Source organism: Isoptericola sp. b408, from assembly GCF_030588085.1.
Lineage (GTDB): Bacteria > Actinomycetota > Actinomycetes > Actinomycetales > Cellulomonadaceae > Isoptericola > Isoptericola sediminis.
Genome location: NZ_JAUQYQ010000003.1, coordinates 74,353 through 130,812 on the forward strand (window position 1 = coordinate 74,353; position 56,460 = coordinate 130,812).

Annotated in this window: 50 protein-coding genes and 1 tRNA gene (2 of these 51 cut by a window edge); 29 read left to right on the forward strand and 22 right to left on the reverse strand. The window is 73.0% G+C overall.

The window, feature by feature from the left end; translation table 11 throughout:
* Positions 1-578, forward strand: the final stretch of a protein-coding gene (locus Q6347_RS08965) for an ATP-dependent helicase (RefSeq protein WP_369810829.1). The gene continues 2,956 nt to the left of window position 1, outside the view; the window shows 578 of its 3,534 coding nt (coding positions 2,957-3,534); its start codon lies beyond the left edge, outside the window; it ends in the stop codon at positions 576-578.
* A 160-nt stretch (positions 579-738) separates the two neighbouring features.
* Here the strand turns inward: Q6347_RS08965 and Q6347_RS08970 are convergent, their stop codons facing one another.
* Positions 739-1,662: a macrolide 2'-phosphotransferase gene (locus Q6347_RS08970; RefSeq protein WP_171247328.1), complete on the reverse strand. Its 924-nt coding sequence runs from the start codon at positions 1,660-1,662 to the stop codon at positions 739-741.
* Positions 1,663-1,736: 74 nt separating this feature from the next.
* On the opposite strand from Q6347_RS08970, the gene nudC reads away from it, so the two are divergent.
* Positions 1,737-2,687, forward strand: coding sequence for an NAD(+) diphosphatase (gene nudC, locus Q6347_RS08975; RefSeq protein ID WP_304603386.1), 951 nt, complete (start codon positions 1,737-1,739; stop codon positions 2,685-2,687).
* Between the two features lie 21 nt (positions 2,688-2,708).
* Here nudC and Q6347_RS08980 read toward each other — a convergent pair whose 3' ends face one another.
* On the reverse strand, positions 2,709-2,972 hold the full coding sequence (locus Q6347_RS08980; RefSeq protein ID WP_171247326.1) for a mycoredoxin: 264 nt from the start codon (positions 2,970-2,972) through the stop codon (positions 2,709-2,711).
* 60 nt (positions 2,973-3,032) lie between these two features.
* On the opposite strand from Q6347_RS08980, the gene Q6347_RS08985 reads away from it, so the two are divergent.
* The 3 genes from Q6347_RS08985 to Q6347_RS08995 all read left to right on the forward strand — a co-directional run bounded on the left by Q6347_RS08985 (position 3,033) and on the right by Q6347_RS08995 (position 5,936).
* Positions 3,033-5,075, forward strand: a complete 2,043-nt coding sequence (locus Q6347_RS08985; protein WP_304603387.1) for an ATP-dependent helicase — start codon at positions 3,033-3,035, stop codon at positions 5,073-5,075.
* Between the two features lie 155 nt (positions 5,076-5,230).
* Positions 5,231-5,401, forward strand: a complete 171-nt coding sequence (locus tag Q6347_RS08990) for a hypothetical protein (RefSeq protein WP_304607178.1) — start codon at positions 5,231-5,233, stop codon at positions 5,399-5,401.
* Positions 5,402-5,651: 250 nt separating this feature from the next.
* A complete protein-coding gene (locus Q6347_RS08995) occupies positions 5,652-5,936 on the forward strand; it encodes a WhiB family transcriptional regulator (protein ID WP_304603792.1) in 285 nt (94 codons plus the stop codon).
* Positions 5,937-5,995: 59 nt separating this feature from the next.
* Here the strand turns inward: Q6347_RS08995 and Q6347_RS09000 are convergent, their stop codons facing one another.
* On the reverse strand, positions 5,996-7,072 hold the full coding sequence (locus Q6347_RS09000) for a ThiF family adenylyltransferase (RefSeq protein ID WP_304607179.1): 1,077 nt from the start codon (positions 7,070-7,072) through the stop codon (positions 5,996-5,998).
* A gap of 188 nt (positions 7,073-7,260) precedes the next feature.
* On the opposite strand from Q6347_RS09000, the gene Q6347_RS09005 reads away from it, so the two are divergent.
* Positions 7,261-7,749 carry a M48 family metallopeptidase gene (locus tag Q6347_RS09005; protein WP_343035763.1) on the forward strand — a complete coding sequence of 163 codons (489 nt, stop codon included), beginning with the start codon at positions 7,261-7,263 and terminating at the stop codon, positions 7,747-7,749.
* Positions 7,750-7,765: 16 nt separating this feature from the next.
* On the opposite strand, the gene Q6347_RS09010 is transcribed toward Q6347_RS09005, so the two are convergent.
* Positions 7,766-9,217 (reverse strand): zinc-dependent metalloprotease, encoded by a 1,452-nt coding sequence (locus tag Q6347_RS09010; RefSeq protein ID WP_304603390.1) that lies wholly within the window; start codon positions 9,215-9,217, stop codon positions 7,766-7,768.
* Positions 9,218-9,347: 130 nt separating this feature from the next.
* On the opposite strand from Q6347_RS09010, the gene Q6347_RS09015 reads away from it, so the two are divergent.
* The 6 genes from Q6347_RS09015 to map all read left to right on the forward strand — a co-directional run bounded on the left by Q6347_RS09015 (position 9,348) and on the right by map (position 16,769).
* The gene (locus Q6347_RS09015; protein WP_369810830.1) at positions 9,348-10,532 is read left to right on the forward strand and encodes a PDZ domain-containing protein; all 1,185 of its coding nucleotides are present in this window, start codon (positions 9,348-9,350) and stop codon (positions 10,530-10,532) included.
* A 155-nt stretch (positions 10,533-10,687) separates the two neighbouring features.
* Positions 10,688-13,738: a UPF0182 family protein gene (locus Q6347_RS09020; protein ID WP_304603391.1), complete on the forward strand. Its 3,051-nt coding sequence runs from the start codon at positions 10,688-10,690 to the stop codon at positions 13,736-13,738.
* Positions 13,739-13,841: 103 nt separating this feature from the next.
* A tRNA-Met gene (locus Q6347_RS09025) sits at positions 13,842-13,918 on the forward strand.
* Between the two features lie 309 nt (positions 13,919-14,227).
* A complete protein-coding gene (locus Q6347_RS09030) occupies positions 14,228-14,806 on the forward strand; it encodes a TetR/AcrR family transcriptional regulator (protein ID WP_304607180.1) in 579 nt (192 codons plus the stop codon).
* Positions 14,803-15,990, forward strand: a complete 1,188-nt coding sequence (locus Q6347_RS09035; RefSeq protein ID WP_304607181.1) for an SGNH/GDSL hydrolase family protein — start codon at positions 14,803-14,805, stop codon at positions 15,988-15,990. The genes Q6347_RS09030 and Q6347_RS09035 overlap by 4 nt, the downstream gene beginning before the upstream one ends.
* Positions 15,987-16,769 (forward strand): type I methionyl aminopeptidase, encoded by a 783-nt coding sequence (gene map, locus Q6347_RS09040; RefSeq protein WP_304603394.1) that lies wholly within the window; start codon positions 15,987-15,989, stop codon positions 16,767-16,769. Before Q6347_RS09035 ends, map begins: the two co-directional genes overlap by 4 nt.
* 174 nt (positions 16,770-16,943) lie before the next feature.
* On the opposite strand, the gene Q6347_RS09045 is transcribed toward map, so the two are convergent.
* The gene (locus Q6347_RS09045; protein WP_304607182.1) at positions 16,944-20,390 is read right to left on the reverse strand and encodes a hypothetical protein; all 3,447 of its coding nucleotides are present in this window, start codon (positions 20,388-20,390) and stop codon (positions 16,944-16,946) included.
* A 573-nt stretch (positions 20,391-20,963) separates the two neighbouring features.
* On the opposite strand from Q6347_RS09045, the gene Q6347_RS09050 reads away from it, so the two are divergent.
* The 6 genes from Q6347_RS09050 to Q6347_RS09075 all read left to right on the forward strand — a co-directional run bounded on the left by Q6347_RS09050 (position 20,964) and on the right by Q6347_RS09075 (position 25,777).
* Positions 20,964-21,233, forward strand: coding sequence for a Rho termination factor N-terminal domain-containing protein (locus Q6347_RS09050; protein WP_304603396.1), 270 nt, complete (start codon positions 20,964-20,966; stop codon positions 21,231-21,233).
* A gap of 100 nt (positions 21,234-21,333) precedes the next feature.
* Positions 21,334-21,831: a dsRBD fold-containing protein gene (locus Q6347_RS09055; RefSeq protein WP_171247314.1), complete on the forward strand. Its 498-nt coding sequence runs from the start codon at positions 21,334-21,336 to the stop codon at positions 21,829-21,831.
* Positions 21,832-21,972: 141 nt separating this feature from the next.
* Positions 21,973-22,839: a transporter substrate-binding domain-containing protein gene (locus tag Q6347_RS09060; protein WP_304603397.1), complete on the forward strand. Its 867-nt coding sequence runs from the start codon at positions 21,973-21,975 to the stop codon at positions 22,837-22,839.
* Between the two features lie 13 nt (positions 22,840-22,852).
* Positions 22,853-23,734, forward strand: coding sequence for an amino acid ABC transporter permease (locus Q6347_RS09065; RefSeq protein WP_304603398.1), 882 nt, complete (start codon positions 22,853-22,855; stop codon positions 23,732-23,734).
* Positions 23,731-24,492, forward strand: coding sequence for an amino acid ABC transporter ATP-binding protein (locus Q6347_RS09070; protein ID WP_304603399.1), 762 nt, complete (start codon positions 23,731-23,733; stop codon positions 24,490-24,492). Before Q6347_RS09065 ends, Q6347_RS09070 begins: the two co-directional genes overlap by 4 nt.
* A 115-nt stretch (positions 24,493-24,607) precedes the next feature.
* Positions 24,608-25,777 carry a DUF2235 domain-containing protein gene (locus Q6347_RS09075; RefSeq protein ID WP_304607183.1) on the forward strand — a complete coding sequence of 390 codons (1,170 nt, stop codon included), beginning with the start codon at positions 24,608-24,610 and terminating at the stop codon, positions 25,775-25,777.
* Positions 25,778-25,786: 9 nt separating this feature from the next.
* Here Q6347_RS09075 and Q6347_RS09080 read toward each other — a convergent pair whose 3' ends face one another.
* Genes Q6347_RS09080 through Q6347_RS09095 form a run of 4 tightly spaced genes read right to left on the reverse strand, consistent with a single transcriptional unit; the run spans position 25,787 to position 28,709 of the window.
* Positions 25,787-26,161, reverse strand: coding sequence for a universal stress protein (locus tag Q6347_RS09080; protein WP_171247309.1), 375 nt, complete (start codon positions 26,159-26,161; stop codon positions 25,787-25,789).
* A gap of 12 nt (positions 26,162-26,173) precedes the next feature.
* Positions 26,174-27,283, reverse strand: coding sequence for a calcium/sodium antiporter (locus Q6347_RS09085; RefSeq protein ID WP_304607184.1), 1,110 nt, complete (start codon positions 27,281-27,283; stop codon positions 26,174-26,176).
* Between the two features lie 36 nt (positions 27,284-27,319).
* Entirely contained in the window at positions 27,320-27,766 is a 447-nt protein-coding gene (locus Q6347_RS09090) for a SufE family protein (RefSeq protein WP_171247307.1), read from the reverse strand.
* A 37-nt stretch (positions 27,767-27,803) separates the two neighbouring features.
* On the reverse strand, positions 27,804-28,709 hold the full coding sequence (locus tag Q6347_RS09095; RefSeq protein WP_304603402.1) for a sulfurtransferase: 906 nt from the start codon (positions 28,707-28,709) through the stop codon (positions 27,804-27,806).
* Positions 28,710-28,891: 182 nt separating this feature from the next.
* Between Q6347_RS09095 and Q6347_RS09100 the strand changes: the two genes are divergently transcribed.
* The 5 genes from Q6347_RS09100 to Q6347_RS09120 all read left to right on the forward strand — a co-directional run bounded on the left by Q6347_RS09100 (position 28,892) and on the right by Q6347_RS09120 (position 33,755).
* The gene (locus Q6347_RS09100; protein ID WP_304607185.1) at positions 28,892-30,175 is read left to right on the forward strand and encodes a GAF domain-containing protein; all 1,284 of its coding nucleotides are present in this window, start codon (positions 28,892-28,894) and stop codon (positions 30,173-30,175) included.
* A 137-nt stretch (positions 30,176-30,312) separates the two neighbouring features.
* Positions 30,313-31,836, forward strand: a complete 1,524-nt coding sequence (locus Q6347_RS09105) for an aldehyde dehydrogenase family protein (RefSeq protein WP_304607186.1) — start codon at positions 30,313-30,315, stop codon at positions 31,834-31,836.
* A 15-nt stretch (positions 31,837-31,851) separates the two neighbouring features.
* On the forward strand, positions 31,852-32,256 hold the full coding sequence (locus tag Q6347_RS09110) for a DUF779 domain-containing protein (RefSeq protein ID WP_304603405.1): 405 nt from the start codon (positions 31,852-31,854) through the stop codon (positions 32,254-32,256).
* Positions 32,257-32,316: 60 nt separating this feature from the next.
* Positions 32,317-32,622 (forward strand): DUF3175 domain-containing protein, encoded by a 306-nt coding sequence (locus tag Q6347_RS09115; protein ID WP_304603406.1) that lies wholly within the window; start codon positions 32,317-32,319, stop codon positions 32,620-32,622.
* A gap of 83 nt (positions 32,623-32,705) precedes the next feature.
* On the forward strand, positions 32,706-33,755 hold the full coding sequence (locus Q6347_RS09120; protein WP_304607187.1) for a hypothetical protein: 1,050 nt from the start codon (positions 32,706-32,708) through the stop codon (positions 33,753-33,755).
* A 55-nt stretch (positions 33,756-33,810) separates the two neighbouring features.
* Here Q6347_RS09120 and Q6347_RS09125 read toward each other — a convergent pair whose 3' ends face one another.
* The 5 genes from Q6347_RS09125 to Q6347_RS09145 all read right to left on the reverse strand — a co-directional run bounded on the left by Q6347_RS09125 (position 33,811) and on the right by Q6347_RS09145 (position 36,866).
* Positions 33,811-34,287, reverse strand: coding sequence for an HNH endonuclease (locus Q6347_RS09125; protein ID WP_171247301.1), 477 nt, complete (start codon positions 34,285-34,287; stop codon positions 33,811-33,813).
* A gap of 252 nt (positions 34,288-34,539) precedes the next feature.
* Positions 34,540-35,469: a CHAD domain-containing protein gene (locus Q6347_RS09130; protein ID WP_304607188.1), complete on the reverse strand. Its 930-nt coding sequence runs from the start codon at positions 35,467-35,469 to the stop codon at positions 34,540-34,542.
* 7 nt (positions 35,470-35,476) lie between these two features.
* Positions 35,477-35,914: a hypothetical protein gene (locus tag Q6347_RS09135; RefSeq protein ID WP_304603408.1), complete on the reverse strand. Its 438-nt coding sequence runs from the start codon at positions 35,912-35,914 to the stop codon at positions 35,477-35,479.
* 108 nt (positions 35,915-36,022) lie between these two features.
* A complete protein-coding gene (locus Q6347_RS09140) occupies positions 36,023-36,277 on the reverse strand; it encodes a hypothetical protein (protein ID WP_171247298.1) in 255 nt (84 codons plus the stop codon).
* A 28-nt stretch (positions 36,278-36,305) separates the two neighbouring features.
* Entirely contained in the window at positions 36,306-36,866 is a 561-nt protein-coding gene (locus Q6347_RS09145; protein WP_304607189.1) for a hypothetical protein, read from the reverse strand.
* 179 nt (positions 36,867-37,045) lie between these two features.
* On the opposite strand from Q6347_RS09145, the gene Q6347_RS09150 reads away from it, so the two are divergent.
* The 4 genes from Q6347_RS09150 to Q6347_RS09165 all read left to right on the forward strand — a co-directional run bounded on the left by Q6347_RS09150 (position 37,046) and on the right by Q6347_RS09165 (position 40,847).
* The gene (locus Q6347_RS09150; protein ID WP_304607190.1) at positions 37,046-38,212 is read left to right on the forward strand and encodes a Fic family protein; all 1,167 of its coding nucleotides are present in this window, start codon (positions 37,046-37,048) and stop codon (positions 38,210-38,212) included.
* 289 nt (positions 38,213-38,501) lie between these two features.
* Positions 38,502-39,137 carry a DUF4230 domain-containing protein gene (locus Q6347_RS09155; protein ID WP_304603412.1) on the forward strand — a complete coding sequence of 212 codons (636 nt, stop codon included), beginning with the start codon at positions 38,502-38,504 and terminating at the stop codon, positions 39,135-39,137.
* Between the two features lie 257 nt (positions 39,138-39,394).
* On the forward strand, positions 39,395-39,637 hold the full coding sequence (locus tag Q6347_RS09160) for a hypothetical protein (RefSeq protein ID WP_304603819.1): 243 nt from the start codon (positions 39,395-39,397) through the stop codon (positions 39,635-39,637).
* 49 nt (positions 39,638-39,686) lie between these two features.
* Entirely contained in the window at positions 39,687-40,847 is a 1,161-nt protein-coding gene (locus tag Q6347_RS09165; RefSeq protein ID WP_304607191.1) for a glycosyltransferase, read from the forward strand.
* Between the two features lie 116 nt (positions 40,848-40,963).
* Here Q6347_RS09165 and aceB read toward each other — a convergent pair whose 3' ends face one another.
* Positions 40,964-42,709, reverse strand: coding sequence for a malate synthase A (gene aceB / locus Q6347_RS09170; RefSeq protein WP_304607192.1), 1,746 nt, complete (start codon positions 42,707-42,709; stop codon positions 40,964-40,966).
* Between the two features lie 89 nt (positions 42,710-42,798).
* Complete coding sequence (gene aceA, locus Q6347_RS09175) at positions 42,799-44,133, reverse strand: isocitrate lyase (protein ID WP_171248422.1); 1,335 nt, start codon at positions 44,131-44,133, stop codon at positions 42,799-42,801.
* Positions 44,134-44,367: 234 nt separating this feature from the next.
* Here aceA and Q6347_RS09180 point away from each other — a divergent pair, with 234 nt between their 5' ends.
* Both Q6347_RS09180 and Q6347_RS09185 read left to right on the forward strand, forming a co-directional pair.
* Positions 44,368-45,864, forward strand: a complete 1,497-nt coding sequence (locus Q6347_RS09180; RefSeq protein ID WP_304603794.1) for a helix-turn-helix domain-containing protein — start codon at positions 44,368-44,370, stop codon at positions 45,862-45,864.
* 179 nt (positions 45,865-46,043) lie between these two features.
* A complete protein-coding gene (locus Q6347_RS09185; protein WP_304607193.1) occupies positions 46,044-50,828 on the forward strand; it encodes an NAD-glutamate dehydrogenase in 4,785 nt (1,594 codons plus the stop codon).
* A gap of 167 nt (positions 50,829-50,995) precedes the next feature.
* Here the strand turns inward: Q6347_RS09185 and Q6347_RS09190 are convergent, their stop codons facing one another.
* The 6 genes in view from Q6347_RS09190 to Q6347_RS09215 are tightly spaced (at most 11 nt apart) and all read right to left on the reverse strand, a layout consistent with a single transcriptional unit that may run on beyond the window.
* Positions 50,996-52,213: an acetyl-CoA C-acetyltransferase gene (locus Q6347_RS09190; protein ID WP_304603416.1), complete on the reverse strand. Its 1,218-nt coding sequence runs from the start codon at positions 52,211-52,213 to the stop codon at positions 50,996-50,998.
* Positions 52,210-53,328, reverse strand: a complete 1,119-nt coding sequence (locus Q6347_RS09195; RefSeq protein ID WP_304603417.1) for an alpha/beta fold hydrolase — start codon at positions 53,326-53,328, stop codon at positions 52,210-52,212. Before Q6347_RS09195 ends, Q6347_RS09190 begins: the two co-directional genes overlap by 4 nt.
* Before the next feature lie 11 nt (positions 53,329-53,339).
* Positions 53,340-54,041 carry a CoA transferase subunit B gene (locus Q6347_RS09200; RefSeq protein ID WP_304603418.1) on the reverse strand — a complete coding sequence of 234 codons (702 nt, stop codon included), beginning with the start codon at positions 54,039-54,041 and terminating at the stop codon, positions 53,340-53,342.
* 3 nt (positions 54,042-54,044) lie between these two features.
* Entirely contained in the window at positions 54,045-54,890 is an 846-nt protein-coding gene (locus Q6347_RS09205; protein ID WP_171247869.1) for a CoA transferase subunit A, read from the reverse strand.
* Positions 54,887-55,864, reverse strand: a complete 978-nt coding sequence (locus tag Q6347_RS09210; RefSeq protein ID WP_304603419.1) for an alpha/beta fold hydrolase — start codon at positions 55,862-55,864, stop codon at positions 54,887-54,889. The genes Q6347_RS09205 and Q6347_RS09210 overlap by 4 nt, the downstream gene beginning before the upstream one ends.
* Positions 55,861-56,460 carry the 3' portion of a 3-hydroxybutyrate dehydrogenase gene (locus Q6347_RS09215; protein WP_304607194.1) on the reverse strand. Its footprint extends 156 nt past the window's final position, so only the last 600 of its 756 coding nucleotides appear in the window; the start codon falls outside the window, past its right edge — the gene reads right to left on this strand; it ends in the stop codon at positions 55,861-55,863. The genes Q6347_RS09210 and Q6347_RS09215 overlap by 4 nt, the downstream gene beginning before the upstream one ends.

Consider the following 56,460-nt stretch of genomic DNA (forward strand, 5'->3'; position numbering starts at 1 on the left):
CCCGCGACCGCGGGGAGTTCGCCCGGCAGCTGCGCCGGCCCGTCCCGTCCGAACCCACCGTGCACGCACGCCGCGGGACGCTGTTCCACGCCTGGGTGGAGCAGTTCTACTCGAAGGCCTCGCTGATGGACGTCGACGACCTGCCCGGTGCCGACGAGCCCGACGCCGCCACCGACCTGGCGCTCGACGAGCTCCGCCGACGGTTCGAGGAGACGCCGTGGGCCGCGCGGACCCCCATCGCGGTGGAGCAGGACGTGGAGACCCCGATCGCCGGGGTCATGGTGCGGTCGCGCATGGACGCCGTCTTCGTCGACCCGGACGCCCCGCCCGCCGCGGACGGCGAGCCGCCCGCCGTCGTCGTCGTCGACTGGAAGACGGGCCGGGAACCGCGGGACCCGGCCGACCGCGCCCAGCGCGAGGTCCAGCTCGCCGCCTACCGGCTCGCCTGGTCCCGCTGGACGGGGCTGCCCGTGGAGAAGGTCAGCGCCGCGTTCGTCTACGTGACGTCCGGCACGACGGTGCGGCCCGCCGAGCTGCTCGACGAGGACGGGCTGGAGGCACTGGTCCGCGGGTCCTAGGAGGCACCCGGGGTCGTCGCCGGGGGTCTCGTCGCCGTCCTGGTCGCCCGAAGCGTGGGGCGAGTCCGGTCAGGCGGTTCCCTCGCCGCGTGCGGGTGCGGCGCCGCTGCGTGCGGGTGTCCCTCGTGCCTCGGGCCCCACGCTCCGCTCCACCTCCGCCTCACGCGGGGGTGTCCTCGCGGGTGGCCTCGTCGAGGTCGGCGAGCATCGACTCGGCGTCCGCGACGACGTCGGGGTAGCCGCGGCGCACGCCGTGCATCAGCCATCGCGCCAGCGCCAGCTCGCCGACGAGCAGCGCCCGGTCGACGAGACGGGGATCGGTGAGCTCGGTGCGACGCAGCCGGTACGCCTCCATGATCGCGTCGACGCAGTCCGGTGGCGCGGCCGCGAGCAGCCACGCCAGGTCGTCGGCCGGGTCCGCCACCCGGGCCTCGGACCACCCGCTGATGCTGTTCACGCGGCGGCCCGACGCCAGCACCTGGTCCGGGGCGAGGTCGCCGTGCACGACGACCGGCTGGAAGCGCCACAGGCTGATGTCCTCGAGCGCGGCCTCCCACCGGCGCAGCAGCCGGGTGGGCACCCGGCGGGTCGCGGCCGCCTCGTCCAGCTCGACCAGACGCCGCTCGCGGTACTCCGCGGCCGAGTAGCAGGGCAGCCCGCACGCCTCGACCACCGCGGTGGGCAGCTCGTGCACCGCGGCGAGCGTGCGACCCAGGTCGGCGGCCAGACCCGGCCCGGGGCGCAGCGAGGCCACGTCCAACGGGCTGCCGCTCAGGCGACGGTGGACGACGGCGCGGCCGCCCTCGGGCAGCAGGGCCGACCCCGCGACCCGGGGGACCGTGAAGGGCAGCACACCTGCCTCGACGTAGAGGTGCAGGGACTCCAGGAGCTCGATCTCGGCCTCCATCGCCGCACCGGCGAGCGTCGTCGACGGTGCACGCACCAGCCACTCCGTCCCGTCACCGGTCGTGACGATCGCGACGTCGTAGTCGCCGGGGACGTCCTCGGGGTGCACGGACCACGCGTCGAGGCCGGGGACGGCGGCCGTCGCGAGCGCGGCGAGAGCGAGTGGACTACGGGGCACATTGCCACCGTAGTGCGCCCCGAGGGCGCAGCACGGGTGCGCCCTCGGGCGTGTCCTGGCGTACGGTCGCAGGCGTGAACCCCCTGGAGCTGCCGTTCTCGCGCACCCGGCACGACCGTGCCGCGCACCGCCGCACGGAGACCGGTCTCATGGACAGGCTGCGGCGGGAGTCCACGACCCGCGCCCTGGTGCTGCACCGCAAGCGCCTCGCCGTCGTCGGCGCCGACGCGCCGCGAGCGGCCCTGCTCGCGCCCGCCGGGCTGCCCGAGGGCACCTGGGTGTACCTGGGCGAGGACGACGGGTCGACGTACGTGGCGCTGCTGCTGCCCGACGACGTCGAGGACCCGCCGCCCCCGGCGGGTGCCGACGGCTGGGCGGGGCTGCGCGAGCTGACCGCCGGGCAGGCCGAGGCGCTCGCCGCGGACGAGGACTCGACGGTGCTGGTGCACGGGCTCTCGGTGGAGGCGGTGGCCCTGGCGGGCTGGCACGGCACCCATCAGCGCTGCGGCCGGTGCGGGACGCCGACCGTCGTCGTGCAGGGTGGCTGGGCACGGCACTGCCCGGTGGACGAGCGCGAGACCTACCCGCGCACCGACCCGGCCGTGATCATGGCCGTCGTCGACGACGCCGACCGGCTGCTGCTCGGGCACGCCGCGACGTGGCCCGAGGGCCGGTTCTCCACCCTGGCCGGGTTCGTCGAGGCGGGCGAGGCGCTCGAGGACACGGTGCGCCGGGAGGTCGCCGAGGAGTCCGGCGTCGTCGTCGGGACGGCGCCCGGCGACGTCGTGTACCGCGGTTCCCAGGCCTGGCCGTTCCCGGCCTCGCTCATGCTCGGGTTCCGGGCACGGGCCGTCGCCACCGAGGTGCGCACCGACGACGAGGAGGTCACGGACGCACGCTGGTTCGCCCGGGCCGAGCTGCACGACGCGGCCGCCGCCGGGGAGATCTCGCTGCCCGGACGGCACTCGATCGCACGGGCGCTGATCGAGGAGTGGTACGGCGCGGAGCTGCCGGGCGCCTGGTGACCCGGCAGCGTCCGACCGCCGTCAGGACAGGGCGGCCCGGACGTCGGCGAGCGACGGGTTGGTCGCCGCGGAACCGTCGGGGTAGACCACCGTCGGCACGGTCTGGTTGCCGCCGTTGACCTGCTCGACGTAGGCGGCCGTCTCGGGGTGCTCCTCGATGTCGATGACGGTGTAGCCGATGCCCTCGGAGTCGAGCTGCGTGCGCAGCCTCCGGCAGTAGCCGCACCACGGCGTCGAGTACATGGTGATCGTGCCGGGTGCGGGCAGCGTCGGGGCGACGGTCATCGGGGTCCTCCTGGGGAGACGTGGGGTCGGTGTCGGCACCGGCTGCGACAATCGCAGACGATGTCCCCCACGACCAACTCACCGGGCGCCCTGCTTCATCCCGACGCGATCCTGGACGCGCTCGACCCCGAGCAGCGTGACGTCGCGCTCGCGCTGACGGGCCCGGTCTGCGTGCTCGCCGGCGCGGGGACGGGCAAGACGCGGGCGATCACCCACCGCATCGCGTACGGGGTGCGCACCGGGGCCTACCCGCCGACGTCGGTGCTCGCGGTGACCTTCACCGCGCGGGCCGCGGGGGAGATGCGCACCCGGCTGCGGGATCTCGGGGCGCACGGGGTGCAGGCCCGCACCTTCCACGCGGCGGCCCTGCGCCAGCTCGGCTACTTCTGGCCCCGCATCGTCGGCGGCGCCCCGCCGCAGATCCTGGAGCACAAGGCGCCGGCCGTGGCCGAGGCCGCGCGCCGCATCGGGGCGAGCGTGGACCGCGTCGCCGTGCGGGACCTGTCCAGCGAGGTCGAGTGGTCCAAGGTGTCCCTCGTCACGGCCGAGGACTACGTGCGGGCCGCGGCGGCCGACGACCGTCCGCCGCCGTCCGGCTACGACCACCAGACGGTGGCGCGGCTCATCAGCGCCTACGAGGACGTCAAGACCGAGCGGGGCGTCATCGACTTCGAGGACGTCCTGCTGATGCTCGCCGACATGCTCGGCTCCCACCCGCACGTGGCCGACCAGGTCCGTTCGCAGTACCGCCACTTCGTCGTCGACGAGTTCCAGGACGTCTCGCCGCTGCAGCACTTCCTGCTGAACCAGTGGCTGGGGAACCGGCGCGAGCTGTGCGTGGTGGGCGATCCGTCGCAGACCATCTACTCGTTCACCGGGGCCACGCCGCACTACCTGCTCGACTTCACGCGCACCTACCGCGACGCCCAGGTGGTCCGTCTCGTGCGCGACTACCGGTCCACCCCGCAGGTGGTCTCCCTGGCCAACGACCTGCTGCGCCGGGGCCGCGTGACCGGGGCGCTCGAGCTGGTGGCGCAGCGGCCCTCCGGACCGGCGGTGTCCTTCACCACCCACGACGACGACGAGGCGGAGGCGGCCGGCATCGCCGCCCGGGCGGCGCGGCTCATCGCCTCGGGGGTGCGTCCCAGCGAGATCGCCGTGCTCTACCGCACCAACGCGCAGTCGGCCTCCTTCGAGTCGGCGCTGTCCGAGGCGGGCGTCAGCTACCAGGTGCGTGGCGGCGAGCGGTTCTTCACCCGCAAGGACGTGCGGGACGCGATCGTGCTGCTGCGCGGTGCGGCGCGGTCCGCCGACCCGGACCAGCCGATGCCCGAGCAGGTCCGCGACGTGCTCGTCAGCGCCGGGTGGTCCGCGGAGCCGCCGCACGCCCGGGGAGCCGCCCGGGAGCGGTGGGAGGCGATGCAGGCCCTCGTGGCGCTCGCGGACGACCTGGCGGCCGCCGCGCCCGAGGACGCGCCGGCGACGTTGCCGATGCTGGTCGACGAGCTGGCCGAGCGTGCGGCCTCCCAGCACGCCCCGACGGTCGAGGGCGTCACGCTCGCCTCGCTGCACTCCGCCAAGGGGCTGGAGTGGGACGCGGTGTTCCTGGCGGGCATGAGCGAGGGGCTCATGCCGATCTCCCTGGCCGAGACCGACGACGGCGTCGCGGAGGAGCGCCGCCTGCTGTACGTGGGCATCACGCGGGCGCGCGAGCACCTGGAGATCTCCTACGCCCGGTCGCGCAACCCCGGCGGCCGGGCGACCCGCAAGCGCACCCGGTTCCTCGACGGGATGTGGCCGGACGACGGTCGGGGTCGTCGTGGTGGCTCGCGCGGTCCGCGCGGGCAGGCGCGGTCCCAGCTCTCCGGCGAGGCCGACCTCGCGCTGTTCGACGCGCTGCGGGAGTGGCGCCTGACCGTCGCCCGGGAGGTCGACAAGCCCGCCTTCACGATCCTCGGGGACGCGACCCTCGCCGCGATCGCCGAGCTGCGTCCGTCCTCGACGGCCGAGCTGGCGCGGATCAACGGCATCGGCCCGGCGAAGATCGACCGGTACGGAGCCACCCTGCTGGCGCTCGTCCAGGGGGCTCCCGGTCGCCCGTGAGAAGGCGCCGGACGGGGCGCACCGAGATTCCCGAAGGAGTTCTGGAAAAAAGATGTGGCGAGTCAGCGACCGAGGTCTATGCTCGTCGAGACCGAGTTCGTTGCGGTGACCGCCGAGAGGTGGGAACCCGAGACCAGTGAGGAGGTGGGCACGAGATGGACAAGATGACGCGATTCATCGGCGACAACGGCATCGCGACGGGGGAGAAGTATGCCTTCATCCACTTCGTTCCGTCGGCCCGTCTCCGCACGTCCGGCGGCGGAGCAGGCATCGCTCTCGTCGCTCTCGCACCCGGCTCCGCACCCTGGAGACATCCGGTCCACTGACCGGTCCAGGCCGCGGAGTCCACGGGACCCGCGGCCTTCGTCATTCCTGACCGGGAGATCGGCCTCCACGGCCGGACGAACCGGCCCCTCCGACACGCGGGGGGACCACCCGTAGGTCCTGAACACCGACGTTCACACCACACCCAGGACCTGACGGAGGAACATCGTGCGTCTCGCACAGCTGTTGGACGAGCGGCTGGTCGATGCGACCCCCGCCGGCGGCAGCCGCCCGTGGACCCCCCACCAACCCGTGACCCAGGACCCCGCCGAGGTCGCTGCGTTGGACCGGCAGTTCGCCGAGCTGCTGCCGTGCCGGAGCAACGACCCCGAGCTCTGGTTCGCCGAGCACACCGTCGACGTCGAGCGGGCCAAGGCCCTGTGCCGGTCGTGCCCGCTCCAGGCCGGCTGCCTCGCGGGCGCGCTCGACCGGAGCGAGCCCTGGGGCGTCTGGGGCGGCGAGGTCTTCGTCGACGGCGTCGTCGTGGCCCGCAAGCGGGGCCGCGGGCGGCCCCGCAAGAGCGAGCAGGCGGCCTGAGCCGTGCTCGCCGTCGCCCCGCGAGGCGGTGCACCACGACCGGTGCACCGCCTCGTCGGCTACCCGGACCGGTCCGCCACCGGCGGAGGTGCGGTCCCGGTGCAGCCGCACGCCGGGTGCGGCGGCATCGCGCGGACCCGGGGAAGCGGGTCCGGCAGGCTGATCTCGAGCACGGCGTCGGCCGCGGCGGGCCGGGCGCCGTCGAGGTGCGCGAGCACCTGACCCGCCGCGACGGCCGCCCCGGTCGTGGCCAGGACGGTCTCCTGTCCGGCGTCGCCGGGCCGTGCGGCGAGCTGGGCGACCAGCCGGGGCCAGTCCGGGTCGGCGTCCACCTCGTGGTGGTAGCGGCAGGCGGTGCACGCCGTCGTACCGGGTCGTACGAACGGCCCGACCTCGATGCCGGCCTCGCCCGCGACCAGCGGCAGATGGGCGAGGCCGTGGCTCATCAGCCGGGCGAACGCCTCCGGCGGGTCCGTCCCGCCGCAGACGACGACCACGTCGGGCGGTGCCTCGTCACGCCACGTCGACCCGAACCGGGTGCGGGGGTGCCGGGCCGCCAGGACCGACTGCAGGCGGGCGGCGCGGCGGTGGCCGACGTCGGCCTCCCGGTAGAGGCCCAGGCCCAGGTCCGTGAGCTGCACCGGACGGTCGTCGTCGAGCATCACGGCACCCAGTCCGGCGGACGCCAGATGGGCGGCGGTCAGCGCCCCCAGCCGGCCGAGCCCCAGGACCGCCACCTGCCGACGGGCGCGCTTGGTCAACGTGCGCAGCCCGTCGCCGTCGGGTCGGAGCGCGGCGAGCGTCGGGGCGTCCGCCGCGCCGCCGGCGGTCGCCAGGACGGTGCCCGGGGGAGCGGCGGGCGGGACGAGGAAACCGCCCGCGGTCAGTGCGGCGACGATCTGCGCCCGGCGTTCCGGCGCCACCCGGTGCCGTGCGGCACCGTGCTCCAGGTCGTCGTGCCGAGAGGTCGCGGCCTCGCGGAGCCAGGCCCGTTCCCCGTCCGACAGCCCGCAGACGACGAGCGACCAACGGGTGTCGGACCCGAGCTGGAGCCGGTCGGGCCCGCGGTCCAGGACCGGCACTCCCCGCCGCAGACGGAGCGCGCGCGTCGCGGGACCGGCGTCGGTGACGGGCATGTACCCAACCTCGCACGGCTTTCGTCCGTGTCGTGCGGGTCGTCCACAGTGCTGTGGACAGGTCCGGGATGGGCGTATTTCGTGTGTCCTGGCACACAGTCTTGACGATCTCCCGGTATTCTCATGAGGTGACCCCGGACACGTTGGCGTCCGTCGAGGTCCGACGGAGCCGCCGTCGGACCGCTACGGTGAGCGCTTTTCGCGACGGTGACCGCACCGTCGTGGCGATCCCTGCGCGGTTCTCCCAGGCGCAGGAGCGCGAGTGGGTCGCCAAGATGGTGGCCCGGCTGGAGGACAAGGAGCGTCGGCGCCGACCCTCCGACGACGAGCTGGTCGAACGCGCCCGGGACCTCTCGGTCAAGTATCTGGACGGCCTCGCCCGCCCCACGAGCGTGCGCTGGGTGAGCAACCAGGAGCGCCGTTGGGGGTCGTGCACGGTCGGGGACGGATCCATCCGCCTGTCGACCCGCCTGCAGGGCATGCCGGAGTGGGTCATCGACTACGTGCTGCTGCACGAGCTGGCCCACCTGCTGCACGCCGGGCACGGCCCTGACTTCTGGCGCCTGCTGGAGACCTACCCCCGGACCGAGCGGGCGCGCGGGTTCCTCGAGGGCGTCTCGTTCTCCGGGGGCGGCGCGCCCGCCGACGACGCCGACTCCGGGTCGTCGGCCGGCTGAACCGCTCCGCCGCCGGTCAGTCCGTCCGGCGGTCCTCGGCGTCCTGGTCGTCGGGCGACGGCTCGTCGCCGTCCGGGCCGGACTCGCCCAGGATCTGCGCCAGGGCCGCGTCGACGTCCGAGTGCTCCTCGTCCTGCGCGCGCCGACGGTCGAGGTAGCCCGTGGGGTCGTCGAGGTCCTCGGGGCCCGGGAGCAGGTCCGGGTGGTCCCACACGGCGTCGCGGGCCTCCGGGCCGCCGGTGGAGACGAGGTGGGCGAACAGCGCGGCGGCGTCCCGGGACCGTCGCGGGCGCAGCTCGAGGCCGACCAGCGACTTGAACGTGTGCTCCGCGGGGCCGCCGGCGGCACGACGGCGCCGGATCATCTCGCGCAGCGGCACCGAGTGCGGCAGGTGGGCCAGCGACGCGGTCGCGGCGACCTCCGAGACCCAGCCCTCGACGAGCGCCAGGGCCGTCTCCAGCCGCAGCAGTGTCGCCTCCTGCTCCTCGGTCGTGTGCAGACCGAAGACGTCCCCGGACAGGGCCCCGCGCAGGGCCTCCTGGTCGGACAGGTCGATGCCGCGCACCTGCTCCTCGAGGGCGTCGAGGTCGATGGTGATGCCCCGGGCGTACCGCTCCACGAGACCGTGCAGGTGGCTGCGGAGCCACGGGACGTGCACGAACAGCCGGGCGTGCGCGGCCTCGCGCAGGGCCAGGTAGAGCTGCACCTCGTCGTACGGGGTGTCGAGCCCCTCGGCGAACCTGGCCACGTTCGTGGGCAGCAGCACGGTGGCGTGGTCCTCGAGCAGGGGGATGCCCACGTCGGTGGCGCCGAAGACCTCGCGCGAGAGCGTGCCGGCGGCCTGGCCGACCTGCATGCCGTAGACCGCGGACCCGAGGCCGCGCATCATCGTCGCCGGGTCCAGGTCACCCAGCCCGCCGCCGGGGAACACCGGCATGCCGGGCAGCCCCAGCGCTCCGGCTCCCTCGTCGCCGAGCTGGTCGCGCAGCACCGTGGCCAGCGCGTCGGCGACGGAGGACGCGACGGGGGCGACGAGCCGCTGCCAGGCCGGCAGCGTCGCCTCGACCCACTCGCTCCGGCTCCAGGCGTGGGTCGCGCCGCCCGACGGCGGCAGGTCCGTGACGGCGTCGAGCCACAGCTCGGCGACGCGCAGGGCCTCGGTGGCGGACTTCGCCTGGCCGCCGGTCAGGGACGGGTCGCCCTCGGCGACCGCGACCTGGCGGGCCAGGTCGTGCGCCACCTCGGTGTTCACCGGCCCCTCGGAGGAGGTGAACATGCGCTGCAGCTGGCTCATCAGACGCTGCATGGTCGCCGGGTCCGGTGCCGCTCCGCCCATCAGCGCGGCGGGGTCGAGGCCCTGCGCCCGCATCTGGCTCAGCACCTCGTCGGTCCGGTCGCCGAAGATGCCGCGCAGCGCGTCCCGCAGCATCTCCTCGCGGGCGTCGGGGTCGTCGGGCAGGTCGCTCATGGGTGTCCTCGGCTCCTTCCGCGTGCGGCGTCCGCCGCACGTTCACGGTATCCGGGTCCGACGTCGACGGAGCGGCCGGGGTTCCCCCTTTCGCTCACGGCGCACTGCGCGCATCGGCGATGATGGGGCCGTGAGCTTCGAGGACCGCAGTCATCAGCCGTACGAGAGCTATGGGCAGGCGCTCGCCCCTCTCGACGTGCCCCGTGCCCGTGAGGGAGCGCCGCGACGCCGGATGAGCCCGCGGTCGACGACGCTCGTCGTCTCGCTGCTGATCACCGCCGTCCTGGCGGCCGTGCTCATGGTCTCGCCCGCCCCGTACGCGATCCGCACGCCCGGGCCCACCGAGGACACGCTCGGCACCCAGGAGGCCGCCGAGGGGCAGAGCGCGACGGCGGTACCCCTCATCGAGATCTCGGGTGCGGACACCTACCCGGCCTCGGGGGAGCTCCGCCTGACCACCGTCTCCGTGTTCGGCGGGCCGGGAGGCGACGTGCTGTTCGGCGACGTGCTGTGGGGCTGGACCGCTCCGGAACGGTCCGTGCAGCCCGTCGAGTCGATCTTCCCGGAGCCCATCACCTCCGAGGAGCAGCAGGAGCAGGGCCAGGCCCAGATGCTCAGCTCGCAGGAGTCGGCGACGGTGGCGGCGCTGACCGAGCTGGGCTACGAGGTCCCGACCACGATGACCGTGGTCGCCGCGGCCGAGGACACGGGCGCCGAGGGGGTCGTCGAGGAGGGCGACGTCATCGTCTCGCTCGACGGCGAGCCGCTCGCCACCTACCCGGAGCTGCTGGCCGCGCTCGACGGCGTCACGCCCGGCGACGACGTCGTGCTCGGGGTCGAGCGGGACGGCGAGCCGACCGACCTGACCGTCACCACGGGCCAGGGCGACGGTCGCGCCCTGCTCGGTGTGCTCATCGACCCGGTCTACGACTTCCCCGTGGACGTCACGATCCAGATCGAGGACATCGGCGGCCCGAGCGCGGGGACGATGTTCGCGCTGGGGATCGTCGACCTGCTGACGCCGGAGGACGAGCTCGGCGGTGTCGTGGTGGCGGGCACGGGCACGATGGACGTCGACGGTCGCGTCGGCCCGATCGGCGGGATCGAGCAGAAGATGTACGGCGCGCTGCGCGACGGGGCCACCTGGTTCCTCGCGCCGTCGGACAACTGCCCGCAGGTGGTCGGCCACGTGCCGGACGGCCTGGACGTCGTGTCCGTCGGCACCCTCGCCGAGGCTCGCGACGCCATGGAGGCCATCGGCGCCGGTGAGACGTCCGACCTGCCGAGCTGTGAGGCCGAGGCCGGCGACGCCTGAGGGGCTTGCCACCGGGCGGGGTGATCGTGACCGACTCGTGAGCGGCGTGAACCCCTCCCGTGCCGGAAACGTGGGAACCTGGAACGACGCCGGGACGTTTGTCCCGATGTCCGACGCATGTGTCCCGACCCGAGCACGAATGAGGTGCCCGCACCGTGTCCTTCGCCCCGCCCCGACGTCCTGACGGTCCAGCCCCGTCCCGACGTCGCAGCCCGCTGCTCATCACGCTGGTGGTGCTGGCGGCCCTGGTGGTCGTGCTGCTGTTCCTGACGAACTTCTGGACCGAGGTCCTCTGGTTCACCCAGGTCGGGTACGCCAACGTGATCTGGACGCAGTGGATCACCCGCAGCGTGCTGTTCGTCGCGGCCTTCCTGATCATGGCGGCCGCCGTCTACAGCTCCTTCGCCGTCGGGTACCGCACGCGGCCGATCTACGCGCCGTCGACGCCGGAGCAGGCGACGCTCGACCAGTACCGCGAGGCCGTCGAGCCGCTGCGCAAGGTCGTCACCTACGCGGGTCCGGTGCTCATCGGGTTCTTCGCCGGCGTGGCGGCGTCCGCCCAGTGGGAGACCGTCCTGCTGGCCCTCAACGGGCAGCCGTTCGGGACCGCCGACCCGGAGTTCGGCCTCGACGTCGGCTTCTACGTCTTCATGCTGCCCGTGCTGCGGTTCGTCGTCAGCTTCCTCATGGCGGTCCTGGTCATCTCGACCATCGCCGCCGTGGTCACCCACTACCTCTACGGTGGCGTCCGCCTGGGCCCGATCGCCGACGGCGCGTCGCGGACCACGACGGCGGCGCGGGTGCACCTCGCGGTGCTGGGCACGCTGATCATGCTGCTCGTCGCGACGAACTACTGGCTCGACCGGTACTCCATCCTGACGAGCCAGCACGAGCGGTTCGACGGCGCCAACTACACCGACGTGCACGCCGTCATCCCGTCGAAGGAGATCCTCACCGGCGTGGCCGTCCTGGTCGCGATCCTCTTCGTGGTCGCCGCCTTCCGCGACACCTGGCGGCTGCCGGCCATCGGCGTCGGGCTCATGGTCGTCTCCGCGATCGCCATCGGCGCGATCTACCCGGCCGTCGTGCAGCGCTTCCAGGTCGACCCGAACGCCCAGTCGCTCGAGGCGCCGTACATCCAGCGCAACATCGACGCCACGCTCGACGCGTTCGACATCGCCGAGGTGGAGTCCCAGCAGTACGACGCCACCACGGTGGCGGAGGCCGGGCAGCTGCGCGACGACGCGGGCACGACGACCCAGGTGCGGCTCCTCGACCCGCAGGTCGTCAGCCCGTCCTTCCGGCAGCTGCAGCAGAACAAGCAGTACTACAACTTCACCGACAACCTGGCGGTGGACCGCTACGAGATCGACGGCGAGTCGCGCGACACCGTGATCGCCGTGCGCGAGCTGAACCTCAGCGGCCTGGCGGACCGGAACTGGACGAACGACCGCACGGTCTTCACCCACGGCTTCGGCGTCGTCGCGGCCTACGGCAACCAGCCCGGCCCGGACGGGCAGCCGGCCTTCTTCGAGGGCGGGATCCCCACGCAGGGCGCGCTGACCGACATGTTCCCCGGCGGGTACGAGCCGCGGATCTACTTCAGCCCCGAGGCGCCGCCGTACTCCATCGTCGGAGCGCCCGAGGGCACCGACCCGTGGGAGCTCGACTACCAGGCGGACGCCGAGGGCGGGCAGCAGGAGCTGTACAGCTTCCCGACGGACGAGGTGTCGGCCGGTCCGGAGATCAGCACGTTCCTGCAGCGGCTGCTCTACGCGCTGCGGTTCGGCGACGAGGAGATCTTCTTCTCCGACCGTGTCACCGAGGTCTCCCAGATCCTCTACGACCGCGACCCGCAGGAGCGGGTGTCGAAGGTGGCCCCCTGGCTGACCCTGGACAACAAGGTCTACCCGGCGGTCGTCGACGGCCGCGTCAAGTGGGTCATCGACGCCTACACCACGTCGGACGCCTACCCGTACTCGGCGAGCAACCAGATGCAGGAGGCGACGACGGACTCCCTGACCGCCGCCGCCCAGGGTCTGCCGGTCGAGGCCCCGCCGGAGGTCAACTACATCCGCAACTCCGTCAAGGCCACCGTGGACGCCTACGACGGGTCGGTCACCCTGTACGCCTGGGACGACGAGGACCCGCTGCTGCAGGCCTGGAACGACGTGTTCCCGGACTCGGTGCGCCCGATCTCCGAGATGTCCGGCAGCCTCATGTCGCACGTGCGCTACCCGGAGGACCTGTTCAAGGTGCAGCGCACGCTGCTCGAGCGCTACCACGTCACCGAGGCGCAGCAGTTCTTCGCCGGTTCCGACGAGTGGCGCACCCCGGACGACCCGGTCGGCAGCGACGACGCCCTGATGTCGAAGCAGCCGCCGTACTACCTCACCCTGCAGATGCCGGGCGAGGACGACGCGGCCTTCTCGCTGACGAGCACGTTCATCCCGGGTGGTTTCACCGACCGGGAGATCCTCACCGGCTACCTGGCGGCCGAGGCCGACGCGGGGTCGGAGGACGGCGAGATCGCCGAGGGGTACGGCACGCTCCGGCTGCTCGAGCTCCCTCGCGACGCGACGGTCCCGGGCCCCGGGCAGGTACAGAACAACTTCAACTCGAACCCGACGATCTCCGAGCAGCTCAACATCCTGGGCCGTGGTGACTCCGAGGTCGTGCGCGGCAACCAGCTGACGCTGCCCGTCGGCGGCGGCCTGCTGTACGTCCAGCCGGTCTACATCCAGTCCGGGTCGGGCACCCAGTTCCCACTGCTGCGTCGCGTGCTGGTCGCCTTCGGCGACCAGACCGGGTACGCCGAGACCCTGGACGAGGCTCTCGACCAGGTCTTCGGGGGAGACTCCGGTGCGGAGGCCGGTGACGCGGACGAGGCCGAGACCGAGGTGCCCACCGACCAGGTGGACCCGGAGACCGGTGAGCCGATCGAGCCGTCCCCGGAGCCCACCGAGGCCGAGCCGACCCAGGAGCCGACGCCGTCGCCGACGGAGACCACCGAGGAGACCCAGGCGCCGCCGGCCGGCGACGCCCAGGCCCGGCTGGACGCCGCGCTGCAGGACGCCAACGAGGCGTTGAACGACAGCAACGAGGCGTTGCAGAACGGCGACTGGACCGCCTACGGCGAGGCCCAGGAGCGTCTGCAGACCGCGCTGGAGGAGGCCCTGGCCGCCGAGGGCGAGCTGAACCCCTGAGCCGGTCGGTCCGGGCAGAGGGACGTGCGGTGTGACCTGCGTCCCATCTGCCCGGACCGATTGGACGGGGCCGGATTCCGTGTCCTAGAGTTAAGGACATCGCCGCGGGGTGGAGCAGTTCGGTAGCTCGCTGGGCTCATAACCCAGAGGTCGCAGGTTCAAATCCTGCCCCCGCTACCAAGGAAGTATCCCGGCAGAGGCCCTCCCGATCGAGAGATCGGGAGGGCCTTTGTCGTTCCCGGGTCTTGGTGCGGCGTGGCTGGTCGTCGCGGGCGAGGTCGATGGGGAGCTCGCGCAGGATCCCGCCGGTGGCGGCGTCGATGACCTGCACGTCGTGGTCGTGGTCGTGGATCAGGAGCAGGCCGTGGGTTCCGACGTGGGGCCGTCCGAATCCGTTCACCGGCATCGCGCAGGTTCTCGCGTGGACGGCTGGACGCCGTTACCTATGCGCATTAGGATAAAACCATCAGAGCATAGGAGGGGGGCGGAATGCCTCGTCAAGGACTGACCACCGGTCGCGTCACAGCGGCCGCGGCCGATCTCGCCGACGAGGTGGGCCTGGAGCAGGTCACCCTCACGGCGTTGGCCAAGCACTTCGAGGTCGCGACCCCCAGTCTCTACACCCACGTCCGCAGCCAGGCCGACGTTCGCACCGGTGTCGCGCTGCTCGCGCTGGCGGAGACCGCCGACTTGGTCGCCGCGGCCATCGCCGGGGTGAGCGGACGTGCTGCACTGGCAGCCCTCGGCGGCGTGTGGCGGACCTATGCCGTCGAGCACCCCGGGCGCTACGCCGCGTCCCGGTTGTCGCTCGACGCCCAGACGGCCGCGGCGAGCGCCGGGCCGCGGCACGCGGACCTGTCGCGGGCCGCGCTCCGCGGTTACCGGCTGTCCGGTGCCGACGAGGTTCACGCCGTGCGCTTCCTCGGCGCCACGTTCCACGGCTACGCGGCCCTCGACGCCGCCGGAGCCTTCGGCCACGGTGCGGCCGACGCACCTGCGTCCGACGAGTCCTGGGAGCGCGTCCTGGACGGGCTCGACGCCATCTTGAGATCCTGGGAGGCCCGATGATCGACCCGTTGCTCATCCACGGAGCGCTGGAGCTCGAGCGCACCGACCGCGGACTGCTGCCCCATCGGCTACCGGCCTGGGCGCGGGCGCAGTCCGACGATCCGCAGCTCCACCACGCCGCAGCACAACCCGCGGGTGTCCGCCTCGCGATCCGCACCGCGGCCACTCGGCTGGAGCTCGACGTGCTTCCGACCAAGCGGCGCTACGTCGGGGCGCCCTCGCGACCCGACGGCTGGTACGACGTGCTGGTCGGGGGCGAGCTGGTCGAGCGCCACCAGGCGCCGGGCGGCAACGTGCTCCACGTGGACATGATGACCGGCGCCAGCACGTTCGACGCCGGCGAGCCGACGACCCTCGTGCTCACCCTCCCGGGTGGCGACAGCGAGGTGGAGGTCTGGCTGCCGCACGACGAGCAGACCGAGCTCCTCGCCCTCCGCGCCGACGCCCCGGTCGCGCCGCTCGAGGACGACCGCCCGCGCTGGGTCCACCACGGCAGCTCGATCAGCCACGGTTCGCTCGCCACCTACCCCACCGAGCCGTGGCCGGTCGTCGCCGCCCGCCTTGCCCAGGTCGACCTCACCAACCTGGGTCTCGGCGGCAGCGCTCTGCTGGATCCGTTCGTCGCCCGGACGATGCGTGACACGCCGGCCGACGTCATCAGCGTCAAGGTCGGCATCAACCTCGTCAACCAGGACCTGGTGCGCCGGCGCGCTCTGGGACCCGCAGTCCACGGTTGGCTCGACACGATCCGCGACGGGCACCCCGAGACGCCCCTGGTGATCGTTTCACCCATCCACTGCGGAATCCACGAAGCAGTTCCCGGACCGACGGGAGTCGACACGGCCGCCTTCACCGAGGGGCGGCTGGCCTTCAGGGCGGAGGGAGACCCGCAAGGAGCAGCTCGCGGGGCACTGACCCTGCAGGCGGTTCGCGAGGTGCTCGCCGACGTCGTCGAGCGTCGCGGCGACCCGCACCTGTCCTACGTCGACGGGCTGACCCTGTACGGCCCCGAGGACGCCGAGCGGCTGCCGCTGCCCGACAACCTCCACCCCGATGCCGCCACCCATCGACTCATCGGTGAGCGGTTCGCCGCGGTGGTGGCGCCGCGGGCCGGGCAGGCCGGCCGGGCTGGACGCACCGTGGGTGGATCGATCATCAGCCCTGAGGAGAGTGCCTGCCGATGATCGAGATCTTGACGCCTGCCCAGGTCGACCGTGCCCGGGTGACCGGAGCCCTGGTGGCGGACATCCTGCAGACCCTGAGGCGCAGGGCCGTGGTCGGCACGAACCTCCTGGACCTCGACGGATGGGCTCGGGACCTGATCCGCGACGCCGGGGCGCAGTCCTGCTACGTCGACTATGCGCCGTCCTTCGGGCGGGGGCCGTTCGGTCACTACGTCTGCACGGCGGTCAACGATGCCGTCCTCCACGGGCGCCCTCGCGACTACCGGCTGGCCGACGGTGACCTGGTCACTCTCGACCTGGCCGTCCTGAAGGACGGCGTGGCCGCCGACTCGGCCATCAGCTTCGTCGTCGGCGATCGACGGTCTCCGCAGAGCGTCGCCCTCATCGAAGCGACCGAACGCGCCCTGGCAGCCGGCATCGCCGCTGCCGGACCCGGGGCTCGCATCGGCGACCTCTCGCATGCCATCGGCGCCGTGCTGAGCGCTGCGGGCTACCCGATCAACACCGAGTTCGGCGGGCACGGCATCGGGAGCACGATGCACCAGGACCCGCACGTCGCCAACGCGGGACGTCCCGGCCGGGGATACCGGTTGCGGCCCGGGTTGCTCCTCGCCCTGGAGCCGTGGGTCATGGCAGACACCGACGAGCTCGCCCTCGACGCCGACGGGTGGACGCTGCGCAGCGCGACCGGCTGTCGCACAGCGCACAGCGAGCACACGATCGCCATCACCGACGACGGTGCGGAGATACTCACCCTGCCGACGGGCCGCCTGCGCTGACCACGTCGGGTTGCCCGGGGCTGCTGCCCGCCTCGGACGGGTGTGCGACGCAGCGCCCGCCCAGGTGGCTTCCCCGCAGGACCCGTTCCGATCGAGCGCGACGGAGCCGGCGCCCGTCCCGGGCGGTGTTCCCGTCCCGGGCCGGGCGCCGGCTCCGTCGTGTCGCGACCGGTGTCAGGCGGCCGGCAGGGTGACCCGGATCGCGCGCACGGCCCCCGTCCGGCGGAAGACCTCGGCGCTGACCTCGGCCGGGATCGCGGCCCCGGAGACGGCCTGCTCCACCCCGTCGGAGCCCTCGACGGTCACCTCGAGGTCGGCGCCCCGCCGGTAGACGACCGGGACCTGGCAGAACGTGAACGCGAGGCTCGAGGCGGGCAGCTCGACGGCCTGCTCGGTCCCGCCGACGTCGACATACCGGAACGTCGTCGGCTCCGCGGTCCACTCCTCGGTACGGAGCAGGACGGGGCGGAACACGATCCGGCCCTCCTCCACCCGCAGGCCGAGCTCACCCATGCGGGTGAGGACCTCCTCCTTGACCTGGCCCGTCATCCCGGGCTGCTGCGCCCCGCGACCCTTCGGCGTGTGGGAGTAGGGGTCGACCGGGAAGGCGCCGTAGACCTCGGGCGGCTTGCAGTAGCCGAGCCCCTGGCGAACGTCCTCGTACCGGGCCCGGAGCTCGTCGACGACGGCTGCGTCGGCGCCCTCGGCCACGGCACGCTCGAGGTTCTCCTGCACCGCGAGCAGCAGCTTGGACACCATGTGCCAGTAGATGCTGCCGAGGCCCTCGTAGGCGAAGAAGGACCCGGACCGACCGGTGAACTCCGCGTGCCGGAAGACCTCCTCGAAGACGGAGAGCAGCGCCTCCCGGCCGGTCGCCACCGCCTCGTCGAGCGCGCCGTCCGTCTCCGGACCCTCGAGGGCGTCGAGCGCCGCGTCGACGTCCCGGGCGTTGTGGATCCCCGGGGCGAAGCGGTAGTCACCACCCGCGTCCTGCAGGACGATCGACCGGTCCCCGGCGCGCACCAGGGCGTCGATCAGGGGGGCCTGGGCGGCCTGCGCGGGCGTGACCCGGTTCTTGTCCAGGAACCCGGGGAGGTCGCGGTCCGGGTACAGCAGGTAGCTGTGCTGGTCGGCGCGGTACAGCGCGCTCTCGCGCATCGCCCGCAGCACGTCGAGCGACTCGGCGGGCGTCAGGAACCCCGAGGACAGGATCGCGACCTGTCCCTCGAGCATCTCCTGCAGCCGGTTGATCGTGACGCGGCCCTGCCCCAGGTCGAGCGTGTTGTACGAGTGGTAGAGCCCGTCGGCACGGCGGTTCGCCCGCAGGCCCGAGTCGACGTACGCGAGCACGGTGTCGACCACCTCGCGCACCTCGTCCGCCCCGACCACGGTGCGCTCACCGGTGAGCCCGGCGTAGACACGCTCGCGATAGGCCGTCCCGGCCGCGCCCAGGGCGTCGACCACGCGTCGCCGCTCGACGTCGTCGAAGCCGCCGACGGTGCCGGAGAGGTGCCGGCTGAGGACGTCGCCGACCTCCCTGAGCAGCTCCCGGACCTCGACGCCGACGGTCAGCTCCTCGTCCAGCAGGTCGCGCACGGTGCCCAGGTAGCGACGCAGGTACGCGAGGGTCACGACGGACAGTCCGCGCCCGACGAGCGCGTTGTTCGCGTCGTTCCACTCGGGCCGCTGCGTGTTCATCCAGATGCCGCCCTCGGGCACCAGGTTCACGACCTTCGCCAGGGTGAGCACGAGCAGCTTCTCGGCCAGGGTGACGTGCAGCAGGTTCCCGTCGGGGCCGTGCACGAGCTTGCCGTCCGCGCCCTCCACCTCGACACGGCGCGCGATCGCGGCCTCGGCCTCGGTGTCGAAGGTGATCGTCGCGTAGGGGTTCTCGACGGTGTCGGCGTAGGACGCGATCCGGTACGGCACGTCGGCGTGCGTGAAGACCGCACGGTTCACCAGGTGCCGCACGCTCCCGGGGTGGAAGCGCTCGGACGTCTCGAGCAGCTTGACGAGGTAGACCAGCTGGTGGTCGCTCCAGTACCCGATGTTGGACCACGGGTTGTCCGGCTCGGGGACCTCCCAGTCGATCCCTCCGCGGGAGATCCGGTACGGGTTGTACCCGTCGGCGGTCGTGGCGTCGAGGAAGACGGCGACCATCGACTCGACGTACTCGGGGAAGGACCACGCCAGCGCCTCCCAGTTCTGGAAGATGTCGCGCCAGTTGCCCTGGTGGTCCAGCAGGGGTTCACCGTCGGCGTCCCGCAGCGAGATCTGGAACTTGTTCCACGGCCGGCTCGGGTCGCCGTGGCGACGGCCGAAGGTCAGCGGCAGGTACTCGGTGCACAGGCGCCAGAGGTCGGCGTCCCCGCTCTCCTCGGCCGCGGCCATCAGCTCCTCGTGGGACAGGGTCGCGGGCAGCGACGTGAGCACCTCGGCGCAGCGCTCGGCGACGAGGGGGCTCCGGGTGCGGACGAAGGCCCGGACGTCGCCCCCGCGGAGCTGGTAGCCGCCCGCCGGGACGCCTCCGCGCATCGTGTTGAACAGGACGTTGGCACCGTGGTGGGCGGTGGCCAGCTCGTCGCCGGTCAGCTGCGCCGCGTCGGTGGCCGCGAGCAGGTCCTCCAGCCCGCGACGGGTCGCCTCGACGTCCTCGTCGAGTCGCGCCGCGAGCGCCGTGGGGTCGGCCAGCTCGTCACGCAGGGCCACGACGTCCGGTGCGGACCGCGAGACGTCGGCCACGACGCGCCAGGTCCGCTGCGCCCCGGGGTCCAGCACCAGACGGGTGCGGACGAGGTAGGCGCCCCGGCCGCCCCGCACGTCCAGCTCCTTGGTCAGCGCCTCGCCCGCCTGCGCCGCGTCGAGCTGCCGCTCGGACAGCAGGTGCTCGACCTGCTCGAGGCCCACCTGCCAGGCGACCGAGGCCTGCAGGGACTCGCTCGCCTCGGCGAGGTCGGTCAGGGCGGAGTTGAGGTAGTAGATGCCGAGGCCGCCCGGGGCGAGCTCGGCCCGCTTGTAGGCGTCCAGCAGGATGCTCAGCTCGTTCTGGACCTGGGCGGTGGTGCCGGCGGGCAGGAGGTTGCGGAACCCGTCCACGACCTCGAGGTCGACCGGGCGCTCGGCGAGGGACGTGATCTGGCAGCTGCGCACCACCCCGTACCGTGCGCTGGTCTGCCACACGACGCGCAGGCGCAGTCCGAGGTCGGTCCGGGTCTCCTCGAAGACGACGCTGGTGCCGAGGAAGTCCTTGTAGAGGCTGCGGTCGACGGCCGGGTCGCCCGGTCGCGTCTCGGCGAAAGGCTGCCAGGACACGACGTCGCCGTCCTCGCGGTGCACCCGGACCGTGGTGAGTCCGCCCGTGCGACCCGCCCCCTCGGCGACCTTGTCCTCGGTGTAGTACGGGAAGATCGCGTGGTCGGCGTCACGGCGGCCCGCGGTCAGTCCTCCGGTGCTCGAGATGAACATCCACAGGTCGCTCGCCCCGGCGATGGTCATCAGGAAGGGCGGCATCTGGTCGTACGACGTGATCGCGTAGTAGCGACGGTCGTCGAGACCGAGGTGCGAGCCGTCGACGACGGCGTGGCCGACGAGCCGTTCGGAGGTGGGCCCGGTCGTGGTCATGCGCTGCTCCTTGCGGTTGTGGTGCGGGGCGGACCGGTGTGCGGGAGCGCTCCCACACCGCTGGTTCGCCCAGTGCTGGCATCAGAGGGGAGCGCGCGGGGACGCGCGCTCGAGAGCTCCCTGACGCGGGGGGACGCGGCGTCGTCGATGCCGCGAGTAGGGGTGCCGGGATCGGTCGTGTCCGCGGCGCGGAGGTGCGGAGCCGCGGGCGCGTTCCCGTGCTCCGTCGGGTCGGGGTCGCCGACCGGGGAACCGGCGTGGGGGACGACCACCGCAGGCATCCTGCCCATCGCCACCTCCACTGCTCGCGGCCGGAAGGTTCGCAAGGTGCGAGGGGCCGTCGCCGGTCGAGCACACAGGAAATTACCGTCCCCGGATTGCTCGTGCAAGAACGTTCCGGGGGACGTCGGACGGGCGAGCCGGGCACGACCCGGCGGGTCCTGCCGGTCGGGGTGTCGAGCTCGCCCGGTTCCGCCCGCCTCGCCGGTCGTGCTGCGGACCTCGGCCCGTCCCGCCCAGGTGCGGACGTCGTCCCGCCGTCCCACGATGGAGGGACGAGGAGAGGAGCACGCCGTGCCACGACAGGATCCCGGCCCCAGCGTCAAGGACGAGGAGCTGTACGAGAAGCTCCGCGACGAGGGCAACAGCAAGGAGAAGGCCGCGCGGATCGCGAACGCGGCCGCGAACCGCGGTCGCGACGACGTCGGCCGCGAGGGTGGCGAGTCCCCGGCGTACGAGGACTGGACCGTCGACGAGCTGCACGAGCGCGCCGCCGAGCTGGGCATCGAGGGGCGGTCCTCGATGCGCAAGGACGAGCTGATCGAGGCTCTGCGGTCGCACTGAGACGGCCGATCCGGCCGGTTGCCCCTGGCGTGCCGTCGTCGCCGGGAGCACCATGGAGGGACAGGTTCCGTGGCTCGACGGGGAGACGGAGGCGAGGAGCATGAAGGCCTCGGTGGGGGACAGGATCATCACCGCGTCCGGCGTGGTGGGAGGTGCGGTCCGTGACGGCGTCGTCACGGAGCTCCACCACGACGACGGGTCCCCGCCCTACACGGTGAGGTGGTCGGACACGGAGGAGGAGTCCTTGGTCTATCCCGGGCCGGACTCGCTCGTGCAGCACGGCGACGCCGGGGCCGCGGACGAGACGGCCCGCCCTGCGCGCGCCGCCACCTGGACCGTCCAGCTGTCGCTGGTGGAGGCGTCGGGCAGCACGACGGCGGAGGCGGTGCTGGTGGCCGGCCCGGTCGAGCACGCCGACGTCGGCCCGTTGCGGTCCGTCGGGCACGCCCGCAAGGATCCCCACGACACGGAGATCCCGGTCATCGGCGACGAGGTGGCCGCCGGGCGTGCGCTGCGGCGTCTCGCCGACGCCCTGCTCGGGCAGGCGGAGGAGGACATCACCGCCTCCACCGGCGTGCCGGCCCACGTGCACGACTGAGCGGACGGCCGGGCGGGACCGGCCGGCGGGGGTGACCGGACGCACAGTGCCGCGCGGTGTTCCGGCCGCCGCCGCGCGCATAGGCTCGGTGCGGCTCTCGACGGTGATCCGCGCCGTCGTCCCGACCAGGAGGACCCACCCGTGCGAACCCGTCCCGTTCTTGCCGTCGCCCTCGCGCCCGCCGTGCTGCTCGGGCTGACGGCCTGCTCCACCGCCGACGACGGTGGTGCGGACGACGCAGCGAGCGCCACGCCGTCCGCGTCCGAGGCCTGCGCCGCGGGCGACCTGCCGACGCTCACCGAGGGCACCCTCACCGTCGGTGCCGGCGAGCCGTTCGAGCCGTGGTACGTCGGCGAGCCCACCAGCGGCGAGGGCTTCGAGTCGGCCCTGGTCTACGCCGTCGCCGAGGAGCTGGGGTACGCGGCCGAGGACGTCGAGTGGGAGACGGTGACGTTCGAGCAGATCATCTCCCCGGCGATCAAGCCGTTCGACCTCGCCGCCTACCAGACCACCATCACCGAGGAGCGGGCGGAGGCCGTGGACTTCTCCAGCCCGTACCTGACCAGCCACCAGGGCGTGATCGTGGCCGACGACGGTGACTACGCCGACGCCACGAGCCTCGCGGACCTGGAGGGCGCCCGCATCGGCGTCACCGCCGCGCAGACCTCGCTGGACGCCGCGGAGTCCGCCTGGGGCGACGCGGTGGAGATCACCCCCTTCAACGCCGCCGGGGACGGCATGACCGCGCTGACCTCGGGCACCATCGACGCGATGGTGATGGACGTCGACCAGGGCGTGGCGGCCTCGACGGTGTACTTCCCGGACACCCAGGTCGTGGGCACGCTGCCGGACGTCGGCGAGCCGGAGCAGCTCGGCCTCGTGCTCGACAAGGACTCGGAGCTGACCGAGTGCGTCTCGCAGGCCGTGGACGCCCTGGAGGCCGACGGCACCCTCGACGAGCTGCGCACCGAGTGGCTGAAGTCGGACGACGTCCCCGAGCTGTCCTGACCGCGCGACGGCGATGACCGGAGCGACGGACGGCCCGGCCCTGTCGGAGCGTGCCCGGGCCCGGGCGGAGTACCGCCGGGCCCAGCACCGGCGCGCCCTGCTGGTCGCCGGGACGGCGACGGCGATCGTGCTCGTCGCCGTCGTCGCGGTCGTCACCACCGCTCCCGGCTGGGAGCGGGCCCGGGAGGCGTTCTTCTCCCCGGAGCGCGCCTGGGAGGTCCTGCCCGAGGTCGCCGAGGGGCTGTGGCTCAACCTGCGGGTGTGGGTCGCGGCCTCCGTGGTGGGCCTGACCGTCGGCCTGCTGCTGGCGGTCGTGCGCACCTCCCGGCTGCCGGCGCTGTTCCCGCTGCGGGTGTTCACCGTGCTGTACGTCGACGTCTTCCGCGGGGTGCCGGTGCTGCTGGTGCTGCTGCTGGTCGGTTTCGGGCTGCCCGCCCTGCGGCTGGAGTGGCTGCCGGTGAGCGCGGCGTTCCTCGGCGGTCTGGCGATCCTCCTGACGTACACGGCGTACCTCGCCGAGATCTTCCGCGCGGGGATCGAGTCCGTGCACCCCTCCCAGGTCGCCGCCGCGCGCTCCCTCGGGCTCACCCGTGGCCAGGCGGTGCGCAAGGTCGTGCTGCCGCAGGCGGTGCGGAACGTGTCGGCGCCGGTGGCGAGCATGCTGGTGTCCCTGCAGAAGGACTCCGGCCTGATCTCGATCCTCGGGGCGGTCGACGCGATCCGGGCCGCCCAGATCGCCACCACCGGCGACTACAACTTCACCCCGTACGTGGTGGCCGGCGTGCTGTTCCTGCTGATCTCGATCCCGCTGACCCGGCTCGTCGACGCCTGGTCGGCCCGGCAGGGCTGGCGCGGCTCGCTCCGCGGCGTCAGCGGTGCGGGGGTGGTCCGGTGACCGCACCGCCGCTGCTGAGCCTGCGTGAGGTGCGCAAGTCGTTCCCCGCGGGACCGGGCCGCCGGGCCGGGCGCAGGACGGTCCTGGACGGCATCGACCTGGACGTGGGCGAGCACCAGTGCGTCGTCCTGGTGGGGTCCTCGGGCTCGGGCAAGTCGACGCTGCTGCGCGTGGTCGACCTGCTCGAGGAGGTCGACGACGGTCAGGTGCTCCTCGACGGGGTCGACGTGGCCGACCCGTGGGTCGACGCCGACGCCGTCCGGGCCCGGCTCGCGATGGTCTTCCAGCAGTACAACCTGTTCCCGCACCTGTCCGTCCTGGACAACGTCACCCTGGCCCCCCGCCTCGTGCACCGCCGTCCGCGGGGCGAGGCCGAGGAGGCCGGCCGGGCGCTGCTGGCCAAGGTCGGGCTGGCGGACAAGGCGCGCGGGTACCCCGACCAGCTCTCCGGCGGGGAGCAGCAGCGCGCCGCGATCGCGCGGGCGCTGGCCGGCGGCCCGGAGCTGCTGCTGCTGGACGAGGTCACCTCGGCCCTGGACCCGGAACTGGTCGGGGAGGTCCTGGACCTGCTGCTGGAGCTGCGCGCCGAGGGCACCACGATGCTCGTCGCGACCCACGAGATGGACTTCGCCCGCGAGGTCGCCGACGAGGTCGTGTTCCTGCACGACGGCCGGGTGCACGAGCGCGGCACGCCCGCCCAGGTCCTGGACGACCCGCAGCGGGACCGGACCCGGGAGTTCCTGCGCCGGCTGCGCTGAGCCGCGCCGGCTGCGCCGGGCCGACCGCGTGCGTATCACCCGAGGTCGCGCGACGCTCTGGAGAGGCAGTGGGGCGTCGCGCGACGCCCTCCGTCGGCGAGGGGACGTGGTGACGATGAAGCGCCTGATCCTGTGCTGCGACGGCACGTGGAACCATGCCGCCAACCAGTACGTGTCGAACATCGAGAAGATCGCCCGGGTCCTGCGCCGGGGCGCGGTCGACGACGGCGTCGTGCAGATGGTCGAGTACGTCGGCGGTGTCGGCTCGCAGGGGTACCTGTTCGACAAGGTGCTCGGTGGCGCGTTCGGGTCGGGCCTGACCCACAACGTCGTCGACGGCTACCGGTTCCTGGCCATGAACTACGACCCCGGCGACGAGATCGTGGTGCTCGGCTACTCGCGGGGCGCGTACACCGCGCGCAGCGTCGTCGGCATGGTGGGGGCGGTGGGCCTGCTGACGCGCGAGGCGCTCGTGGCCGGCCGGCTGCACGACGCCGCGGACCTCTACCGCGAGCCGGCCGACGACGACGCCGCGCGCGCCGCACGGCAGGAGCGGCGGGACAGGTTCCGGGCCGAGAACTCCCACCCGAGGGACCCGCGGGGGCCGGTGCGGTTCCTCGGCGTCTTCGACACCGTCGGCACGCTGGGCGTCCCCGGGCTGACGCGCCGCCGCTACCGGTTCCACGACGTGAAGCTCGGTGACGGCGTCCAGGTGGCCCGCCAGGCGCTCTCGGTGGACGAACGCCGGTTGTCCTACTCGCCGTGCCTGTGGACCGTGCCGGGCGACAGCCCCGAGGGCCGGGTCCGGCAGGTGTGGTTCCCGGGCGGGCACGGCGACGTCGGCGGCGGGGGACCGCGCTCCGGGCTGTCCGACGTCGCGCTGGAGTGGATGGTGGGCGAGCTGCGCGAGGTCGGCGTCGCGATCGACGAGGACCTGTGGAAGCAGCAGGTGGCGCACCAGGAGGAGCTGGTCGTGGACGTCCGGCCCCGGGTGCTGTTCCGGCTGATCAACCGGGTCAAGCGCCTGCGGCCGGGCAGCGGGGTCGTGGACGGCCGCGAGGTGTTCCGGCACGGCCTGCGGGTGCTCGCCCGGCGTGACGGCGAGGTCTGGGGCGACGGGGTGTGCGTCGCCGAGCCGCTCGTGCGCTACGTCGCACGTGACCGGTACGCCGAGCACGCTCCGAACCTGCAGCAGTGGATCGACGACTGCGGCGGGGTGGACAAGCTACCGGTCGTGCCCCTCGCGGCGCTGCACGAGGACGAGCGTCACCTGACGGTGCGGTGAGCGTCCCGGTCAGGAGTCGTAGGCGTCCTTGACCACGAGGACCGGCACCGAGGCGTCCAGCAGCACCCGCTGCGTCGTGGTGCCCATGAGGAACGTGCCGTGGCTGGACCGCTTGCGCGACCCCACCACGACGAGGTCGGCCCCGACCTCGTCGGCGGTGTCGAGGATGGCGTCCGCGGGTTCGGTGTCCTCGTCGCGGTAGCTGATCGCGGCGTCGGTGTCCCCGAGGATCGCGGAGAGCTCGGCCGACGGGCCGTCACCGGGATCCTGGGCGTCGAGCACGAGCACCCGCAGCGGCAGGTCGCGTCGACGCGACTCCTCCAGCGCGGTCCGGACTGCCGCCTCGCCGTGCGGGCAGGCGCGATAGGCCACGAGCACCGTCATGGGCCCACTGTGTCACACCTCGCGCCGGCCGCGTCGCAGACCCAGCTCGTAGGCCGTCAGGGCGACGAGCCAGACCGCGGTGACCGGCAGGACGAACCCGAACAGCGCGCCGCCGAACGGCTCCTGGGCGTCGTGGTCGGTCGCGGCGAGCAGCACGTAGGCCAGGTAGGCGACGTACAGGACGACCAGGAGGACGCCCTCCCAGCGCACGATCGCCTGCCCGGTGAACGCGATGGGCAGGAGCACCAGCGCGACGGCCACCATGACGGGCAGGTCGAGGTTCACGGCGGCGGGGTCGACGTCGATCCCGCCCGGGGCGATGACGGCGGTGAGGCCGAGCACGGCGCCGATGTTGAAGATGTTGCTGCCCACGATGTTCCCCACGGCCATGTCCCGTTCGCCGCGCCGCACGGCGATGACGCTCGTGGCGAGCTCCGGCAACGACGTGCCGACCGCGACGACGGTCAGGCCGATCACGAGGTCGCTCACCCCGAACGCGGAGGCGATCCGGGTGGCGCCGTCCACCAGGAACCGGGCGCCGCCGACGAGCAGGGCCACCCCGACGACCACGAGGGCGACGTCGATCCCGACCGAACGGGCGCGGGTCGTGCGCAGGCGCCCCAGGGCCCCGCCGTCCTCGTCGGCCTCCGGGACGGTGGTGACCGTCTCCGTGCGCCGGGCGACGATCGTGGTGACGGCCAGGTAGGCGGCCAGGAGGCCCAGCAGGAGGACGCCGTCGGTCGTGCTGATGGTGCCGTCGAGCGCCAGCACGAGGGCGAGCACGGACATCCCGACCATCACGGGGATGTCCGTGCGCACCAGGCGGTTCGTGACCGTGAGCGGGACGACGATCGCCGCCACCCCGAGGACGAGCAGGATGTTGGCGATGTTGCTGCCCACGACGTTGCCGACCGCCAGCCCGGGGGAGCCGGACAGCGCGGAGTCGGCGCTGACGGCGAGCTCCGGGCTCGAGGTCGCGAAGGACACGACGGTCAGGCCCACCACGAGGGCGGACATCCCCAGGGTCCGCGCCAGCGACGCCGCGCCGCGGACGAGGGCCTCGCCGCCCCCGACGAGCAGCACGAACCCGGCGAGCAGGAGCAGGACACTGGTGAGGCTCACGCGACAAGGCTACGGGCGGGCCGTCACCGCCGGCGGTCAGGCGGCGGCGAGCTGCTCGACCACCTGCCGCTTGGCCCGGGTGAGCATGCCGGCCATGCCGTTGAGCCGCAGGGCCGAGACCGCCCGGGTGAGGCCGAGCTGCAGCGGGAAGTCCTCGGGGACGTCCAGCACCTCACGGGTGGTCAGCCCGGACAGCCCCTGGGCCAGGATCGAGGCGAAGCCCCGGGTGGTGGGGGCCTCCTCGGGCGCGGTCGCGTAGAAGTGCACGACGTCGCCGTCGACCTCGGCGAAGGCGTGCACCGGGGACTGGCACTCCTCCACCTTCTCCAGCAGGGCGGGGGAGTCCGCGTACCGGGCGGGCAGGGGCGGCAGCTCGCGGGAGAACTCCAGCAGGAGCTGCAGCCGCTCGGACTCGGTCAGGGCCAGGAAGTCCTCCCGGATCTCGGCCAGCTGGTCGGGCAGCGCGGGGGCGTCGTCGGTCATGGGTCCATCGTCTCTCACGTCGCGTCGGGTCCGGGGTTCAGCGGGCCGGCGCCTCGCCGGGCTCCGCGCCGGCCGCGATGGGCACGCGCACGGCGTTGCCCCACTCGGTCCAGGACCCGTCGTAGTTGCGCACGTCGGGGATGCCGAGCAGGAAGTGCAGCGCGAACCAGGTGTGGCTGGACCGCTCCCCGATGCGGCAGTACGTGACGACCCGGTCGTCGTCCGTGATGCCCAGGCCGCCCTGCTGGTAGATGGCCTCCAGCTCGGCCCGCGGCTTGTAGGTGCCGTCCTCGGCCACCGCCGTGGCCCACGGGACGTTGTGAGCGGTGGGGATGTGACCGCCGCGCAGCACGCCCTCCTCCGGGTAGTCCGGGATGTGCAGCCGCTCGCCGGTGAACTCCTGCGGGGAGCGGATGTCCACGAGGGGGCCCTTGCCCAGGTGGTCGAGCACGTCCTCGCGGAAGGCGCGGAAGGTGGTGTCGTCGCGCTCGACGACCGGGTAGTCGACCGGCGTCGGGGCGGGGGCGTCGGTGGTCAGCTCGCGGCCCTCGGCCACCCAGAGGTTGCGCCCGCCGTCGAGGAGGCGGACGTCCTCATGGCCGAACAGGGTGAACACCCAGGCCGTGTAGGCGGCCCACCAGTTGTTCTTGTCGCCGTACAGCACGATCGTGGTGTCGCGGGCGATGCCCCGGGAGCCGAGCAGGTCGGCGAAACCCGGGCCGTCCAGGTAGTCGCGCTCGACGGGCAGCAGCAGGTCGGTGTGCCAGTCGACCTTGACGGCGCCGGGGATGTGGCCGGTCTCGTAGAGCAGGACGTCCTCGTCGGACTCCACGACGACGAGGCCCGGGTCGTCCCGGTGCGCGGCCAGCCACTCGGTGGTGACGAGGCGCTCCGGGTGCGCGTACTCCTGCAGTCGCGGGGTGGGGTCGAGCGGTGCGGGCATGATCTCCTCCTGGTGCGGCGTGGTCCGGGAGCCACCCTAGGCCGCGGGCGACCAGCCCCGACACCGCGGTTCCACGATGCGGGACCAGCATGTGAGATGCCTGGTCCGTGCGCTCGGGACACTCCGGACGCGACGCCGCCCTACACTGTGGTGCACCACCGGACGACGACGTCGGAGGCTCCATGGGGCATCGACCCAGCACCCCGCACGGCGACCTCGCGCATGCGCTGTCGCCCGCCGTCCCCGTCCGGCGCGACCGGCGTTCCGTGCGCAGCGCCCACGACGCGTTCCTCGACACCGGCGCCGTGCCGCCCGGGCTCGACCCCCTCGTCGCCGCCTCCTGGCGCCGCAGCCGCTCCTGCGGCGTCGACCCCGACACGCCGCGCACCACGAGCGGGCTGTCGCCCGACGAGCTCGACGCCTACCGTGCGGCGCATCCCTTGCACGACCTCATGCCCGTCGTGCGCGACCTCGTCGTCGACGCCGCTCGCGACGACGGGCTCGTCGTGGCCGTGTCCGACGACGCGGGACGCCTGCTGTGGGTCGAGGGGGACCTGCGCACCCGCGGTGCCACCGAGCGGGTCGGATTCGTCGCCGGTGCCGTCTGGCGCGAGGAGAACGTCGGGACCAACGCCCCGGGCACGGCGCTGGCCACCCGGCGGCCGGTGCAGGTGCTGGGGGCGGAGCACTTCTCGCGGCCGGTGCAGCAGCTCAACTGCGCGGCCGCCCCGATCGAGGATCCCGACGGCCGTGTCCTCGGGGTCCTCGACGTCACCGGTGGACGGGCCGCCGGCTCGCACGTCGCGCTGTCCCTGGTGCGCGCCACCGTCGCCAGCCTCGAGCGGGAGCTCGCGGCACGGGCCGCAGCTGGCCGGGACGCGGCCGGTGACACCCACCCCGCCCTGCGGCTGCTCGGCACGCCCGCCTGGCGGTCCCCGGACGGCGAGCGCCGGCTCTCCGGACGGCACGCCGAGATCCTCGCGCTCCTCGGCGCGCACCCGCGGGGCCTCACCGCGGAGGAGCTCGCGGTGCTGCTGCACCCCGGCGAGCTGTCCGAGGTGACGGTCCGCGCCGAGATCTCCCGGCTGCGCCGCTCGGCCGGGTCGGTGGTGACCGGGTCGCGACCCTACCGGCTCGCCGCCCAGGTGCGCAGCGACGTCGACGCCGTCCGCGACCTGCTCGCCGCCGGTGACGTGGCCGGTGCGGTGCGGGCCTACACCGCTCCGCTGCTGCCGCGGTCCTTCGCCCCCGGCGTCGAGCGGATGCGTGACGAGCTGGCCGCCGAGATGCGCTCGGCGGTCCTGGCCGACGGCGACCCGGACGTCCTGGACGGGTGGACCCGCACGGACGACGGTGCCGAGGACGTGGAGGCCTGGCAGCAGCTCGTGGCGCGGTCCGACCAGGGCGGTCCCCGGTGGGCCCGGGCGCGTGCCCACCTCGCCGTCGTCGACGCCGGCCTGCGCTGAACGGCGCCGACCGACACCTGCAACGCCGCTGCAACGCTCGCCGCCTAACGTCGCCGGCACGACGCGACGACGCGTCGTCATCATCCCGTCCACCGGACGCGGGTGGTGCGGTGAGCACTGCGAGGAGGCAGGACGCCATGACCGTCTACACGGCACCGGGACAGCCCGGGTCGATCGTGGAGTACCGCAGCCGCTACGACCACTGGATCGGCGGCGAGTACGTCCCCCCGGCGAGCGGGGAGTACTTCGAGAACCCCACCCCCGTCACCGGACAGACCTTCTGCGAGGTCGCGCGCGGCAACGCCGAGGACATCGAGCGCGCCCTGGACGCCGCGCACGGCGCCGCCCCCGCCTGGGGCCGCACGTCCGTGACCGAGCGGGCGAACATCCTCAACGCCATCGCCGACCGCATCGAGGCCAACGTCGAGAAGATCGCCGTGGCCGAGAGCTGGGAGAACGGCAAGGCCGTGCGCGAGACGCTCGGCGCCGACATCCCCCTGGCCGTCGACCACTTCCGGTACTTCGCCGGCGCGATCCGGGCCCAGGAGGGGTCGATCTCCGAGATCGACGGCGACACCATCGCCTACCACTTCCACGAGCCGCTCGGCGTCGTCGGGCAGATCATCCCGTGGAACTTCCCGATCCTCATGGCCGTGTGGAAGCTGGCCCCGGCGCTCGCGGCGGGCAACGCCGTCGTGCTCAAGCCGGCCGAGCAGACCCCGGCCTCGATCCTGTACCTGATGGACATCATCGGCGACCTGCTGCCGCCGGGCGTCGTCAACGTCGTCAACGGGTTCGGCGTCGAGGCGGGCAAGCCGCTCGCGTCCTCGTCGCGGATCCGCAAGATCGCCTTCACCGGCGAGACGACGACGGGCCGCCTGATCATGCAGTACGCCTCGGCCAACATCATCCCGGTGACGCTCGAGCTCGGCGGCAAGAGCCCGAACGTGTTCTTCTCCGACGTCGCCTCGGCCCAGGACGACTTCTACGACAAGGCCCTCGAGGGCTTCACGATGTTCGCGTTCAACCAGGGCGAGGTCTGCACCTGCCCGTCCCGGGCGCTCATCCAATCCGACATCTACGACCAGTTCCTCGGCGACGCGCTCAAGCGCACCGAGGCGGCCGTCCAGGGCAACCCGCTGGACACCGAGACGATGATCGGTGCCCAGGCCAGCAACGACCAGCTCGAGAAGATCCTGTCCTACATCGACATCGGCCAGGCCGAGGGCGCCAAGGTGCTCACCGGCGGGCAGCGGGCCGACCTCGGCGGGGACCTGTCCGGCGGCTTCTACGTGCAGCCGACGATCTTCGAGGGCAAGAACTCGATGCGGATCTTCCAGGAGGAGATCTTCGGTCCCGTCGTCTCGGTCACCGACTTCGCCGACTACGACGACGCCATCAAGATCGCCAACGACACCCTCTACGGGCTCGGGGCCGGCGTCTGGACCCGCAACGGCACGACGGCCTACCGGGCCGGCCGCGACATCGAGGCCGGCCGCGTGTGGACGAACTGCTACCACGCCTACCCGGCCGCGGCCGCGTTCGGCGGGTACAAGGGCTCCGGCGTCGGGCGCGAGAACCACAAGATGATGCTCGACCACTACCAGCAGACGAAGAACCTGCTCGTCAGCTACTCCGGCGTGCGGGACGGCTTCTTCTAGGCCGAAGGAGGATCGATGACCGACGCCGGCGGGCCCGAGGGCCCCGCGCGCGTCGCCGTCACCGACGCCGCGGCCGAGCTCCTGGCTCGGCTGCGGCGCCGGCACGGCGAGCTGATGTTCCACCAGTCCGGTGGCTGCTGCGACGGCTCGAGCCCCATGTGCTACCCGGCCGGTGACTTCCTCACCTCGGACGCCGACGTGCACCTGGGCGACCTGGCGCTGTCCGACGGGGAGGAACCCTTCACCGTCCCGGTCTGGATGAGCAGGGCGCAGTTCGAGTACTGGAGCCACACCCACCTGACGATCGACGTGGTGCCCGGCCGCGGAGCCGGGTTCAGCGTCGAGGCGCCGGAGGGCGTGCGGTTCCTCATCCGGTCGCGGCTGCTGACCGACGCCGAGCTGACGGCACTGGGCCGCTGAGGCACGGCGCCAGGGCGCCCGGGGCTGCGTCGTCGCCCCGGGCGTCCTAGCGTCGTGCCCATGGCGCAGGACGAGCACGACCCTCACGACGGCCGGGGCGAGCGGTGGTCGCAGGACGTCACCGACCACTCCGACGCCCTCGACCTCGAGCACGACGTCTTCACCCTGGACGACCCCGCGGCGATCGCCGCGTCGCTGAAGCGGTCCGCCGAGGCCAGCGACCGGCGCAAGGGGTCGGCCTACTCCTCGGCGATGTCGATGCTGACGTTCTACCTCAACCGGGCCGGGCGCAACCTGCCGCCCGAGCGCCGCGAGGTGCTGGAGCAGGCCAAGACCGAGCTCCGGCGCGCCTTCGGGCGGGAGTGACCGTCCGGCGGCGTTGACCTGGGCATCGGTCCGATGCCCGGTGGGGTGTCGCCGGGCCGTGCGGACCCGCTATGTTGCACCCCGTGAGCACCGAAGCAGAGGCCCTCCCGTCCGTGTCGTCGCTCCCGGCGTGGCTCGTGCCGTCCGTGTACCTGAACTGGTCGACGGACTGGCTGCGCGAGTCGGTCGCGATCGCGACGCGTTCCCGCGAGCACCACCTGCCCGGGGGACCCGACGGTCCCAAGCGCGGGGACGTCGTGGTGACCGTCCTCGGCGAGGCCGGGGTCGTCGCCGCGGTCGAGCTCATGGGAGCCTCCGACGGCGACTCCTGGGTGACCGACGAGCTCTTCGGCCCGGACCGCCCGATCGTGTGGGCGGACCTCTTCGACGGTGCCGACGCCTACATCGGCTCCTCCGGCTGGCTGCCGGCCGAGCACGCCCGCGCCGTCCTCGACGGGGTCGCCAACCAGTTCCACGACGGTCCGGTGCACACGATCGACCCGGGCGACTGCGGCGCCGGCGAGGCCGCCTCGGACGTGCACGCGCTGCGCATCATCGGCCACCGGGCGGTGACCGGGTGGGCGCTGCGGCGCGAGGAGCGCTGCGCCACCTGCGAGCAGTTCGTGGACGTGCGCGAGATGCAGGCGCACGACGACGGCGCCGTGCGGCTCGGGACGACCACTGCCGGCGGTCGCACCCTGGAGCAGGTCATCCGCGACGTGCACCTGCTGTGCTCCCACTGCCACGAGCTGATGCACGAGCACTCGGTGACCGCACAGCGCAACCGGCTGCGCCCGCAGTGCCCCGGCTGCGGCATGCGCGGCAAGACGAAGCGCATCGTGTGGGGCATGACCTTCTCCGAGGACGTCGTCAGCGCCGAGCCCGACGTCGTCTACGGCGGCTTCGAGGTCCCGGTGCCGACGCCCGAGTGGTACTGCACCGACTGCCACGCGAACTTCGGCAGCACCGTGGTCGCCTCCCGGGTCCTGGACGCCGACGGCCCCGCCGTCCCGCAGCCCGTCACGGGCACCATCTCGATGGTCGGTGATGACGCGCTGACGGCCGGTTCGGCCACCGAAGCGCCGCGTCCCGCGGACGACGACCCCCGCTGGGAGCCCCACCCGGGGATCTGACAGGTCTCGACCCCGGCCGGCCCTCCGTCCCGCGACGGGGGCCGGCCCGGCCGGGTCAGGCGGCCAGGGGCCGGAGCTGCTGGCGGTGCCGGACGACCCCGTGCCGACCCGCCGCCGGGACGTGCGGGGTGAGGCGCAGCGGCATCCCGGCCTCCAGCGGCGTCCGGTTCGCCTTGCGGTGGTTGCAGGCCTCGCAGGCCGCCACGAGGTTCAGCCAGGAGCTGTCCCCGCCGCGCGACCGCGGGATCACGTGGTCCACGGTCTGGGCCGGCCCGCCGCAGTAGGCACACTCGCCGTCGCGCTGCTTGACGCCGTCCTTGGTGACGGTCGGCCGGGTGCCCCGGTAGATCCATCGCATCGCCACGTAGCGCACGAGCCGCAGGACACGGGGGAGCGGGTAGGGGCCGAAGGACCTCCCGTCGACGGACTCCTCGACCACCGCGACGCCGCGCACCAGCATCGTGATGGCGTGCTTGACCGACACGCGGTGCAGCGGCTCGTAGCCGGCGTTGAGGACCAGCACGTCGGCCACGGTCCTGCTCCTTCCGGTGCGGTGCGCACGGGCCGGTGGACCGGTGCGCTCTCGGCGGCTCCTCGAGGGGTCGGTGTCGGGTGCGGCGGCGATCCGGGCAGGACCTCCGGACAGGCCGGTCTGTGGCGCCTGTCACGGAAAAAATATGAGCGCCCGGCCGGGAAGTCCAGAGTTTTGGGCAGGATCGACCTGACGATGGCCCGGAAGATCCTGTTTCGGGCGGAAAATGACGACGTCTGCCGACCGGTACGGCTAGGGAGCCTCCGACGTCAGGCGGTCGACGGCGTCGGGCAGATCGGCGAGGGCGTCGGCGGCCCGCCGTGTCGCGGCGCGGGCGAGCCGGTCGTACGGCGCGGGGTCCTCACCGTGGGCCGCGGCCTCGGCCGCGTGGTCCCGGGCGAGGAGCGCGAGCAGCAGCGCGTCGCGGTGGTCCCCGAGCGACGACTGCAGCGTCTTGCCCGCCGTGCCGAGCTCCTTCGCCCGCGAGCCCAGCACCTTCGTCGGGGTGCGCGTCACCGCGCGGGCCCCCTGGGAGAGGCGCCGTCCGGCCTTGCGCAGCCGGTGGGCGCGAGCCAGCAGGTCGTCGAGCGCCGCCCGGTCGTCCAGGTCCTCGACGGTGACCTCGGCCAGGGCCTGCAGGTCGAGGTCGGCCGCGGCGCGGCCGACCCGGTCGACGGCCTTGCGCAGCCGCTGGCGGGCGACCTTGCCGGCCCGTCGGTCCGCAGCCTTCCCGCGCGGCGGCTCCCGGACCCAGCGGATCAGCTCCGCCGTCGTCGCACGCATCTGCAGCCCGCCGGCGTAGTCCACGAAACGGGCGTGCGCGGCCGCGTGCTCCCGGTCGAGCTCGGCCAGCAGCCGCGCCCGGGCGTCCCGCGAGACGCTCGCCGCGGCGCCGACCGACTCGACGTCGGCCCGCCGCACCTCCAGGTCGCGCGCCTCGCCCAGCACGTCGCCCAGCTCGGCGAGGCGACGGCGCAGCTGCTTCACCTCCTTGCGCTCGAACACCGGACGGTAGACGGCCAGCACGGTGCGCAGCCTGCGGACCGCGGTGCGCAGCCGGTGGACGGCGTCGTCCTCGTCCGCGAGCGCGGGCGGGAGGCGCTGCTCGATGCGCCGGACGTGCTCGGCCACGATCGTGGTGAAGACCTCGCCGGCGGGATCGGCGCTGTGTGGAGGTGCCATGATCCCGTCAGGCTAATGACCCGGCGTCGTCCATCGCGAGCGGACGCACCGCCGAGCCCGATCCGACGAACAAGCCGTGCAGCCGGAATCCGTGCGTGGCGGCCTGCTCCCGCAGGGCGGCGTTCCAGGCCCGGTCCGCGTCGGTGATGGTGTCGTCACCGGGCCGGCACAGGACCGCGACGACGCTGCCGCCCGCCGCGGACTGCTCGGTCACGGAGGCGATCACCATGCCGAACCGGCGGGCGTCGTCGACGTCCGGCTTCTCGGGGACCTCACGGACGGGGACCAGCACACCGGTGGCGCGGTCGTCGCTGCGGATCCAGGACAGGCAGAGCGTGCGGGAGCGGGGGAGCGCGGCGGCGGCGAGGGTCGAGGCGAGGGCGAGGCGGTCGTCGTCGGTGAGGACGAGGTCGCCGGGGCGGATACGGGTGGGCGTGGTGTCCATGGCGGTGACGATCGCGCACGGGACGGACCACTGCCGCCGTCGTCCACAGGCATGTGCTCGCCGGATCTTCCGGAGAGGCTGGGGGTGACCGTGGAACGGCTCGACCGGTCAGGCGAGCCCCATCGCGCGGGCCACCTCCTCCTCGGTGACCTGCTCGGGCACCACCACCGCGCCGGAGAGCGAGACCTTCGACTGCAGCAAGCGCTCGAGCCCGACGATCGCGGTGAAGAACACCACGTTGTTCAGGATCGGCACCAGGCACAGGAGCAGGGACACGAGACCGACGACGAAGCCCGCGACGGCCAGACCGTTGGAGGGGGCGGACGCGGCAGGTGCAGGCGCCTGCGGGTATGGGGTGGACATGGTCATCCTCTTTCGGTCGATGGTGGCTTCAGTCCTCGACGACGATCAGGTCGAGGCCGGAATCGGGGTGGTAGGACCAGGTAGCCGTGAACCGGCCCCGGGTGTCGCTCTGATGCCCGTCGAGCGCGCGGGTGGTACCCGTGAGCTCGGTGACGCGAGCCGGTGTACCGAGCTCGCTCAGGACGCAGGCGAGGTCGTCGAACGTGGCGCCGGAGTAGTCGTCGGAGCCCTGGACGTCGAGCATGAGCGTGGTGCCGCCGTCCTCGAGCCGGATGCCGTCAACGGCTCCGCAGCTGTCGTAGGCCGCCGACAGCTGAGAGCCCGACGCAGCGGGCGGTGGTGCGGCAGCCGACGGCGGTTCGTCCTCGGCGCCGAGGGCGGACCATGTGGCGGCACTCCCGACGGCGGCGCCCAGGACGAAGGCGATGCCGGCGACGAGCACGGTGCGCCGCCCGCTGGTGGCAGCGGTGGCGGCCGCGGCGCGGTGCTGAGGCTGCTCGGGGTGAGGGCCATGCGTGGCCCCCTGGGGCGCGTACCGCCGGACGATGGCGGAGGTGACCCGGTGCCCGGGCTCGCGCAAGGGAGCCATGCAGACCTCGCCTGAGGTATCACGGCCCCGTACGAAGCCGTCCCGTCTGCTGCTGCCCTGGAGGCTCTGCGCCAGCAAGTCCGTCAGAGCCGAATCCGATACCCCGCGAACGCCTTAGCATCGGTTCCGCAATCTTCCGATGCTAACCTGGACGCGTGTCATCGGATACGACATGGCCCGTGTTCGGCATCGAGCTGCTCGACTGGGAGCCCTCGGACGTCGAGTACGGCCCGCGCGCGGGCCGCAGCCGTCGCCGGGGATCGTACGAGGCGGCCGTGCCGGCGCGCATCGCAGACGCCGAGCTCCGTCTCGACGGGCCGACGGCCGCGCTGGTCGCCGAGGCGAGTTCCGAGATCGCCCGTCTCGACGGTGAGTCGCTCGGCTCCCTGATGTCGTTCGCCTCGCTCCTGCTGAGGACCGAGGCGGCGAGCTCGTCTCAGATCGAGAACCTGACCTCGTCCCCGAAGGCGATCGCCCTGGCGGAGCTGGGACGCCGGGGCCGAGCCAACGCCGACGAGATCGTCGCCAACGTCGGCGCCATGACGCGCGCTCTCGACGTCGCCGACCATCTGGACACCGACGCCATCCTGACGATGCACCAGGTCTTGATGAGGGACCACATGCCGGGCCCCGCCGGTGTGTGGCGGGACGCGGCCGTCTGGATCGGCGGCTCTGCCCGGAGCCCGCACGGGGCGGACTACGTGGCGCCGCGGAGCGACCTGGTGCCGGGTGCCATGGAGGACTTGGCGGCCTTCATCGCGCGCGACGACGTTCCCGCGCTCGCCCAGGTGGCCGTCGCGCACGCCCAGTTCGAGAACATCCACCCGTTCCCGGACGGCAACGGGCGCATCGGCCGTGCCCTCATGCACGCCCAGCTGCGCCACGCAGGCCTGACCCGACACGTCATCGTGCCGATCTCGGCCGGGCTGATCGCCGAGACCGAGCGGTACTTCGCGGCCCTGACCGCGTATCGCTCCGGCGATCCCGTGCCGATCGTCACCGAGGTGTGCGAGGCGGTCTTTCCGGCGTTGCAGAACGCACGTGAGCTCATGCGCGACGTGTCCGACGCCCATGCGCGGTGGGTGGGAATCATCCGGGCCCGTCGCGGTGCCGCCGCCTGGCGCCTCGCGGACATCCTCGTCGAGCGCCCCGTGATCGACTCCCGTCTCGCCGCGGAGCTCCTCGGCGTCACGACGGCGAACGCCCAGGTGGCCATCGACCGTCTCGTCGAGGACGGCGTCCTCGACCAGATCGGACGGGGAGCCCGCGACCGGGTGTGGCAGGCGGTCGAGGTGGTCGAGGCGATGGAACGGTTCGCGGACCGTTCCCATCACCGCCTGGTGTGAAGCGCCGCAACTTCGCCGCTTCGGAGGCAGATTGGGCCGATTGGCCCTAGGTTGTCCAACGACCGATGCCAGAAGTGCTCCCGGGCAAGAACGCGGAGTCGGGATCGACGGCGACGAGGCCCGGAACGCACCTGGTGTGAACGCGATCCGCCACGAGGTAGGAGATCAGGTGTCCGAGCAGCCGCCCGTCGCCACTGAGGAGAGGCCGGAACACGCCTCCCCGGAGAAGCCGGATGATGTCCCGCCCCGTTCCCGGGGCGGTGTTTTCCTGAAGGCCTTCCTGGGCGTGATGCTCGGCATCGTCGGCGCGCTGGTGCTGCTCGTCGTGCTGGTCTGGGGTGCCATCCGGACCGAGCTGATCTCGTTGCCGGAGCTGGAGAACCCCTTCGCCACCGAGGAGGTCGACCGCTCCGACCGGCCGGTGCTGCTGGGCATCCAGAACCTCGCCCGGTTCGTCGCGGCCCAGGGGAACTACCAGGTGGTCGTGGACCTGGAGCAGGACACGAAGTACGTGCCGGACTGGCTGATGGGCGAGCGCACGATCTTCCTCGCGGATGGTTCGGTCGAGGTCTACGTCGACTTCCGCGACCTGCCCGAGGAGGCGGTCGTCGTCTCCGAGGACGGTTCCACCGTGACGGTCACCCTGCCGGAGCCCGCGCTCGCGGAGCCGCGGATCGATCTCGAGCAGAGCAGGGCGCTCTCCGACTCGCGAGGTCTGATCAACCGCGCCGAGGACTTCTTCGCCGACGACGACGGCAGCCGCCAGCAGACGCTCCTGAAGGCGGAGGAGATGCTCACCGCTGCCGCCCGGGAGAGCGACCTGGAGAGCCGCGCCGAGGAGAACACGCGCAAGACGCTCGAGGGACTGATCGGCGGGCTGGGCTACGAGACGGTGGAAGTCGTCTTCGAGGGGTCGGCGGGCTGACTCGCTGGCGTCGGTGGAGCAGTGGGCTTTGCGCGGCACTACCCCGAGCCGCTCACAGCCACGACTCGGCCCGTGCCTCGTCGATCTCCGCTTGCCTACGACGGGCTCGATCGGCGAGGCCGCCGAAGAACCGCTTGTGGCCTCGCTCGCTCGGGCGACGCCGTCCGTACCCGTGTTGACCGCTCTTGCCCGGAGTCCATTGGACCGCTCGAGGGTTCCGCGCTGCGTCGTCGGGCGGCCTCGTCATCGTCAACGACATGCTGCTCACCGGCTACGACTCGCCGTCGCTGCACACGCTCTACCTCGACTGGCCGCTGCGCGGTGCGCTGCTCATGCAGACGCTCGCCCGGGTGAACCGGACCTTCCGCGGCAAGGATTCGGGGCTGCTCGTCGCCTCCGTGCCCGTGGCCGAGCACAAGTACCCGCCGGACAAGCGGCAGGACGCCATCGTGCTGGTCATGAACCAGTTGGAGGCGTTGGTGACCCACCGCGCTGCGTGACCGCCGACGGCAGGCGGCGAGCCGACCCGCCCCGATCTACGGTGAGGTCGTGCGCTTGCTGTTCGCCTCGACGGGCAACCTCGGCCATTTCCTGCCGCAGGTTCCGCTCGCCCACGCCGCCGGAGCGGCCGGGCACGAGGTCCGCGTCGCCGCCCCGGCCGGCTTCGCCGACCAGGTCGCGCGGGAGGGCCTCGTCGTGGCGCCGTTCGACGAACCCTCGGCCGACGCGATGGGCCGTGCGTTCGGCGGCATGGCCGGCCTGTCGATGGAGGCCGCCAACGAGCTGATGATCCGGGAGATCTTCGGGCGGCTCGACGGCGGTGCCGCGCTGCCGCGGCTGCTCGACACCGTCCGCTCGTGGCGGCCGGACCTTGTGGTCCGCGACCCCTTCGAGCTTGCCTCACTCGTCGCCGCGGAGGCCGAGGGAATCCCGCACCGGAGCGTCGGGATCTGCCTCGACGGGCTGATCGCAAGCACGGCGCCTTGGTTTACCGACCCGGCGGAGGAGCTGGGTCGGCCCCTCGGGCTCGACGCCGACGGGTTGATCTCCGCGCAGCGTTCCGCGCCGTCCTTCACCGTGCTGCCGGCGTCGTTCGACGACCCGCCGTCGGGCGGGCGCGACGTCGTCCGGTTCCGGCCCGGGCCCACGACGGACGCGCCAGAGGGACGCGGCCTCCCTCCGGAGACGTCGGATCTTCCGCTGGTGTACGCGAGTCTGGGGACCGTGGCAGGCACGATGCCGTCCGCCGAGCAGACCTACCGCGAGCTGCTCGCCGCCCTGGCGTCGCTGGACGTCCGCGTCCTGCTCACCGTCGGCCGCGCTCTGGACCCCGACCGGCTGCGTCCGTGGCCGGACAACGCTCACGTCGAGCAGTGGTGGCCCCAGGAGGAGGTGCTGCCGCACGCGGTGGCCGTGGTCGGTCACGGGGGCTTCGGCACCACCGCGGCGGCCCTGGCCGCGGGCGTGCCCCAGGTGGCTGTGCCGCTGTTCGCGCTCGACCAGTGGTTCAACGCCCGCCGCCTGGACGAGCGCGGCCTCGGAAGGATGGTCACCCCGGGAGAGGACTTCCCGGACCGGCTCGGCACGGCCGTCGCGGCGGTCCTCGACGACGCGGACGTCCACGCGACGTCCGAACGCGTCGCCGGGGAGATGGCGGCGCACCCGCCGACCACCTCCGTCGTCGACCGACTGGTCGCGCCCGCTGACTGACCACGCTGGGGCACCGGGGGTCGCACCCCGGCAGACGCGACGGCGGCCCGCCACCTGTCGGTGACGGGCCGCCGTCGCGTGTGCTCGGCGCCGCCGGGTGCGCCGAGCGGAACTGCTCAGCTGAAGTAGCGGGCGTAGGCGCTCGTGGTGAGGAACGGCGGGAACTCGTCGCCCAGCGAGACCTCACGGAAGATCGTCACGGCCTCGTCCAGCCGGTCGCCCGGGGTGCGGGGCGTCGTCCGCAGGAACTCCTGCAGCATCGACTCGCACCGCTCCCGGGTGATGACGGTCCCGTCCTCGGTCCGGGTCCCGGAGTGCATCCACTGCCAGATCTGCGACCGGGAGATCTCCGCCGTGGCGGCGTCCTCCATGAGGTTGTCCAGCGCCGCGGCACCGGTGCCCCGCAGCCAGGAGGCGATGTACCGCACGCCGACGGAGATGTTGGTGCGCAGCCCGGACTCGGTGATGGTCGCGCCCTCGCGTCGCGCGGAGGCGATGTCGAGCAGCTCGGCCTGACCCACGGACACGTCGTCGCGCTGGCGGTCGACCTGGTTCTCCCGCTCGCCGAGCACGGCGTCGAACGCCTCCCGGGCGATGGGGATGAGGTCCGGGTGTGCCACCCACGAACCGTCGAACCCGTCGCCGGCCTCGCGCTCCTTGTCCGCGCGGACCTTGGCGAACGCCTGCTCGGTGACCTCCGGGTTGCGGCGGTCGGGGATGAAGGCGCTCATGCCGCCGATGGCGTGCGCACCGCGCCGGTGGCAGGTGGCCACCAGCAGCTCGGTGTACGCCCGCATGAACGGGGCGGTCATCGTCACCTGCGCCCGGTCCGGCAGCACGTAGGAGTCGCCGCGGGACCGGAAGCACTTGATGACGCTGAACAGGTAGTCCCAGCGGCCGGCGTTGAGCCCGGCGCAGTGGTCGCGCAGCTCGTAGAGGATCTCCTCCATCTCGAACGCGGCCGGCAGGGTCTCGATGAGCACCGTCGCGCGGACGGTGCCCCGCGGGATGTCGAGGGCGTGCTGGGCCAGCTCGAAGACCTCGTTCCACAGCCGCGCCTCGCGGTGGCTCTCCAGCTTCGGCAGGTAGAAGTACGGGCCCCGGCCGCGGGTGATGAGCTCGCGGGCGTTGTGGAAGAAGTACAGGCCGAAGTCGACCAGCGACCCGGACGCCGGCTGGGTGGAGCCGTCGGTGCCGGTGTACGCCAGGTGCGACTCGAACAGGTGCCAGCCGCGCGGCCGGAACACGATGGTCGGCATCTCGGTCAGCTCCGAGGTGCGCAGCGCGTAGTGCTTGCCGGGGGTGCGGCCGCCGTCGGGCGACGGACCGTCGAACGACAGCTCGCCGCGGATCGCCGAGCGCAGCGCGCGCTGGCCGCCGATCACGTTGGCCCAGGTCGGGCTGGAGGCGTCCTCGGCGTCGGCGAGCCAGACCTTGGCGCCCGAGTTGAGGGCGTTGATGGTCATCTTCGGGTCGGTCGGCCCCGTGATCTCGACGCGGCGGTCGGACAGCCCGGGCGCCCCGGTGGAGCCGGCCACGCGCCAGGACGGGTCGTGCCGGACGGGCCGCGTGGTGGGCAGGAAATCCGGGTCGGTGCCGTCGGCGATCTGCCGGGTGCGGCGCTGGCGGGAGAGCAGCAGCTCGCAGCGCGTGTCGGCGAAGTGGTCGTGGAGCAGGGCCAGGAACTCCAGCGCCTGCGGGGTGAGGATCTCCTCGTCGCCCGGGGCGATCGGGCCGACGACGTCGATCGTGCCCTCGGCCACGGTGGCCGAGTCGGCCAGCGCGATGCCGCGCGGCGGGGTGGCGGGCGAGCCGGTCGAACGACCGGACTGGGTGCGGGGCAGGTAGGCGGTGGTGGTCATGGCGGACTCCTGATCGAAAAAGGGGCCGGGCGTCCCGGTCCGGCGGGCGCGACGTGCGCCGGACCGGGACGCCCGAGGCGAGGGGTGAGTCAGAACTGAGCGGCCTCGGTGGAGCCGGCGAGGGCGAGGGTGGCGGCGTCAGGGTTGAGAGCCGTGGACACGCGGTCGAAGTAACCGGTGCCGACCTCGCGCTGGTGCTTGGTGGCGGTGTAGCCGCGGGACTCGGAGGCGAACTCGGCCTCCTGCAGCTCCACGTAGGCGGTCATCTGCTCACGGGCGTAGCCGTGGGCCAGGTCGAACATGGAGTGGTTGAGGGCGTGGAAGCCCGCCAGGGTGATGAACTGGAAGCTGAAGCCCATGGCGCCGAGCTCGCGCTGGAACTTCGCGATCGTGGCGTCGTCGAGGTGCTTCTTCCAGTTGAACGACGGCGAGCAGTTGTAGGCCAGCATCTGGTCCGGGAACTCGGACTTGACCGACTCGGCGAACTTGCGGGCCAGCTCGAGGTCGGGCGTGCCGGTCTCCATCCAGATGAGGTCGGCGTACGGGGCGTAGGCGTGGGCCCGGGTGATGCAGGGCTCGATGCCGTTGCGGACCTTGTAGAAGCCCTCCGACGTGCGCTCGCCGGTGAGGAACTGCTGGTCGCGCTCGTCGACGTCGGAGGTGATGAGGGTGGCCGCCTCGGCGTCGGTGCGGGCGATGACCACGCTCGGCACGTCGGAGACGTCGGCGGCGAGCCGCGCGGCGTTGAGGGTGCGCACGTGCTGCTTGGTGGGGATGAGCACCTTGCCGCCGAGGTGGCCGCACTTCTTCTCCGAGGCGAGCTGGTCCTCCCAGTGCACGCCCGCGGCGCCGGAGGAGATCATCGACTTCATGAGCTCGTAGGCGTTCAGCGGGCCGCCGAACCCGGCCTCGGCGTCGGCCACGATCGGGGCCAGCCAGTTGCGGGTCGGGGCGCCGTTCTCCTCGACGTCGATCTGGTCGGCGCGCAGCAGCGCGTTGTTGATGCGCCGCACGACGGCCGGCACCGAGTTGGCCGGGTAGAGCGACTGGTCGGGGTAGGTCTGGCCCGAGAGGTTGGCGTCGCCGGCCACCTGCCAGCCGGACAGGTAGATGGCCTTGAGCCCGGCCTTGACCTGCTGCACGGCCTGGTTGCCGGTCAGCGCGCCGAGGGCGTTGACGTAGTCCTCGGTGTGCAGGAGCTCCCACAGCAGCTCGGACCCGCGGCGGGCCAGCGTGTGCTCCTCGCCGACCGAGCCCCGCAGCGCGATGACGTCCTCGGCCGTGTAGTCGCGGGTGACACCGGCCCAGCGGGGGTCGGTGGCCCACTGCTCGGCCAGGGCCGCGGCGGTGGTGACCTGGTCGCCCGTGCGCGGGGTGGTGGTCGTCGTCCCGTTCGTGGAACCGGTCTCGAGGGTCGCGGTCATCGTCGTCGCCTTTCGTCGTGCGGTCCGTCGCGGTGCGGACGGACCGCCTGCTGCCTGTCTGGCGAGGGGGTCCGACGGCGGTCCTCGCGGTGGTGAGCACCGCCTCGAGTTCCGCCGTCGTCGTCCCTCGGTATCGACTCTGCGCCCTGCGCAACCCCTGTGGCGAGGTTCTGAGAGAAGAACTTTCTCGGTTCTTCTCCTTGGCAGAAGGAGTGGCGCATGTCACCCTGGGGCATGGCCTTCACGACGACGTCGCGGCCGCCGGCGACGCCCCCCACGCCGCCCCCGGCCGAGTCCGAGCCCGACGCGCTGACGATCGGGCGACGCATCCGCCACCTGCGCCTGCAGCGGGGCATGACCCTCGGAGAGCTCGGAGAGGCGGTCTCACGTGCCCCGTCGCAGATCTCCATGCTGGAGAACGGCAAGCGCGAACCGACGATCGCGCGGCTGCAGGCGGTGGCGAAGGCGCTGGGCACCAGCGTCGACGACCTGCTGTCCCCCGAGGCCCCCTCGCGACGGGACGCCCTGGAGATCGAGCTGGAGCGGGTGCAAAGAGGACCGCTCTTCTCCGCGCTCGGGGTGAAGCCGGTGCGGGTGGGCAAGTCGCTGCCGACCGACGCGCTGGAGGCGATCGTCTCCCTGCAGGCCGAGCTGGAGCGGTTGCACTCCGAGCGGGCGCTCACCCCGGAGGAGGCCCGCCGCGCCAACACCGACCTGCGTGCCGACATGCGCGCGCAGGACAACTACTTCCCCGACCTGGAGATCGTCGCGCGCAGCCTCCTCGACGACGTCGGGCACACCCACGGCCCGGTCCCGCAGCGGGCGGCCGTGGACATCGCCTCGCACCTGGGCTTCTCCATCCACTACGAGTCGGACCTGCCGCACTCCACCCGTGCGGTCATCGACCAGCGCCACCGGCGCGTCTACCTGCCCAGCAACGGCATCCGCGGCCGGTCCGACGCCCGCTCCGCGCTGCTGCAGGCCCTGGCGTCGCACGTCCTGGAGCACACCGAGCCGCGCGACTACGGCGAGTTCCTGCGCCAGCGCGTCGAGGCGAACTACCTCTGCGCGGCGCTGCTGCTGCCCGAGCGGGAGGCGGTCAAGCACCTGCGCGAGGCCAAGGACGCCCGCGCGATCTCCATCGAGGACCTGCGCGACGCCTTCGCGGTCTCCTACGAGACGGCCGCGCACCGGTTCACCAACCTCGCCACGCGGCACCTCGGCATCGGCGTGCACTTCATGAAGGTCCACGAGTCCGGGGCGATCCACAAGGCCTACGAGAACGACGGCGTCCGGTTCCCGGCCGACGCCCTGGGCACCGTCGAGGGTCAGCACGTGTGCAAGCAGTGGACGGCCCGGGTCGTGTTCGACGTCAAGGACCGCCTGAGCCCGTACTACCAGTACACCGACACCTCGACGGGGACCTACTGGTGCACCTCGCGGGTCCAGGACACCCCGGACGGGCAGTTCTCCGTGAGCGTCGGTGTGCCGTACGCGCAGGTCAAGTGGTTCCTGGGGCGGGAGACGACGGCGCGGTCCACCTCGCGCTGCCCGGACGAGTCGTGCTGCCGCCGGCCCTCGCGGCCGCTGGCCGAGCGCTGGGACGGCAACGCCCTGCCGAGCGCACGCCCGCACGCCTCCATGCTCGCGGCGATGCCGTCGGGGGCGTTCCCCGGCGTGGACACCACCGCGGTCTACGAGTTCCTGGACCGGCACGCGCCGGCGGAGTAGGCGGGGCCGGGACCTTCCCTGCGGGGCGCCGTGCCCGGGGTGTCGCGCCGAGCGCGCCGCACCACCGGGCACGGCGTTCTCGTCGTGCGCCCCGTGGGCCTGACGGCAGCCGGTCCCAGCGATAGCATCGGGACGACCCGAGACCCGGGTCACGGTCCCGACGGAGAACGAAGAGGTTCATGACCGACGAAGCTGCTCTGCGCCCCGAGATCCGGGATGCCGTGGACGACCTCCCTGCCGACCTGCGGCGCTGCGCCAACCACCTGCTGAGCGTCTACACCGACGACGACATGACGGAGCGGGAGCCCCGCGACGTGGTCGGTGCGGCCGCGTCCACCTGCCGGTTCGCGCACCGGCGCGACCCGGGACAGACGCTGGTGCGCGCCTTCACCCCGACGCTGCGCGAGGACGGCTGGACGTCGCGGCGCACCGTCGTCGACATCTGCACCGACGACGTGCCGTTCCTGGTGGACTCCGTCGACGGCGCCATCGCCCGCCACGGCGGGACGGTGCACCTCATGCAGCACCCCGTGGTCGGGGCGCAGCGCGACGAGTCCGGCGAGCTGCAGGGCCTCCACGCCCGCGGCGGTCTGCCCGAGTCGTGGATGCACGTGGAGACGGACCGCATCACCGACGACGACGACCGTGAGGCGCTCGTGACGCGGCTGCAGGAGGTCGTCGCCGACGTGCACGCCGCCGTCGAGGACTGGAGGGCGATGCGCCGGGCCTGCCTCGACATCTGCACCGACCTGCGCGTGCAGCCGCCGCCCACCGCCGATCCGGCGACGGTCGCGCCCACGATCGAGTTCCTCACCTGGCTCGCCGAGGACCACTTCACCTTCCTCGGCTACCGCGAGTACAGCCTCGACACCGTCGACGGCGAGGACGTGCTGCGCCCCCTGTCGCACACCGGCCTGGGGATCCTGCGCAAGCCCACCACCGACATCGTGCACCTGCGCCCCGAGGCGCAGCGCACCGCGCGGGAGCCGCGGCTGCTGACGATCACCAAGGCGAACTCGCGGGCCACGGTGCACCGCGACGTCTACCTGGACTACGTCGGGGTGCGCACCTTCGACGACGAGGGCAACGTCACCGGCGAGCGCCGCATCGTCGGGATCTTCACGTCGGCCGCCTACGCCTCCTCGGTGCTGACCCTGCCGATCGTCGCCGCGAAGGCCCGCGCCGTGCTGAGCGCCTCCGGGTTCGCCCCGACCTCGCACTCCGGCAAGGACCTGCTGCAGGTGCTGGAGCAGTACCCCCGCGACGAGCTCTTCCAGGACAGCCCCGAACACCTGCACGACGTCGCCAGCCAGGTCATCCGGCTGCGCGAGCGCCGGCAGAGCCGCATCTTCCTGCGCGCCGACGAGTTCGGGCGCTTCGTCTCGGCGCTCGTCTATCTCCCGCGCGACCGGTACAACACCACGGTGCGGCTGCGCATCGAGGACCTGCTGCGCGAGGCGTTCGCCGCGGAGCGCGTGGAGCACACCACCCGCGTGGACGACTCGCCCCTGGCGCAGCTGCACTTCGTCGTGCGGGTCCCGAAGGACACCGGGATCCCCGCGGTGGACGAGGAGGACCTGCAGCGCGGCCTCGAGGACGCGGTGCGGACATGGACGGCGGCGCTCGTGGACGAGCTGCACCACGTCCACGACGAGGAGACGGCGGCGCAGATCCTGCACCGGTACGGCACGGCCTTCTCCGAGGCGTACAAGGAGCACATCACCCCGGCGGCGGCCGTCGGCGACATCGGGCGTCTCGAGGGGTTGACCGAGGCCGAGCCGATCGCGGTGCACCTGTACACGCCGGAGGACGCCGACCCGAGCGTGCGTCGGCTGACCGTGGCGTCGCTCCGCGAGCACCGGCTCACCTGGGTGCTGCCGCTGCTCACCGGCCTCGGCGTCGACGTGCTCGACGAGCGGCCGTACACGGTGCAGCCCGCGGACGGCTCGACGCGGTACATCTCCGACTTCGGCATCACGGCGCCCGACCCGGCGCTGTGGCAGGCCGAGGGGGCCGCCGCTGCGCTCGAGGACGCGTTCCGCGCCGTCTGGTCCGGCGCCGCGGAGAGCGACGGACTCAACGCGCTCGTCCTGCGGGCCGGCCTGCCGTGGCGCGACATCGTGATCCTGCGGGCCGTCGGACGCTACCTGCGCCAGGCCGGGTCGGCCTTCTCGATGGAGTACATCGACGAGGCGCTGATCGCCCACCCGCAGCTCGCCGCCGACCTCGTGCAGCTCTTCGCGCTGCGGTTCGACCCCGATCTCGACGAGTCCGACGGCGACCGCGACATGAGGGCCGCGCGGGCGAGCGTCGACCTGCTGGAGGCCTTCGACGACGTCGCCAGCCTCGACCACGACCGCATCCTGCGGTCGTTCCTCGGCGTCATCAACGCGATGCTGCGCACGAACTTCTACACCCGCGACGACGCCGGCGACCCCAAGCCGTGGGTCTCGATGAAGCTCGACTGCTCGCGCGTGCCGGACCTGCCGCTGCCGCACCCGATGGCCGAGATCTGGGTGTACTCCCCACAGGTCGAGGGTGTGCACCTGCGGTTCGGCAAGGTGGCGCGCGGTGGCCTGCGCTGGAGCGACCGGCGCGAGGACTTCCGCACCGAGGTGCTCGGGCTGGTCAAGGCCCAGATGGTCAAGAACGCGGTCATCGTCCCGACCGGGTCCAAGGGCGGCTTCGTCGCCAAGCAGCTGCCGGACCCGTCGGACCGGGCTGCCTGGCTCGCCGAGGGGAAGGCGGCCTACCGCACCTTCATCCGCGGCCTGCTGGACGTCACCGACAACCGTGACGGCGGCGAGGTGGTCCCGCCGGAGCGCGTCGTGCGGCACGACGGCGACGACCCGTACCTCGTCGTCGCGGCCGACAAGGGCACCGCGTCGTTCTCGGACATCGCCAACGGGATCTCCGCGGAGTACGGCTTCTGGCTCGACGACGCCTTCGCCTCCGGCGGGTCGGACGGCTACGACCACAAGTCGATGGGCATCACGGCCCGCGGCGCCTGGGAGTCGGTCAAGCGGCACTTCCGCGAGCTCGGGCACGACACCCAGACCGAGGACTTCACCGTGGTGGGTGTCGGCGACATGTCCGGGGACGTGTTCGGCAACGGCATGCTGCTCTCGGAGCACATCCGGCTGGTCGCCGCCTTCGACCACCGGCACGTGTTCGTCGACCCCGACCCGGACGCCTCGACGTCGTACGCCGAGCGGCGGCGGCTGTTCGAGCTGGCCGGGTCGACCTGGGACGACTACGACCGTGAGCTGATCTCCGCCGGCGGCGGAGTGTTCCCGCTGTCGGCGAAGTCCGTGCCGGTGAGCCCCCAGATGGCCGAGGCGCTCGGGCTGGACCGCGGCGTCACGGCGCTCACCCCGAACGAGCTGAAGCGGGCCGTCCTGCTGGCTCCGGTGGACCTGCTCTGGAACGGCGGCATCGGCACCTACGTCAAGGCGTCGACGGAGACGAACGAGGACATCGGCGACCGGGCGAACGACGCCATCCGGGTCGACGGGTCCGCGCTGCGTGTACGGGTGATCGGCGAGGGCGGGAACCTCGGCGTCAGCCAGCGGGGCCGGATCGAGGCCGCGCTGTCCGGCGTGCAGGTGAACACCGACGCGATCGACAACTCGGCGGGGGTGGGCACCTCCGACCACGAGGTCAACATCAAGATCCTGCTGGGCGCGGTGATGCGCGAGGGCCGCCTGGACATCACCGACCGCAACAAGCTCCTGCAGTCCATGACCGACGAGGTCGCGGCCCAGGTCCTGCGCGACAACTACGAGCAGAACGTGCTGCTGGGCAACTCCCGGGCCAACGCGGCGGTCATGCTGCCCGTGCACGCACGGCTGATGACCTCGCTCGAGGAGCGGGGCGACCTGGACCGTGCCCTCGAGGTGCTGCCCGGTCCGGCCGAGATCGAGGAACGGATCGAGCAGCGGCAGGGACTCACCCGCCCGGAGTTCGCGGTGCTGATGGCCTACGCGAAGCTGGCCCTCAAGGACGACCTCAACGAGACAGACCTCGCCGAGGACCCCTGGTTCGCCCGCACCCTGGCCGACTACTTCCCGACGGAGGTCCGCGAGCTGTTCCCCGACGACCTCGTCGACCACCCGCTGCGCCGCGAGATCGTCGTCAACGCCGTCGTGAACTCGATGGTCAACCGTGGTGGCATCACGTTCGCCTACCGGGCCGCCGACGAGACCGGTGCCCCGACCGAGCAGGTCGCCCGGGCGTTCGTCGCCGCGCGCGAGATCATGGACCTGCAGGGCTTCGTGGAGGTCGTGGAGGCCACGGACAACGTGGTGTCCTCCCAGGTGCAGACCGACCTGTACCTCGAGTTCCGCCGGCTGCTCGACCGGGCCGCACGGTGGTTCGTCCAGCACCGGTCCGACCTCATCGACGTCGGCGCCGAGATCGAGGCGTTCGCCGAGCCCGTGCGGTCCTACACCTCGCGGCTCGGTGAGCTCTACCAGGGCGAGGAGCTGCGGCAGTACCAGGCCGAGTTCGCCTCCCTCGAGGAGGCGGGGTGCGGTCCCGAGCTCGCCCGGCGCGGCGCGAGCCTGCTCGGCGCCCTGCCGCTGCTCGACGTCGCCGAGCTCGCGGCGACGCGCGAGTGGGACCTGGACGAGGTGGCGCAGACCTACTTCACGCTGTCGGGCCGGCTCGGCGTGCCGGACATGCTCACCCGCGTCTCGGCCCTGCCGCAGGACGACCGCTGGGACTCGATGGCCCGGGCCGCGCTGCGTGACGACCTCTACGCGGTCACGATTGCGCTGACGGCGTCCGTGCTCGAGCACACCGATCCCGGGGACGCCACGGAGCGGATCGACGCCTGGATCGCGGCCGGGGGGACGACCGCCGAGCGGGCCCTCCACGCGATGGCCACGGCCGATGCCGTGGAGGACCCGGGGATCGCGACGCTGTCGGTCGCGCTGCGGCAGCTGCGCTCGCTCGCCCGCTGACCCGCGCTGACCCGCTCACCGCTGTGGGCAAGAAAGATGCGGCCCGGCGCCGGCGGACGGCCGCCTCAGTCATGCCCACAGCGGGCCGGGCGGCCGGGCGGCCGGGCGGCCGGGCGGCCGGGCGGCCGGTGGGCGGGGGTGCCGTCGGCGCCCCCGCCCGGGACGGCTCAGGCCTCGAGCAGCAGCGCCTCGCCCTGCCCGCCGCCGCCGCACAGCGCGACCGCTGCCCGGCCCGTCTGCCCGTCGGCCCGGCGCCGGGCCAGCTGGTGCGCGGCGTGCACCGCGAGCCGCGCGCCGGACGCCCCGATGGGGTGACCGAGCGAGATGCCGCCGCCGTGCGGGTTGACGATCTCGGGGGAGATCCCGAGCACCCGCCGCGAGGCCGCCGACACGACGGCGAAGGCCTCGTTGATCTCGACGTGGTCGAGGTCGTCCGCGGTCCATCCCTCGCGCGCCAGCGCCGCGGAGATCGCGTTCGCCGGCTGCGAGTGCAGCGAGGTGTCCGGTCCGGCGACCTGGCCGGCCGACCGGACCGTGGCCAGCACGGACACCCCGGCCGCCTCGGCCCGGGCCCGGGTGGTCAGCACGAGTGCCGCGGCGCCGTCCGAGATCTGCGAGGCGTTGCCCGCCGTGATCGAGCCCTCGCGGGAGAAGGCCGGGCGCAGCCGGGCCAGGCTCTCGGTCGTGGTGTCCGGCCGGACCCCCTCGTCGGAGGAGACCACGATCGGGTCGCCCTTGCGCTGCGGCACCTCCACCGGTGCCAGCTCGGCGGTGAACACGCCGTCCTTGGCGGCACGGGCGGCCCGCTGGTGCGACGCCGCCGCCACCTGGTCCTGCTCCTCGCGATCGACGTGCACCGAGCCGGTGTTGTGCTCCTCGGTGCTCAGCCCCATCGCCTGGCCGTCGAACGCGTCCGACAGCCCGTCGCGGGACACGGCGTCGAGCAGGGTCGCGTCCCCGTACCGGAAGCCGGCACGGGCCCCCGGCAGCAGGTGCGGCGCGTTCGTCATGGACTCCTGGCCGCCGACGAGCACGGCCGTGGCCTCGCCGGTGCGCAGCAGCCGGGCACCGTCGATGACCGCGGTCAGCCCGGACAGGCACACCTTGTTGACGGTCACGGCGGGCACCGTCATCGGCACGCCCGCGGCGACGGCCGTCTGGCGGGCCGGGTTCTGGCCGGCGCCGGCCTGCAGCACCTGGCCGAAGACGACGGTGTCGACGTCCCCGGCGACCGCGCCCGCCTCGGACAGCGCCGCCCGGGCCGCGACGGCGCCGAGCTCGACCGCCGAGAGCGAGGCGAGGGCCCCGCCGAGACGCCCCTGGGGTGTGCGGGCGGCGGAGACGACGACCACGTCGTCGGGTCGGGGTTCGGTCGTGCTGGTCATGAGGCTCGCTCCTCGTCGTCGAGGGCGGTGTCGGGGTCGCCGACGGCCGCCACGGCTGGGGTGGTCCGGACGGTGGCGCGCACGGCGTCCACGACGAGCGCGAGCACCTCCTCCGGGCGTTCGAGGTGCGGCGAGTGGCCGACGTCCTCGAGCACCTCTTCACGGTACGCCCCGCCGCGGGCGGCGTAGGCATCCAGCACCGCCCGGGTCTGGCCGACCATGGGTTGCGGGGGGCACTCCACGGCCCCGGGCCACCCCGGGACGGCACCGAGCTCCCCGAGGCGGGCCAGGTCGAGGGCCGAGGTGTCCGAGACGATCGCGTCCAGCGCACCGCGGACCCACAGCACCGGCGGCTGCGGCTCGACCGCCGCGAACCCGGACAGGTCCAGGTACCGCGGGGCGATGGCGTTGTTCATGCCCCGGGTCCCCGGGGCGACCCCCGGCCAGTGGTCGGAGGTCGTCAGGTCGCCCGGGTAGTGGTCCGGACCGGTCCGGGTGCTGAGCACCGAGTCGAGCAGGTCCTCCTCGTCCGCGGCGATCGTGGCCGCGTCGGCCACGTAGAACGCCCGCAGGACGCCACGGGGCGACCCGGGGTCGTCGGACCGGTCCCCGGCCGCGATGGCGGCCACGAAGTCCGGGTTGGCCGTCCCGCCTCCCGACCCGGCGTGGTCCGGGGCCGTCGGGGTGCCGACCAGGTCCCGGGTGCCGCCGAACCCGTAGGGGGACATCGGCGCCTCGAGCACCAGGGCGGCGAACCGGGACGCGTCGTCGATCGCGAGCTGCAGCACCACCCCGGCGCCGGCCGAGTGGCCGAGCGCCGTCAGCGGGGGAGCGTCCGCCCCGGCCAGCCCGAGGGCGTCGACCACGGCCGCCACGTCGTCGGCGAGGTCGCCCAGGCCGCGGGTGGCGTCGATCGGCAGCGGCTCGCTGTCGCCGAACCCGCGCAGGTCCACGGCGACACCGCGGACGTCGGCAGGCAGGGAGGCGAGCAGCCGGGAGAAGAACGCCGACGACGAGCAGTTGCCGTGCACGCACAGCAGCGTCGCCGACCCGCCCGGACCGGTGTCGCGCACGTGGAACGTGCCGCGCCCGGTCGTCACGTCGGTGCGGTGCACCGACCGCGCCGTCACGCGTCGCCGCCGACGACGGCGGGCGGCCGGACGGCGTGCGGGGCCGAGGCGAGGGGGGCGTCGTCCAGCTCGACGGTCAGCTCGGGCTCCGTGCGCTCGCGCACCTCGTCCTCGGTGACGCCGGGGGCGAGCTCGCGCAGCACCAGCCCGTCCGGGGTGACGTCGATGACCGCCAGGTCGGTGATGATGCGGTGCACCACCTCCCGACCCGTCAGCGGCAGGGAGCACTCGTGGACGATCTTCGGCGAGCCGTCCCGGGCGGTGTGCTCCATGACGATGATGAGCCGGGACGCGCCGTGCACGAGGTCCATGGCGCCGCCCGGGCCCTTGATCATCTTCCCGGGGATCATCCAGTTGGCCAGGTCGCCGGTGGCGGAGACCTGCATCGCCCCGAGGATCGCGGCGTCGATCTTGCCGGCGCGGATCATGGCGAAGCTCGTGGCCGAGTCGAAGATCGCCGCACCGGGCAGCGTCGTGACGGTCTGCTTGCCGGCGTTGATGAGGTCCGGGTCCACCTCGTCCTCGGTCGGGAACGGCCCGACGCCGAGGATGCCGTTCTCGCTCTGCAGCACCAGGTGCTTCTCCGGCGGCACGTGGTTGGGCACGAGCGTGGGCAGCCCGATGCCGAGGTTGACGTACCAGCCGTCGAGCAGCTCGCGGGCCGCGCGGGCGGCCATCTCGTCGCGGGTGAGCGCCATCGCTCAGCCCTCCTTCCCCGCCGTGGCGGACTCGTCGGTGGTGCGGACGGTGCGGCGTTCGATCCGCTTGGGGGCGTCGGGGCCGACGACGATCATCCGGTGCACGAACACCCCAGGCAGGTGGACGTCGTCGGGGTCGATCTCGCCGGGTTCGACCAGCTCCTCGACCTGGGCCACGCAGACGCGGCCGGCCATCGCCGCCAGCGGGGAGAAGTTCCGTGCCGAGCGGTGGAAGACCAGGTTGCCGAACCGGTCGCCCTTGGCGGCGTGGACGAGCGCGAAGTCGGTGCTGATCGCCTCCTCGAGGACGAACTCCTGCTCGTGCACGCCGTCGGCCGCCACCACCGGGAAGGTGCGGATCTCCTTGGCCGGGCTGCCGACCGCGATCCCGCCGGACCCGTCGTAGCGTCGCGGCAGACCGCCGTCGGCGACCTGCGTGCCGACGCCGGTGCGGGTGTAGAACGCGGCGATGCCGGCGCCGCCGGCGCGCAGCTTCTCGGCGAGCGTGCCCTGCGGGGTCAGCTCCACCTCGAGCTCACCGGTGAGGAACTGCCGCTCGAACTCCTTGTTCTCGCCGACGTACGACGACGTCATCTTGCGGATGCGCCCGGCGTTCAGCAGGACGCCGAGCCCCCAGTCGTCCACTCCGCAGTTGTTGCTCACGACCGACATGTCGTGCGTGCCCTGCTCGAGCAGCGCCTCGATCAGCGCGATCGGGTTGCCGCACAGGCCGAACCCGCCGACGGCGAGCGAGGCGCCGTCGGGGATGTCGGCCACGGCCTCGGCAGCGCTGCCGACGACCTTGTCCAGACCGGTCGGTTCTGCGGCGGGGGGAAGGGGTGTGCTCATCGGACCTCCTCGGTGAGGGCGCCGAGCAGGGCGCCCGTCTCCGCCGCGACGGCGGCGCTGCCGTCGCGGCTCATGACGATCGTGTAGTGGTTGACGTCCGGCACGTCGCGGGGCCGCAGCGCCGGGGCCCGCTGGACCCACCTTGCCATGTGTTCGGGGTCGTACAGCGCCACCGGTTCGTCCAGCAGCCCGCGCGGGGCCCTCAGCAGGGTCGTCGGGCGCTGCAGACGGCCCAGCGCGGCGGCGACCGGGCCGTCGGCGTGCAGGTCGAGGGAGTCCGCCGCCACCGCCTCCGGGTTCGAGGCGGGGCGCATGCCCTGCGGGGACGGGACCAGGTCGTAGTCGACGTAGTCCAGCACGACCGGACCCCACACCGCGGTGAACGCCGGGTGCTCCGACCAGAACGCCCGGTACGCCGCGGCGTCCGGGAAGGTGCGGCGCAACCGCTCCGCGGCGGGCCCCAGCACGACCCGCAGCCGCTCGGCCGGGGTCGCCGCGGGGTCCAGCCCCGGAGGTTCCGGCAGCGGCACACCCCCGTCGACGAGCAGCAGGCCGGCGACGACGTCGGGGTGCCGGTCGGCCAGCACCACGGCGACGAAGGCCCCCATGGAGTGCCCGACGACCGGCACCGGCCCGTCGGCGACCGCCCGGGCGACCGCGGCGACGTCGTCGGCGTGCCGGGCCATGCCGAACGGACCGGGCAGGTCGCTGCTGCGGCCCCGTCCGCGCAGGTCCGGCGCCACGACCCGCACGCCGGACAGCGCGCCGGCCAGCAGCGGCCAGGCGAGGTGCGAGGCGGTGATGCCGTGGACCGCCAGCACGGTCGGTGCCCCTGCGACCACGTCGCCGGCGTCGTCGACCGGGTCCCACACGCCGATCCGCAGGGCACCGCCGTCCACCGGGACGTCGAGGGTGCCGTAGCGGTGGCCCGGCACCGTGTGGCGCAGGGTCGGGACGGCGGGTGCGGCGCTCATCGCGCGCTCCAGCCGCCGTCGACGGTCCACGAGGCGCCGGTGACCATGCGGGCCGACGGCCCGGCGAGCCAGGCGACGAGCTCGCCGACCTCCGCGGGCTCGGTGAGGCTCTTGATCGCCGACTCGGTGAGCAGCACCTTCTCGAGCACCTCGGACTCGTCGATGCCGTGCACGCGGGCCTGGTCGGCGATCTGCTTCTCCACCAGCGGCGTGCGCACGTAGCCGGGGTTGACGCAGTTGCTCGTCACGCCGTGGGGGCCGCCCTCCAGCGCCGTGACCTTCGACAGCCCCTCGAGCCCGTGCTTGGCCGCGACGTACGCCGACTTGAACGGCGAGGCGACGAGCCCGTGCACGGAGGAGAGGTTGACGACGCGGCCCCAGCCGCGCTCGTACATGCCGGGCAGCACCGCCCGGACCAGGAGGAACGGCGCCTCGAGCATGATGCGCTGGATGAGCCGGAACGCCTCCGGGTCGAACTCCTCCAGCGGGCTGACCCGCTGGATGCCGGCGTTGTTCACCAGCACGTCGGCGTCCAGCGACAGGTGGTCGAGCTCGCGGGTGTCGGCCAGGTCGACGACCCAGGCCTCGCCCCCGAC

What these genes read in the sequence shown, in the direction of transcription:
- Q6347_RS08980 (WP_171247326.1), bottom strand. Translation starts at nt 2,972, where the DNA reads ATGACCGTCGCCCCGACGCTGCCCGCACCCGGCACGATCACCATGTAC.
- Q6347_RS08985 (WP_304603387.1), top strand. Translation starts at nt 3,033, where the DNA reads ATGTCCCCCACGACCAACTCACCGGGCGCCCTGCTTCATCCCGACGCG.
- Q6347_RS08990 (WP_304607178.1), top strand. Translation starts at nt 5,231, where the DNA reads ATGGACAAGATGACGCGATTCATCGGCGACAACGGCATCGCGACGGGG.
- Q6347_RS09000 (WP_304607179.1), bottom strand. Translation starts at nt 7,072, where the DNA reads ATGCCCGTCACCGACGCCGGTCCCGCGACGCGCGCGCTCCGTCTGCGG.
- Q6347_RS09010 (WP_304603390.1), bottom strand. Translation starts at nt 9,217, where the DNA reads ATGAGCGACCTGCCCGACGACCCCGACGCCCGCGAGGAGATGCTGCGG.
- Q6347_RS09030 (WP_304607180.1), top strand. Translation starts at nt 14,228, where the DNA reads ATGCCTCGTCAAGGACTGACCACCGGTCGCGTCACAGCGGCCGCGGCC.
- Q6347_RS09035 (WP_304607181.1), top strand. Translation starts at nt 14,803, where the DNA reads ATGATCGACCCGTTGCTCATCCACGGAGCGCTGGAGCTCGAGCGCACC.
- map (WP_304603394.1), top strand. Translation starts at nt 15,987, where the DNA reads ATGATCGAGATCTTGACGCCTGCCCAGGTCGACCGTGCCCGGGTGACC.
- Q6347_RS09045 (WP_304607182.1), bottom strand. Translation starts at nt 20,390, where the DNA reads ATGACCACGACCGGGCCCACCTCCGAACGGCTCGTCGGCCACGCCGTC.
- Q6347_RS09055 (WP_171247314.1), top strand. Translation starts at nt 21,334, where the DNA reads ATGAAGGCCTCGGTGGGGGACAGGATCATCACCGCGTCCGGCGTGGTG.
- Q6347_RS09065 (WP_304603398.1), top strand. Translation starts at nt 22,853, where the DNA reads ATGACCGGAGCGACGGACGGCCCGGCCCTGTCGGAGCGTGCCCGGGCC.
- Q6347_RS09075 (WP_304607183.1), top strand. Translation starts at nt 24,608, where the DNA reads ATGAAGCGCCTGATCCTGTGCTGCGACGGCACGTGGAACCATGCCGCC.
- Q6347_RS09080 (WP_171247309.1), bottom strand. Translation starts at nt 26,161, where the DNA reads ATGACGGTGCTCGTGGCCTATCGCGCCTGCCCGCACGGCGAGGCGGCA.
- Q6347_RS09090 (WP_171247307.1), bottom strand. Translation starts at nt 27,766, where the DNA reads ATGACCGACGACGCCCCCGCGCTGCCCGACCAGCTGGCCGAGATCCGG.
- Q6347_RS09095 (WP_304603402.1), bottom strand. Translation starts at nt 28,709, where the DNA reads ATGCCCGCACCGCTCGACCCCACCCCGCGACTGCAGGAGTACGCGCAC.
- Q6347_RS09100 (WP_304607185.1), top strand. Translation starts at nt 28,892, where the DNA reads ATGGGGCATCGACCCAGCACCCCGCACGGCGACCTCGCGCATGCGCTG.
- Q6347_RS09105 (WP_304607186.1), top strand. Translation starts at nt 30,313, where the DNA reads ATGACCGTCTACACGGCACCGGGACAGCCCGGGTCGATCGTGGAGTAC.
- Q6347_RS09110 (WP_304603405.1), top strand. Translation starts at nt 31,852, where the DNA reads ATGACCGACGCCGGCGGGCCCGAGGGCCCCGCGCGCGTCGCCGTCACC.
- Q6347_RS09115 (WP_304603406.1), top strand. Translation starts at nt 32,317, where the DNA reads ATGGCGCAGGACGAGCACGACCCTCACGACGGCCGGGGCGAGCGGTGG.
- Q6347_RS09130 (WP_304607188.1), bottom strand. Translation starts at nt 35,469, where the DNA reads ATGGCACCTCCACACAGCGCCGATCCCGCCGGCGAGGTCTTCACCACG.
- Q6347_RS09135 (WP_304603408.1), bottom strand. Translation starts at nt 35,914, where the DNA reads ATGGACACCACGCCCACCCGTATCCGCCCCGGCGACCTCGTCCTCACC.
- Q6347_RS09140 (WP_171247298.1), bottom strand. Translation starts at nt 36,277, where the DNA reads ATGTCCACCCCATACCCGCAGGCGCCTGCACCTGCCGCGTCCGCCCCC.
- Q6347_RS09145 (WP_304607189.1), bottom strand. Translation starts at nt 36,866, where the DNA reads ATGGCTCCCTTGCGCGAGCCCGGGCACCGGGTCACCTCCGCCATCGTC.
- Q6347_RS09155 (WP_304603412.1), top strand. Translation starts at nt 38,502, where the DNA reads ATGCTCGGCATCGTCGGCGCGCTGGTGCTGCTCGTCGTGCTGGTCTGG.
- Q6347_RS09160 (WP_304603819.1), top strand. Translation starts at nt 39,395, where the DNA reads ATGCTGCTCACCGGCTACGACTCGCCGTCGCTGCACACGCTCTACCTC.
- aceB (WP_304607192.1), bottom strand. Translation starts at nt 42,709, where the DNA reads ATGACCACCACCGCCTACCTGCCCCGCACCCAGTCCGGTCGTTCGACC.
- aceA (WP_171248422.1), bottom strand. Translation starts at nt 44,133, where the DNA reads ATGACCGCGACCCTCGAGACCGGTTCCACGAACGGGACGACGACCACC.
- Q6347_RS09180 (WP_304603794.1), top strand. Translation starts at nt 44,368, where the DNA reads ATGGCCTTCACGACGACGTCGCGGCCGCCGGCGACGCCCCCCACGCCG.
- Q6347_RS09185 (WP_304607193.1), top strand. Translation starts at nt 46,044, where the DNA reads ATGACCGACGAAGCTGCTCTGCGCCCCGAGATCCGGGATGCCGTGGAC.
- Q6347_RS09190 (WP_304603416.1), bottom strand. Translation starts at nt 52,213, where the DNA reads ATGACCAGCACGACCGAACCCCGACCCGACGACGTGGTCGTCGTCTCC.
- Q6347_RS09200 (WP_304603418.1), bottom strand. Translation starts at nt 54,041, where the DNA reads ATGGCGCTCACCCGCGACGAGATGGCCGCCCGCGCGGCCCGCGAGCTG.
- Q6347_RS09205 (WP_171247869.1), bottom strand. Translation starts at nt 54,890, where the DNA reads ATGAGCACACCCCTTCCCCCCGCCGCAGAACCGACCGGTCTGGACAAG.
- Q6347_RS09210 (WP_304603419.1), bottom strand. Translation starts at nt 55,864, where the DNA reads ATGAGCGCCGCACCCGCCGTCCCGACCCTGCGCCACACGGTGCCGGGC.